Source organism: Aquisalinus flavus (assembly GCF_014640095.1).
Classification (GTDB): domain Bacteria; phylum Pseudomonadota; class Alphaproteobacteria; order Caulobacterales; family Parvularculaceae; genus Aquisalinus; species Aquisalinus flavus.
In genome coordinates this window covers 2,653,349-2,709,362 of record NZ_BMGH01000001.1, presented here as the reverse complement: position 1 = coordinate 2,709,362, position 56,014 = coordinate 2,653,349, and the positions used below count along the sequence as shown (strand labels likewise).

Below are 56,014 nucleotides of genomic sequence, written 5' to 3'. Positions count from 1 at the left end.
CTTGGGACCTGTTGTTATCGCTCGCAACACTATGGCGGGGACGGGACAGGCCGCAAGGGTTTTGTCCGCTCCCGGCCAGACAGCTAGAAGCGGCGAAACATGATGCGGGTCTCGCCGCGATCGATCGATCCCTTGATCTTCTTGAGGAAAGCCCGGGCGATGGCGTGGCGCACGAACGGGATCAGCAACAGGAAACCGATCGTGTCGGTCACGAATCCCGGGGTGATCAGGAACGGCACGGCGATCAGCAGGAACACGCCATCGACGACCGGCTGAACCGGGGACGTTTGCTGCTGCATGTCGCTCCGCAGCCGGTTCAGGGCCTGCAGGCCCTGCCAGCGCAGGATGGCCCCGCCGATCACCGCGGTGGCGATGGTCGCGAGGATGACCCAGCCGGCACCGAATACCGAGCCGGCCTTGATCAGGATATAGATCTCGATGAAAGGCAGCGCGATCAGCAGCAAGAAAAGATATAGGATCATGCGAAACCGTCGGTCCTTCCCGGTTGTCATTTGGCGCCGTTTCCGGCGGACACGAAAACGAGCGCTTGCGCCCGGTGCCCTAGGTTTTTACCTGTGGGACATATATAGGTTTGTGAGGCATGATTTGAAACCTCTTGCCTCACCGCGCCCAACAACCGCAGAAAGCATTATGGATTTGACGACTATTATTTTCGCCGCGCTTGCAGTCTTCGTTTGCTATCGCCTGTATATGGTGCTCGGCACACGGGGCGGGCATGAGCCCGACGAGCAGGAAGAGCCGCCCTTCTCCCAACCGGCCGAAGAGGTTCACCCGACCGTGCCCGAAGAACCGGTCAGCCGCACCGGCAACGAACCGGCCTGGGCCGAGCCGATCCGCGATGCCTGGCCCGATTTCCGCGCCGCTGAATTCCTGAACGGCGCCAAGTCCGCCTATGAGATGATTGTCGAGGCGTTCGCCGGCGACAGGCTTGCCGATGTCAAACCGTATCTCGACCCGGGCGTCTACCGTGCCTTCGAGGCAGCGGTGAAATCGCGCCGGGATGCGGGCCAGACATCGGAGCTGAGTTTCGTCGGTATCGAGAGTGCGAGCTTCGCCGGCTATAATGTCGAGAATGGCATGCTGCGCATCACCGTCGATTTCCGCTCCGACCAGGTGCGCGTGCTGCGGGACCAGAAGGGCGAGATCGTCGAGGGCGACCCCAACCGGATCGACCTGGTGCGCGACAGGTGGACCTTCGCCCGGGCGTTAAAGAGCCGCGATCCGAACTGGATACTGGTCGAAACGGGCGGTTCCGCACCGGAAGTATCCTGATACACTGCATTTTCCGGCCAATCGGTTTTCGGTAAGAGGAACAGGATGCATCTCCAGACCCGCATATGGCAGGCCGTCGCCGCGCTCGCCATCCTTGCCTTTGTTGTCCTGCTCCTGATCAAGATGCCGCTCGGCACCGATGACAAGGACAGCGTCGCGCGCGCAGTCAACCTGCCGCCCCTGGGCTATGAGGTCGTCTCCTTTGCCGCCTTGCCGGGCTGGGCCGTCGACGATCACCGCGAGGCACTCGAGCCGTTCCTGCGATCCTGCATCGCCCTGCAGGCCCGCCCGGCTGGAGCGTCAGCCAATCCAGTCGAATATGTTGCCGAAGATCAGCCGGTCAGCTTTGGCGGCACCAAGGCCGATTGGCAGCCGTCTTGCGAGGCGGCGCTGGCCCTGGTCCAGCGCGGTAATGTGACGCTGGATGAGGCACGCGCATTTTTCGAGCAATATTTCGCCCCCGTGCATTTCACGCAGCCGGTGGTCGAGGCCGATGCCGATCCCGTGATGACCGGGGACGGGCTGTTTACCGGCTATTTCGAGCCGATCTTTCCGGCTTCCGCGACGCCAACGGACGAATATTCCGCGCCGGTGCTGACACGGCCAGGCGACCTCGTCACGATCGATCTCGGGGCTTTCCGGTCAGACCTGGCGGGAACGCGTCTCGCCGGCCGTGTCCAGAGCGGCGAGCTCGTTCCCTATGATACCCATGCCCAGATCATGAGCGACAGGCCGGATACCGGAATTCTTGCATGGATGAATCCGAACGACCTCCTGTTTCTGCAGATCCAGGGCTCGGGCCGCCTGTCGATCGACGGGCGCGATGTCCATGTCGGCTATGACGCTCCGAATGGTCATCCGTACACGGCGATCGGGCGCGAGCTCGTGCGCATCGGCGCCTTGACGCTTGAGGAGGTCTCGATGCAGTCGATCTATGAATGGCTGGAAACAGCCCCGCCCGAAACAGCGGCGCAGGTGCGCCAGGTCAATGAATCCTACATCTTCTTCCGGATGGTGACGGAGGACAAGGACCCGGCACTCGGCCCGTTCGGCGCACAGGGCATCCAGCTGACGGCGATGCGCTCCCTCGCCGTGGACCGGCGCTATCACACGCTCGGCGCACCGGTCTGGGTCGATCTCGACACGGATGATAATCACCCGTTCCCGATGCGGCGCCTGTTCATCGCACAGGATACGGGCGGCGCGATCCGCGGCCCCGTGCGCGGCGATCTCTTCATCGGCAGCGGGCGGGAGGCTGGCGGCGAGGCCGGGCTGATGCGCCGGACCGGGCGCCTTTACGCGCTCCTGCCGCTGAGCATCATCGAAAGGCTGGAGGCCGATGGCACGCAAGCGCAAGCTGACGCCTGATGAAAGCAGGCTGTGGCAGCGGCTGACGCAATCCGTCCGCCCGATGCCGCCCGTGCGCATGCCGGAAATCGACGACAAGGCTGTTACCCCGACGGTGACGGATGTGTCCGCCGCCAAGCGGGAAGAAGCCGCCCCGCGCTCGGCTGTCCAGCGCCGCGTCGTCACCACCAAACCGTCGGGACAGACCCATCGCCAGCCGGTGAGCAAGGCCGGCGATCCGCGCCAGTCTCGTCACGTCTCGCGCGGCCGGCGGCCGATCGACGCGACGCTCGACCTGCATGGCCTCAGCCAGGAACAGGCCTTCGTCGCCCTCTCGCGCTTTCTTGAGCAGGCCCGCGCCATCGGCCATGCGACCGTGCTGGTGATTACAGGCAAGGGCGCGCCCGATGCTGATACAAAGCCCGGCTATCAGGTCTCCCGTGGCATCCTGCGGCGCCGCTTTCTCGACTGGGCCGATGGTCCGTTCAGGGAACATATCTCCTCGATCAGCCAGTCGCACCAGCGCCATGGCGGCTCCGGCGCGTTCTATGTCTTTCTGAAGAAACAGCGTTGAGCCGGTCGCGGCGCTGACCGCACCCGAAGGTCAGCTCATCAGCAGGTAAGTGGCAATCGCGCCCACCATCGCGAAACCGCCGGCGAGGAACACCCACACCGCCGCCGGCATCGTCCTGGCTGCCACGGGCGCATCCGGCATGACCCGGTCGGAGGCGTAGCAGCCGAGCACCCTGGCGTGCCAGCCCTTCGCCGGGTTCGACGCCTTCGTCAGCACCCTGTGCAGATTCTTGCGATCGGCATCGGAATGGACCGCGATCTCGAAAACGGTCGGCAGCGTGTCCGGCCGGTCGTTGAGCACGATCGGGGTATGGCGCAGGCCGCCGCGATTCATCACCTCGGTCAGCTCAGCCGTGTCGGCGACACCCTGGCCGCGCGTGTCGACTTTCAACAGGACACGGACATGTTTGGACGTATTGAAGCCGATCCTTGTCATCAGCCCGGCAACGATGCCGTCATCGCCTGCAATCTTGTCCGCCGGCGCTTCCGATTTGCCGTTCTTGCCCGGCTTCCCGGTCCTGGGCTGCTTGCGCTTGATCACCAGGAAATGCGTCTCGATCCCGCGGCCGCCGACCAGGCCCTGATCGACGACGACATAATCGGCGCTCAGATTGGCGTCCTTGGCATCGGCGTGATAATTGCGGTCGCCGAGGAGCACGACATCGAGGGGCAGGAGCACGCCGACAAGCGGCTTGCCGTAATTCTTGCCCTTGATCTCGCTGGTGCGCTTCAGGCTGTTGTGCTGTTCCGAGAAGCTGGTCTGGATCGTGCGTTCCGGATCGAGCAGGGAATAGGCCTCGTTGAGAACGTCCCGGTACGGATTGGAATGCTCCGGCAGACGCGAAATCTCGATGCCCTGGGCCCGGAAGCCATCGACGGCGGCGCCGCAGCGGTCAAGCGCGTCGGGCGTGGCGTAAATCGTCCCGATGCGGCGGCGGATCGCGGTCTGGGCGGCACGGCCATTGGCAAGCGTGCCGACGGACCCGGCGCGATAGGCGGACGGGAAGGCGCTCTCTGCCTGTTCCTCGACCATGGCGCTGGGCACGGCGAGCACATACTGGTCGCTCGCCATTTTCTCGCCGACGACTTCATAGTCCTGGAAATCGATCAGTGTCGCGAGTGTTTTCTTGTCATAGCCGGCGCGGTCGTTTTGCAACGGAACGATGGCAAGCTCGGCATCATTGGAGATGAGCGCCGCCAGCGTGTCGGCCGTGGTGCGGCGCGGGCTCGTCAGCCGATAGGAAAAAGCCGACTGCTTGCCATGGTCGCCAGCCGGGCCGCCGCCGCCGCGCGTCCCGTTTGCCAGCTCTGAAGCGATCTGGAAGCCGAGGCCATGCTCTTCATCCTGATAGGCAATAAACCCGCCAGTTCCGAGCGACTGAGTCTTGATCGAGCTGCCGTCAGCCATGCGCAAATCCCCACTTTCCAAGGGATTTTATCCGCTTATTAACGATTGCGCTACCCCCCAAGAAACAGGAGCGATGGCTTGTTCACGGGGCCTAGAGGATGAATTTCGACAGGTCGGCATTGGCGGCGAGATCGCCGAGATTATCCTCGACGAACGCCGCGTCGATGGTCACGCTCTGGCCGCCCCTGTCGGTGGCGGTAAAGGAAATCTCCTCCAGCACCTTTTCCATGATGGTCGCAAGCCGTCGCGCCCCGATATTCTCGACACTGGCATTGACCATCGCCGCCTTGTCGGCGAGCGCGTCGATGCCATCGTCGGTAAACTCCAGCGTCAGCCCCTCGGTCGCCATAAGCGCCTGATATTGCTTGATAAGGCTGGCCTCGGTGTCGGTCAGTATCTGGCGGAAATCCTCCTTGGTCAGGGCATCGAGCTCGACCCGGATCGGCAGGCGGCCCTGCAATTCCGGTAGCAGGTCGGACGGCTTGGCAATATGGAAGGCGCCGGATGCGATGAACAGGATGTGGTCGGTCTTCACCGGCCCGTATTTGGTGGTGACGGTCGAGCCCTCGATCAGCGGCAAGAGGTCGCGCTGGACGCCCTCGCGGGAGACGTCAGCGCCGGCCTTTTCCGAGGACCGGGTAACCTTGTCGATCTCGTCAAGAAAGACGATGCCATCATTCTCGACCAGGTCGACCGCCTCTGCGGACAGGCTTTCCTCGTCCAGCAGCTTGTCGGATTCCTCGGCGACGAGCGGTTCATAGGCCTCTTTCACCTTGAGGCGGCGGGTCTTTTTCGGCGCGCCGAAGGCCTTGCCCATCATGTCGGACAGGTTGATCATGCCCATCTGGGCGCCCGGCATGCCGGGAATGTCCATGGTCGGCATGCCGCCGCGGCCGGTATCTGTCAGGGCGACTTCGATTTCGCGGTCATCGAGCTCGCCTTCACGCAACTTCTTTCGGAAGGACTGGCGCGTGCCCTCGCTGGCGTTTTCGCCGACGAGGGCCTCCAATACGCGGTCCTCGGCCATCTGGTGGGCGCGTGCCTTGACCTCCTCGCGCTTCTTGTCGCGCACCAGGCCAACGGCGACCTCGACCAGGTCGCGGATGATGGAATCGACATCTCGCCCGACATAACCGACCTCGGTGAATTTCGTTGCCTCGACCTTCAGGAACGGCGCGCCGGCCAGCTTGGCCAGGCGGCGGGAAATTTCGGTCTTGCCGACGCCGGTCGGCCCGATCATCAGGATGTTTTTCGGGGTGACTTCCTCGCGCAACAGGCCCTCGAGCTGCCGGCGGCGCCAGCGATTGCGCAGGGCGACGGCAACGGCGCGCTTGGCTTTCTGCTGGCCGATGATGAAACGGTCGAGTTCGGAAACGATTTCGCGCGGCGAATAGGTGGTCATGAAGCGTCCTGATGTTGTCTGGATAGTGGCAGGGTCCCCGGTACTTAGGGCGAGGCCCGGCGCGCCGCAACAAGCGGCATGTTACAAGGCATGAAGGTGTGGAGAGATCAGGCCTTGCGGGCGATATAGACCGTCTGGGTGAAGGGCCGGTCCTGCAGCGGGTTATGAAAACTGACGGGCTCGGCGCTGGCGGCGGCGAACACGGCTTGCAGCGTGCCGGTAAAGCGCTCATCCGGCCTGTCGTCGGACCACAGCCCGAAAACACCGCCGGGCTTCAGGTGGCGGGCGAGGGCGGTCAGGCCATCGGAGGTGTAGAATCCGGCGCTGCCCTCATCGAGCAGCGCTTCCGGCGAATGGTCGATATCGACAAGGATCGCATCGAACTGCCGCCCGGGCTGTGCGTCATCGAACCCGTCCGCGCTGGCGGCGCGGGCAAAGAAATCCTGCTCGGCGAAGGTCACGCGCCTATCGCCCGCCAGCGGCGGGTCGAGCGGCACAAGGCCCTGTCGGTGCCAGTCGATCACCGGCGCGAGATATTCGGAAATGGTCAGCGACGCGACGCGCGCATCTTCCAGCACGGCGCTGGCAGTATAGCCGAGTCCGAGCCCGCCGACGAGCACGTCGAGCCTGTCGCCCTCACAGGCCTTGAGCCCCAGTGTCGCCAGGGCGACCTCCGATGCCGTGAACACATCCGACATCAAATGCTCGTTGCGCAGGATGATCTCGTATATGTCGCGGTTCAGCGCCGGGTAGAAGCGCCGGCGCAGGGCGATCATCCCGATCGGGGTGTGCCGGTAGTCGAGCTCTTCGAACAGGCGGCTCACGCGCCGGACTTTGCTGGAATCTGCTCCAGCGTCAGGCTGTCATTGGTATAGATACAGACCTTGGCGGCGATCGCCATCGCCTCGCGCACGATCTGTTCGGCGTTCATGTCGGTGTTCTTGTACAGCGCCAGCGCGGCCGAGTACGCGAAATTGCCGCCGGAGCCGATGGCGGTGACGCCGCCGCCTTCCAGTTGTTCCGGTTCCAGAACGTCCCCGATTCCGGTTATGGTTAAGGTGGTGTCCTTGTCGGCGACGATGATCATCGCTTCGAGCTTGCGCAGATAGCGGTCGGTGCGCCAGTCCTTGGCGAGGTCGACGCAGGCGCGCATCAACTGGGTCGGATATTGCTCCAGCTTAGCCTCCAGCCGCTCCATCAGGGTGAAGGCATCGGCGGTGGCGCCAGCGAACCCGGCGATGACATGGCCCTTGGCGATGCGGCGCACCTTGCGGGCATCGCCCTTCATCACCGTATTGCCGAGGGAGACCTGGCCGTCGCCGCCGATAGCGACCTCGCCATTGCGGCGGACGGAGAGGATGGTGGTGCCGTGCATTGTCAATTGATCAGTCATGGAGGGTCCTTAGCCGCTGCTGGTCGCTGTCTCAAGCGCCAGATAGGGGTAAAGTGATCGCGCCGCCACCTGCCGTGGGCGCTTAAACGCTTGAACCCTCACCGCTTATCAATATTTTGTCGCCATTCTGAGGCGCGTGCCCTATGTCAGGGCGCGACAGAAGGATTGCTTATCATGACCGCCCGCACCGCAGAGATCAGCCGCGACACGAAGGAGACGCAGATCAGCGTTTCCGTCAATCTCGACGGCACCGGCCAGTATGACGTCGATACCGGCATCGGCTTCCTCGATCACATGCTGGAGGGCTTCTCCCGGCATTCGCTGATCGACCTGAAAGTGCGCTGCACGGGCGATCTGCACATAGACGGTCACCACACGACGGAAGATGTGGGCATCGTGATGGGGATGGCGGTGGCGAAAGCGCTCGGCGACTGCAAGGGCATCACCCGCTTCGGCCACGCCTATATTCCGATGGACGAGACCCTGTCCCGCGCGTCGCTCGATGTCTCGAAACGCCCCTATCTGATCTGGAAAGTGTGCTTCACCCGCGACAAGCTGGGCGAGATGGACACCGAACTGTTCCGTGAATGGTTTCACGCCTTTGCCATGAATGCCGGCATCACCCTGCATGTCGAGAACCTCTATGGCGAGAACAATCACCATATCGTGGAGAGCTGCTACAAGGCGCTTGCCCGGTCGCTGCGCATGGCGGTGGCCGTCGATCCCCGCGAAGGCGGTGCCATGCCCTCGACCAAGGGCGTGCTCTGAGCGCCTTGTGACGCATGCGTTAAATCTGCAGCAGCGGGTGCGAAAAACCCGTTACACGGCTGCAGGGCCGGGTTAGGGTTAACGCGTTGCGAGAGAGGCAACGCCTTAACAGGGGAAGGAAAATCCGATGAAGAAAGTTTTGTTCGCAAGCGCGGCGGCTATGGCCTTTGGGCTGTTCGGCACCGTTTCCGCCGATGACCATGGCGAGATGAGCGAAGGCGCCAAGCAGTTCAAGGAAGGCTGCAAGCAGTATCAGGTCGAGCATGGGGGCAATAGCGACTGCAAATGCCTCGCCAAGAAAGTCGACAGCGACGAGGAATTCGCCGCCGAGATGATGACGGTGATGGGCCCGGAAGACATTGAAAATCTTTCCGAAGCCACGCTGGAAAAAATCTCCGCCTGCGAGATGAAGGACGAGGAAGCCGCGGAAGAGATGTAGTCTCCGGCCCTCTGAATCATCGATGAAAGCGCCCTTGCGGGCGCTTTTTTCTTGGCAAGATTCTTGTCTTTTCGCGGTTTTGGCCTGTCTTACGGTAAAACTCTGTGGCAAAGGGTGGCCCATGCAGAAGACGGTGATCATCGACTATGGCTCCGGCAATCTCCACTCGGCATTGAAGGCGTTCGAGCGGCTGATCGTCGAGCACGGGCTCGACGCTTGCGTGACGGTGACGAGCGATGCCGGCGCTGTGACGTCTGCCGACCGGATTGTACTGCCGGGCGTCGGGGCCTTTGCTTCCTGCTATAACGGACTGATGGCGGTCGACGGCATGGTACCCGCTCTTGAGAAATCCGTTCTGGAGGCGAAACGGCCCTTTCTGGGCATCTGTGTCGGCATGCAATTGCTGGCGAGCGGATCGGAGGAATTCGGTTCTACCCCCGGCCTCGGCTGGCTGCCGGGCATGGTGAGGAAGATCACCCCGCGCGATCAATCCTTCAAGGTGCCGCATATGGGCTGGAACGTCGTCAGCGGGGAACGGCACGACGTGCTGCCCAATGACGGGCCGGCCCACAATCACGCCTATTTCGTTCATTCCTATCACATGGTGCCGGACGACCCCGCCCAAATACTGGCGACGACCGACCATGGCGGCGGGATCGTTGCCGCGGTCGGGCGAGACAATATCCTCGGCGTGCAATTCCACCCGGAAAAGAGCCAGGCCTATGGCATGGCGCTGATCAGAAATTTCCTCACATGGGAGCCCGCATTTTGAGCCTCACCCTTTACCCTGCCATCGACCTGAAGGGCGGGCGCTGCGTGCGCCTGTTCAGGGGCGATATGAATGCCGAGACGGTCTACAATGACGATCCCGCCGATCAGGCTGGAAAGTTCAAGGCCGCCGGTTTCGACTGGCTGCATTGCGTCGATCTTGACGGTGCCTTTGCCGGTGAAGCGGCAAACGCCGACGCGGTGGAAGCGATCCTGAAGGCGACCGACGTGAAGGTGCAGCTCGGTGGTGGCATCCGCACGATGGAGTCAGTTGCGAAATGGCTGGAGCTCGGCCTTGCCCGCGTCATCCTCGGTACCGCGGCGGTCAAGGATCCGGCACTGGTGAAAGAGGCCGCGAAGGCTTTCCCCGGTCAGGTCGTCGTCGGCATCGACGCGCACGGTGACAAGGTCGCGACCGAGGGCTGGGGCGAGACATCCGAGCACACGATCGAGGATATCGCCCGCCGCTTCGAGGATGCCGGTGTTGCGGCAATCATCTACACTGATATTTCGCGAGACGGCACGCTCACCGGCGTTAACGTGGATTTGACGGCTGATCTGGCACAAAAGGTTTCCATTCCGGTGGTCGCCTCCGGCGGTGTCGCCTCTCTCGGTGATGTCACTGCCCTTATGGGTACTGGCGTCGAGGGCGTAATCATCGGCAAGGCGCTTTATGACGGGCGCATCGATCCAGCGGAAGCCATCGAAGCGGCCCGATAAGCCGGTAAAGTAAAGGATTTCGAATGAGTGGTATGGACGGCATCATGGAACAGGCGCAGCGCGACGGTGCAACGCGTCCGGGCGCACGTCCTTCGCTCCGTCTCGGCGGGCAGGAGCGCGCCGTCGATGCCTGCCGGTCGCTCGATCTTGTCACCTCACATCGTGCCGGCCCGGCTTTCGAGGCGGATATCATCTCGACCTGGCGCGACAGCCAGGGGCAGGACGCGACGCTCTCATCGGGCATTGTCATGGAGTTGAAGCGCGAGAACGGCACCATGGTGCAGACCATTTCCGGTCAGCTGCCGGACGGTGCACCGCTCGATATTTCCTATGATTTCGGCGGCGAGGGCAAATCCGGCCTGCCGCGCATGCAGACAAACCTGAAGCTCGACCAGACAAGCGAGGCCCCATCACGGATGCGTTTGAGGCTTCGTACGGAGTTGACCCGGCGCGTGGTGCCGCTGCGCTATGGCGACAGCGCTCTGACAGTGACACTGGAAACGGGCCGAGTGTTCGCATGGCCGGAGGATGGCCGCTTCCTCTCGCAGCGCGTCGGGCAGGCGGAGCTAATACTTGACAACGGTAAGATTGAAGACCTGAACGGTTTTGCGATCGCTCTGGCAGAGGCAACAGGCCTTGGTCCCGCAGTACGGACACCGGAGCAAATCGGCCGCGCCTTGTTGCAGGAAGATCTCGGCGGGCCGGTCAGAGCTCCGCGCTATGACCTGCCCGAGGAGGCAACAGCCGCCGACGTGCTTGAAAAAGCGTTGGAGGCTTCGGCATTTCAGATATTCGGTAATATCGCCCCGGCTCATCTCGGCGACGCTGACGGGATCAAGCAGCTTCGAATCGGCTTGCGCCGCCTGCGCTCGATCCTGAAGCTTTTCAAGAAACATATATCGGCCGACTATCTCGATCATCTCGTTGCGGAAGCGAAACGGGTTTCGGCCGTGCTGGGCCGGGCCCGCGATCTCGATGTCTTTGTCGAGGAAACACTGCCTGCCATCTTCGCGACGGACTTGCCGGGTACCAGCGAGCGCGACGGGCTCGAAGCACTGGGCAGGCAGGCCGATTTGCTGCGACAGGCGGACAAGCGGGCCGCGATGCGGCTGGTCGACGAGGATGCGGGCTTTGCCGGTTTTTGCGTGCGGCTGCAGGTTTATCTCGCCAGCGCCCCGTGGCGCGAGGATGATAGGCTGCAAAAGCCGGCCCCGGACTTCGCCCGGAAAGCGCTCGGCAAGGCGCTCGCCAGGGTCGAGGGGACGGGCCAGACGCTGGCTGATGCACCCCCCCATTCCCGCCATCCGCTTCGTGTTGAACTCAAGAAGCTGCGCTATGCGCTGCACGCCTTCCGCCCGCTATATGGCAAGGACGAGCGTAAGCCCTATCTCTCTGCCCTGTCGCAGCTGCAGGACGAATTCGGCGCGCTGAACGACGCGGTGGTCGCACGGGAGATGGTCTTGCGGGTCGCGCAAAGCGATCTCGGCGCCGAGGAGCGGCTGCAGATAGAGGCGGGCGCAGGATATGTCACCGGCTGGACCCAGCGCGGTCTGATCGGGCAGGGCGATCGTGTCCTGGAGGCGTGGCACGATTTCGAGGCACTCACCCCCTTCTGGCAGGAGCAGGCTCGATGCTGACCACCCGGATCATCCCCTGTCTCGATGTGAAGGACGGCCGCGTGGTCAAGGGCGTCCAGTTCGAGGATCTGCGCGATGCCGGCGATCCGGTCGAGGCTGCCGCCGCCTATGACGCCGCCGGCGCGGACGAACTGTGCTTTCTGGATATCTCTGCCAGCCATGAGGGCCGGGCGACGCTTCTTGACATTGTCAGCCGCACGGCTGAGCGCTGCTTCATGCCGCTGACGGTCGGCGGCGGTGTGCGCTCGGTCGAGAATGTGCGCGCGCTGCTGCTCGCCGGGGCCGACAAGGTCGGGATCAATACCGCGGCGGTGAACAACCCGGATCTGGTGCGCGAGGCGGCGCAGGTCTTTGGCGCACAATGCATCGTCGTTGCCATCGATGCCCGCAAAACCGGGCCGGGCAGATGGGAAATCTATACCCATGGCGGGCGTCAGCCGACCGGCATCGACGCCGTTGCCTTCGCCCGGCAGGTCGCCGAGCTGGGCGCAGGCGAGATCCTGTTGACGTCGATGGACCAGGATGGCGTCAAAAACGGTTATGACATTGCCCTGACCCGCACCATTGCTGATGCTGTCGACATCCCGGTCATCGCCTCGGGCGGCGCCGGGACCCTCGATCACCTGGTCGAGGGTGTGCGCGATGGCGGCGCTTCCGCCGTGCTTGCCGCGTCGATTTTCCACTTCGGCACCTATACCGTTCCGCAGGCAAAACAATATATGGCGGCTGCCGGGCTTCGCATGCGCCTCGATGCTGAGCATGCCCGTGGATAGGAATCTGGGACAACAGCTGGACGCCCTCTGGCAGACGATCGAGTCGCGCCGCGGCGCCGACCCGGACAGCTCCTATACGGCCTCGCTGCTGGCTCAGGGCGCTGAGCGTTGCGCCAAGAAGTTCGGGGAGGAGGCGGTGGAAGCGGCCATTGCCGGGGCTCTGGGCAACAAGGACGAACTCGCCGCAGAGGCGGCGGATACGCTCTATCACCTGTTCGTGCTGATGGCCGCCGCCGGGGTGGAGCCCGCCGACATTGCGGCGAAACTGGCAGGCCGAACCAGCCAGTCAGGCCATGAGGAAAAGGCCAGCCGCAAGGGCTGACCTTTTATCTTTCCAGCGTCAATATACGCCATAGTCTTGACGGTGTCAGGATAGACTAGATCAGCCCGTGATCCTTCGCCATCTGTTCCAGCGATTTCTGCGGGCGCGGACCCATATGGCTGATGACTTCCGACGCGGCGAGCGAGCCGAGCTTCGCGCAGGTCGCCAGCGGCATGCCACGGGTCAGGCCAAAAATGAACCCGCCGGCGTAAGCGTCACCGGCGCCGGTCGTGTCGACCAGCTGGTCCGGGGCGACGGCATCAACCGCCTCCGCCGGGCTGTCCGGCCCCATCACGATCGAGCCTTTCTCGGAGCGGGTGATGGCGAGATAGGGCGAAATGCCTGTCAGCTTCTCGACGGCGTCCTCCAGGCTGTCGGTCCCGGCAAGGGCCTTGGCCTCTTCCTCATTGGCGAAGACGATGTCGACATGGTCCTTGATGAACTGCACGAAATTGCCGTGCTGGCGCTCGACACAGCCCTTGTCTGACAGCGTGATCCCCGTCTTGCGGCCGGCCCGGCGCGCGATGGTCGCGGCCTTTTCCATCGCCTTGCGGGCGACCGGCTGCTCGAACAGATAGCCCTCGAAATAGGTCACTGCCGCGGCGCCGATAACATCCTCGTCGACATCCGCCTCGCTGACATGTTCCGCCGCGCCGATAAATGTCAGCATGGAGCGCTCGGCGTCGGGCGTGACATTGATCAGGCAACGGCCGGTCGCGGTCTCGTCGGCCATCGGCGCTGCGACGAATTTGACGCCGACATCTTCCATCGACGCCTTGAACGCATCGCCGAGCCGGTCGCGGCCGACCTTGCCGATGAAGGCGGCCGTGCCGCCCAGCGACGCGAGGCAGGCGGCCGAGTTCGCCGCCGAGCCACCGGCGACTTCCTGGGTCTCGCCCATTTCCTTGTACACGGTCAGCGCATGCTCCGCGCCGATCAGGATCATGCCGCCCTTGGTGATATCGTGGGTGACGAGAAACTCGTCATCGCAATGGGCGAGAACGTCGACAATCGCATTGCCGACAGCGGCGAGATCATAGGTATGGGCCATATCCAGTCTTCCTGAGGTTACCGAAAGTTCAGCGGCAATCCATAAAGAGGCAGACTAACAATGACAACCATCGTTAGAGGGCACATAACGGGCAGAGAGGTGGACCATGCCATATCGCGTAAACAGATTTCTTTCCGTTGCCTTTGTGCTGGCCGCCGCGGCCCTCGCCGCCTGCGAGACCAGCGAACAGGCTCTCGCCCCGGTCGAAATGAAGGATGGCGCTCCGGTAGTCTCAGAACAGGCCGCCCCGCCGGCCAAGGAAGCGACCGTGCCGGTCGAGCAGCCAAAGCCACAGGCGCCACGCAAGCCCGGCATTTCAGGGGCGAGCTATATCGGCCAGCCCGCCGCGTCGCTGGAAGCCCTGGTCGGTCAGCCCGCCTTCACGCGCAAGGAAATGGCCGGCGAGTTCCGCCGCTACGATCTCGGCCCCTGCCGGGTTTATGCAGTGATCTCGGAAAGCGACAGCGGCCGTCCGGTCATCGGCAGCCTGTCGATCAGCGGCACCATGCCGGGCGCAGCCTCGATGACGCTGCAGCAATGCCTGGACGCAGCCTAGAGCAGCCTGCGTCCGGATGGACGCAGAGGAGCCGGTCTACCACATTGGAAGCGATCACCTTTCCTGCCTTCAAATGATCCATCTGAAGGCCGGTTGATCTAGTCGCGGATTGAGGCCTTCAGCTTGTCTGCCACGCCGATGCGCGCCTGCCGCAGCCATTCCCCGACCGAGGCGGCAACGCCGACAAGGCCGAGTACGGCCGTCAGGATGAAGACGAAGGCATAGCCCCGGTTCTCGATCAGCTCGCCCAGATATCCGCGGCCCAGGACGCCGATCAGCATGGTCAGCGAGGCGAGCAGCGCATATTGCACGGCGGCGTAGTGCTTGTTCACGATTGACGACAGATAGGCGACATAGGCGACGCTGGCGAAGCCAACCACGAGATTCTCCCCGGCAATGACCAGCAAGAGCCGGCCGATGCGGTCATCGATGGTGATCGGCGCATCGAGGATCGGCGTCGTATACAGCCAGTTCGCCGCCGCCTGCAGCGGGCCATAGACGATGTCGAAATGCACAAAGTCGATGAACGCATCGACGCGGGCACCGCCGACGGCAAGCTCCGCATAGAGAAGGTTCGTCGCGGCGGCGAGAATGCCGCCGATGACCAGCGCGCGCATGCGTCCGATCCCGGCGATGATGAAGCCGGCCAGGGCGGTGCCGGTAATCGTCATGAGCACGCCGAATATTTTCGACGCAAAGGCGATCTCCGACAGGGTATAGGCGAGCCCGCCCGTCTCCGGCGCCCCGAGATAGAACGGATAGGCAAAGGCACCCCAGACCGTATCGGCGTAACGATAAGTCAGTACCAGGGCGAGGATCAGGATCGCGGCATAGCGCAGGCGATAGACGAGATCGATCATCGGCTCCAGCAGGGCTGTATAAAGAAGGTCTGTCGCGCCGCTCGCAGGGGCCTCGCCGCCGGTCGGGTGCGGATCGCGCTTCAGGATCATGATGGCGGCGATGACCGGCGCGCCGACACAGGCCGCGACAATGAAAGGGCCGGCAAAGAGCGTGAAATTGCGCGTGCTCGGCGGCGATTCGGCCGTGACCATATAGAACATGAAGCCGAACAGGATGATCAGGCAGGTGACCCAGACGGCGAGCACCGGCCAGACGAATTTTTCCCGTTCCTTGCCCAGCGACACGCCGAGCGTAACGCGGCGGCGTTCAGGCAGCGCCCGGGCGGCGCCCTTGACCGGATTGCCTTCCGCGTCGGGAATGAAGAAGACCGAGGCAAGACAGATCGCCATGGCAATGGAGACAAAGATCCACGCCTGGCCCCAGCCGGCGATATCGGCATAGATCAGCATGCCGCTGCCGCCGATGAAGACGGCCGAGCGATAGCCGAGCTGGACGACGGTCGACAGCGTGTCGAGCATCTGGCTCGTCTCTGCGGCGCGAATGCGCCAGGCATCGATGGCGATGTCCTGCGTCGCCGAGGCAAAGGTCGACAGCACGGCGAGCAGCGCGACGATGGCAACCCCGCGCGACGGATCGAGCCCGCTGATCAGAACGAGCGAGGCGACGATCACCGCCTGGCAGGCGATCATCCAGCGCCGCAGCCCGCCCATGCCGATAGCCCGTGGCAGGATCGGCAGGTTGATCGCGCTGATGAGCGGCGACCAGAGAAACTTGAACGCATAGGCGAGACCGGCCCAGGACAGGACGCCGATGGTGGAGGTGGTCACCCCGCCCTCGGTCAGCCAGGCGATGAGCGTGCCGGTGAAAATCACATAGGGCATGCCTGAGGCGATGCCGAGGATGAACATGAAGCTGCGCTTGCCCGGTGTCAGCATGCCGATGGTGACGGCATCCGACACCGCGCCCGGACCGGCTTCGGAACCTGCTCCAGGCCCGGCTTGCCCGGACGGCTTGGTGTCGGGATCGTCTTTCTCGGGGGCGGCAGGATCGGCCACGCGCTAACTCCTCTGGTACTCGGGCAGAGCTTATAGCACTTCGCGCCAGAAGAAAGGTGCTGAGGAGCGGCAAGCCGCTCAGGCGGCGTTGCGGCCGTGCTCGCGGCCCGGTCCCCAGCGCGTGACGATGCTGCGCAGATCGACCGGATCGAACGGCTTGGTCAGGAAATCGTCCATACCGACATCGAGACAGGCCTTGCGATCGGCGGTGAGGGAATTGGCGGTCAGGGCGACCACAGGCAGGTTGGCAATGCCGCCGGACAGACCGCGAATGTGCCGGGTCGCGGCGACGCCGTCCATAAACGGCATGTGCATGTCCATCAGGATGAGGTCATAATTGCTGCTCGACACCGCCTCGATTGCCTCTTGTCCGTTTTCGACGCGGTCGACCTGGTGGCCGCAATTGCGCAGGATGGTGCTGGCGAGCACGGCGTTGATCTGGTTGTCCTCCGCGAGCAGAACCCGGAAGGTGCGGTCATTGGCCGGTTCGGTCTTCCGGCCGTGGGCGGCGTGATGGCGCTGGCGTGTGCCGGGGGCCGCAGGGCGGGGCTGCTGCGATGGTTCGGTGACCGATCCCGCCGCGCAGACCGCCTGCAGGCGCTCGGCCAGGCTCTGCTGGCGGATCGGCTTGATGAGATAGCCGCCAAACCCGCGTTCGCGCAGGCCGGCCAGCTCGTGGCGGGCGGTGGTCGACAGCATCACCAGCGCCCGGTCGGCGGCCGCGATCAGGTCCGCCGACAGCGCATCGGCCATCGCCCGGTCGCAGAGCAGGATCGCATCCTGCGTCCGCTTCAGAAGCGCCGAGGCCTTTTCGGGGTCGCGGGTGATGCAGGTCTTGCGCACCTGTGCCACGGCAAGCTGGGCGCGCAGTGTCCGCGCCATGATCGGCGAGTCCGTCAGCACGATGACCGGCCGGTCTATCGGCGAGAGGCGCTGCGGCGCATGGACGCCCGGCGCTCTGCGCATCGGGATCGTCACCGAGAAGACGCTGCCCTTGCCGGGGGTGCTTTCGAGCGTCACGTCGCCATCCATGGCACGGACGACCTTGCGCACGATGGCGAGACCAAGCCCCGTTCCTTCCTGCTGGCGTTCCCCGGCCGGACCTGCCTGGGCGAACTCGTCGAAGACGGAATCGAGATCCGCGGCGTCGATACCGATGCCGGTGTCGACGACATCGATGCGCAGGGAAATCCGGTCGTCGGGTTCTTCATCGGCGTGCATCTCGATGGCGACGCCGCCCGCTTCGGTGAACTTCACGCCATTGCCGGCAAGGTTCAGAAGGACCTGACGCAGTCGTGCGGCATCGCCGATGATCTGTATCGGGACGGATGGCGCTACATAGGAACCGATGTCCAGATTGCTGTTGCCGGCGCGGGGCGACAGCAATTCGACCACGTTCTGCACCAGCGCGCGCGGGTCGAACGGCGCCTGCTCCAGTTCGAGGCGGCCGGCCTCGATCTTGGAGAAATCGAGAATGTCATTGATCAGTGTCAGGAGAGCCGACCCGGACTCGTACACCGCCTCGGCATAGGTCGCCTGGTTCGGGTCCAGATCTGTTTTCATCAACAGCCCGGCCATGCCGAGAATGCCGTTCAGCGGCGTCCGCATCTCGTGGGTCATCGTGGCGAGGCGGCGCATCGGCGCACCCTCGTCGATGATGCGGCCGGAATGGATCGAGAGCCCGTCGCCTGTCTCCGTCCGGCGCCAGTCGATGCAAGGCGCAGCGCTGTCCTGTGCAAGCTGGTCAAGGTCGATCCTGCGCCCCCGCCAGTCGGCGGCGGCCCCGCCAAAGGCTTCGCAGAAGGCGGGATTGACATGCACGCAGGCGCCGTCACCGCCGATCAGGGCGACGAGGTCGGGCATGGCATCCACTATGGTCGTTTCCGTCAGGTCCATATTCAGGGAACCCCTCCATCAGGGTTCATCCTAAAGCTAGACTTTTTGAAAAAGTGTAATGAAAGACGGTTAAGCGTGCTTAACCGTAATTTCCTTATACGGCCTATCTAGCGCCCGCCAGTCCGCCATTCAGTGGTCTTGAGGCTGTTGCCGCCCGACGAAAAGGCGGGCGGTGCCATGCCAGTTGCGGCATCGCGCTGGCGATAGCTGATCGCCTCGGCAATGTGGCGCCGGGCGATGCCGTCGACCCCGTCAAGGTCGGCGAGGGTGCGGGCAACCCTGAGAATGCGAGTATAGGCCCGCGCCGACAGGGACAGGCTTTCGGCGGCGCGGGCCAGCAGCGCCGCGCCCTGGTCATCGGGCTGAGCGACGCGTTCCAGCAGGTTGTCGGACAGCTTGGCGTTGGTGCGCGGGCGCACATCCCTCGGGTCAGCGAGCGCGCCTGCGCGCTCTTCCTGCGCGGTGCGCGCGGTGGCGACCCGTGCCGCGACCGTCGCCGTTGCCTCGCCATTGGCCGGCGCGGCGAGATCCATGGCCGTGACCGGCGGCGTTTCGATCATCAGATCCATGCGGTCGAGGAACGGGCCGGAAACGCGCGACTGGTAGACCTGCTCGCAATTCGGGCCGCGCCCGCAGGCCCGGCCCGACGCCTTGCCATGGCCGCAGCGGCACGGGTTCATTGCCGCGACCAGCTGGAACGAGGCCGGATAGCGCACATGGGCGTTGGCCCGGGCGATGACGACGTCGCTCGTCTCCAGCGGCTGGCGCAGGCTGTCGAGAACCTGCGGCGTAAACTCGGGCAATTCATCGAGGAACAGGATGCCGTTATGGGCCAGCGACGCCTCGCCCGGCTTGGCCTTCAGCCCGCCGCCGACCATCGCCGCCATCGAGGCGGAGTGGTGCGGTGCGCGATAGGGCCGCGCCCGGGAGATCGAGCCATTGCGGATCAGCCCGGCAAGGGACTGGATCATCGACACTTCCAGCATCTCGGCGGGCGAGAGCGGCGGCAGGAGGCCGGGCAGGCGCGAGGCGAGCATCGACTTGCCGGAGCCGGGCGGGCCGACCATCAGCAGGTTATGGCCGCCGGCGGCCGCAATCTCCAGTGCCCGCTTGGCCGTCTCCTGCCCCTTGACGTCTTTCAGGTCGGCCACGGCGGGGCCGGGGGCGAGATCGCCCGGTTGCGGGCTCGCCAGCACCTGGGTGCCCTTGAAATGATTGACCAGCTGGATCAGCGTCGAGGCGGCGATGATCTGCGCATCGCCCCCGGCCCAGGCTGCTTCCGGGCCATTGCCGGCGGGGCAGATCAGGCCGAGATCGAGCCCGTTGGCGGCGACCGCCGCGGGCAGCGCGCCATTGACCGGCAGGATCGAGCCGTCGAGGCCGAGCTCGCCCATCACGGCGAAGCCCTGCGCCAGGTCCTTTGGCGCGGCACCCATTTCCATCAACAGGGCGAGCGCGATCGGCAGGTCGAAATGACTACCCTCCTTGGGCAGGTCTGCAGGAGCGAGATTGACGGAGATGCGCTCGGGCGGCAGGCCCAGCCCGATCGCGGAAAAGGCCGCGCGCACACGCTCGCGCGCCTCGTTCACAGCCTTGTCCGGCAAGCCGACGATGGTGAAATGATTGTTGGCGCCGCCGGTCAGCTGGACCTGGACGCGCACCGGGCGGGCTTCGATCCCCTCGAAGGCAAAGGCTGTAACCTCGGCAACCATGGCGCTCTCCTCTCTTGCCCATCAGCCTAGACGCGAGTGAACAAGCCGTCAAGAACAAAAGAGGAACGCGCGCTAGTCCCGCTTGCTATGGAGTTCGAGGCAGCGCTGGATATCCTCCGTCGGGCAGGTCCAGCTTCTCTCCGGCTTGGGGGCGCTGAGGTCGATATAGTCACCGAAGATGACCGAGAGACGGTGATGCCTGAAATGCGAAATCAGCGCGTCGTCCTTGAGGTAGAAATTCTTGGGCGCCAGAATGACGTTTCTGCCGCCTTTCGGCTGGAACCCGGCGAGATACATCTGGCTGCCGACACACCCTGCAAGGGACCTGCATTGGCGGACCATGGCAATCTGGTCGGTCGGCGACATGGTCTCGGGAGAGACGATGTCGTAGCCGGCCGCCGCGAACAGCGCCTCGACCTCGTCATTGTTCTCAAGCGGCCGGTCGGTGGTCCGCGCCCGGGACAGGAAAATCTTTCGTTGCGGGTCCTCTTCTGCCGGGATGCCGGAGGCGATCCTGTCCCAGACCCGATCCTGCTCCTTGCGCACCCAGCGATGGGTGCGATAGGCGGGATCGGCCACGATGAGGCGCTCCACCGTGGTGGCGTGCGGCGCATGGACGATGCGATCGGCATCGACACCGGCCAGCGCGAGGATTTCCTCCTGATAGGGCTGGAGCTGGCCTTCATACATGATGAACCGGCAATCCTGTCCGGCAGCCTCGAGAAGTTCCAGCGCCCAGAGCCGTGTCAGGCCTTCCAGCAGGAAATGACCGAAATGATTGTGAATGCTGCCGAGATGAAAATAGGTCCCTTCCAGCCGGCCCTCCGGCTCGGGGCATTGAAGCTCGAACGGCTCTTCCAGCGTCGATCCGAGGACATAGCTCTCCGGCAGCGTATAACCGCCATCCATGATGGCGAAGGAGTTCGGCACCAATTGCTGCTTCCTGGTCAACAGGAGCTGGCCATCGCGGTGCCGGGTGCCGCTGCGCGAGCCGATCCGGCCGCCCATGATCCGGGCATCGTGCAGGCAGGACACGGTCAGCGGGGGAAGCTGCAATGTCTCGTCTTCCCAGTGATCCATCTGGGCCACGCGGGGCGCCCCCGCGGCATTGGCGATCTGATTGTCATAATTGAAATTGTAGATCCGCACCGGCTTGCGGCACTCGAATGTCGTCTCCGGTTTGCGCACCAGAACGGCGTCATCCGGCGATGACAGCAGGGCCTGGATGGTGTCGACGGTCGGGAGATTGGCCATGCCGGTCTTGAGGCTCGTCTCAGCCATATGGTCTTAACTCCCGACAGTGAAGATGGATTCAGACGTCGTATCTACCATGCTGCTGGCTCGGGTCAACTCTGCAGCTACGGATGGTTGTAGCCTTGGGCGAGCGCCGCGGCTGTGAAACCCCGACGGCGCGACACGTGCTTCTATCTGCGCGGGCGGGCATGGCGCTTGCTACCCTAGGGGCGTGTAGAAAAAGAGAGTCCCGGTATGACACGCCTTATCGCTTTCATCGTCCTGTTTACGACCCTTGGCCTGGCGCCGGGCCTGTCGCCGGCCGCCGCCGCGCCCTCGCCGCTGGTGATGGAGCGCCTGCTCGGCCATCCGGATGCGGGCAACCGGACCTATATGGGCGAGCGCTTTCAGGAACTCGACGATCTGCGCGTCTTCTATGCCAATCGCGCCTACGCGCCGGTATGGACGCGCGAGACGCTGCTGGAGCTGCGCTATGCCTTCATGGAAGCGCAACGGGCCGGGCTGAGCGTGACCGACTATCACTTCACTGCGCTGGGTACGGAATATTCCAATGACAACGAGATGGCGCTGGAGCTGCTGGCGACCGATGCGTGGCTGTCGCTTGCGGGCGATCTGTATGGCAGCGACGATGCCGACATGCTGGCTTATCTTCACCATGCGCTGGAACAGGACCGCCTCTACGAGGCACTGGCCGAGCTTGCCGCGTTTCGATCAGGGCGCTGACAGGGTCACAGCAGCCACAGGACGATGGTCAGGGCGGTCGATCCGAGCACGAACAGGAACGTGATGATGCCGAGATTGCGCCGGGGCAGGGGCTTGGCGCTGTGGGATTTCATCCGGCGCAGGATATCGCAGGCATTGTAGAAGGCGCTGATGAAGACCAGTACCCCGATCAGGATGAAGATGGTGGCGATGGTCTTGGCGAGCCAGGTCGGCTCGACACTCTTGAACAGGGCCTGAAAGCCGAGACCGAGACCGACGGATGTGATGCCCGCCTGCAGCCAGGCGGCAAAGGTCCGCTCATTGGCCAGCAGGGTCCGGTCCTCGGCCCATTCGGTCCGCCGCATGGCGAGGTCGTTGGTGCGGTCTCCCATGAGCATGCCTCCCGCTTGCGTTAACGTTGCTGCCGCCGGATCGTTCCCTGCCCGTTCCCTGCCATGCAGTGCGCGCGGCCGGATCGTCAGCGTGCGGCATTGCGCGCCATCTCGCGGCAGGCCTCGACATCTCTCACGGTCAGGCCGTCTTCAAGGTCGTATTGCGCCTGAAGCAGGCTTTGCTGGCGCGCCACCATGGCGGTGTCGCCGTCGATGCCCTGTGCCCCGGTCAGCGCGTTGCCATAGTCGCTGAGGGTGTAGACCAATGCCCTGTCGTCATCGCTGATCCGGCCCGTTTCATCGGCGGCGCCCAGCATGATGATGCCTTCGCAATAAAAGGCTTCCTCGGCCCCGGCGAGGCCCAGCGCCGCATAGTCAATTGCAGATGTAACGACGCGCCGGTCCGGCCCGGGCGCAGCGGCAGGTGCGGCTCCCGCCTGTTGGGTGGTTACCACCAGTGCCGTGTCGGCAGCAAGGCGCGGCGGCTCGTCGTCCCTGTCCCCGATCAGGCTCAGGACAAGCTGCGCGCCGATGATGATCACGGCGCCGATACCGGCCAGTTGCAGTGCTTTCAGTCTCATGGCTCTCCCCTTCCATGCGCTTGCGGTCATTCTAAGGTGGCGCTGGCGGGGAAGTAAAGGCGGGCATGACGCACACCAGGTGCGCCAGAAATCAGCTCACAAGGGGCGAGAAAATCCCGGCATTGCGGATGCCGGTGATGATCATCTCGGTCGCCATTGCGGCGAGGATGATGCCCATGATCCGGATCGACACCGTCCGCGCGGTGTACGACACGACCTGGTTGATAAAGGGCACGATCAGCAGGCCGACGCACATCAGCGCGGCCATGATCATGATGACGGCATAGAGTTCGATATAGGCCCCCTTCACCGCTGCCTGCTGGGAGAACAGGATCAGCGTGGTGATCGTGCCGGGGCCGACCGACATGGGTATTGCCAGCGGATAGACCGCCGGATTGGTAATTTCCTCCTGCATGCGCTTTTCACGATCGGTGCCGGCATGGCTTTCGTGGCGGACGCCGGAAATCATGGTCAGCGCGATCTGGAACAGCAGGATGCCGCCGGCGATGCGGAAGGCGTTGATGGAGATGCCGAAGAAATCGAGGATCGGCTGGCCCGCCAGCGCCACCACGATGGAAGCGGCAAGGATGGTCGTTGCCGCCTGGAAGGCAATGCGCCGGCGATAGGCGTTGTCGTAATCTTCCGTCATCGACAGGAAGATCGGCATGACCACGAGCGGGTTCATGATGGCGAACATGGCCGCCAGGAAACGGGTGAAGAACTCGGTGTCCATGGCACAGCCGTCTAGGGGATTTCCCCTGCCGGATAAAGCGATGTTTTCATGTCGCCGGCCGCTGCCCGTCAGCTCAGGGCAGGATCAGCAGGCGGATGCCATAGGCAAGCACCGTCACCGTGGCGACGCCGCCGGCCCACAGGCCGACGAACCAGACGATCTTCATCACCGCGGGCGGCAGGTTGAAACGGGAGAAATCAGGCAGCCTCAATGATAGCCCTCCTCCGGGTCTATCTTGCCGCGGAACACCCAATAGGCGTATGCGGTATAGGCGAGGATGATCGGTATCAGGATCACCGCGCCGACAAACATGAATATCTGCGAGTTGAACGGCGCTGCCGCCTCGAAGATCGTCACTTCGGTGGGGATTATATAGGGGTACATGGAGATGCCGAGCCCGGCAAAGCACAGTGCGAACAGGACGAGCGCCAGGATGAACGGGCGGTATTCGTGATTGTGGATGGTCAGGGAACGGAACATCAACAGGGTGATCACGGCAACGGCGATCGGCACCGGTGCGGCGAAGAAAATGCCGGGCATGGACAGCCAGCGCTGATAATAGGCCGCTTCCAGATAGGGCGTGAACAGGCTGACGAGGACGATAAAGGCAACCGTCGCCAGGCCAAAAGCCCAGGCGAGCTTGCGGGCCTTCTCCTGCAGCGGGCCTTCGGTCTTCATCACCAGCCATGTCGCGCCGAGCAGGGCATAGCCGGCGACGACGGCAATGCCGGTCAGGAAGGAGAAGAGTGAGAGCCAGTCCCACCACCCGCCGCCATAGGCACGGCCATCGACCGCAACCCCCTGCAGGATCGCACCGAGGATGACGCCCTGCGAAAACGCCGCCATGGTCGAGCCGATGATGAAAGCGCGGTCCCACCATTTCAGCCAGCGCTCGGTCCGCCAGCGGAATTCGAACGCTACCCCGCGAAAGACCAGGGCCAGCAGCATGGCGATCACCGGCGCGTACAGCGCCGGCATCAGGATCGCATAGGCGAGCGGGAAGGCGGCAAACAGGCCACCGCCGCCAAGGACCAGCCAGGTCTCGTTGCCGTCCCATACCGGCGCGACGGAATTCATCATCACGTCGCGGTTCTTTCGTTCCGGCACCAGACCGAACAGGATGCCGATTCCGAGGTCGAACCCGTCGAGCACGACATAGATGAAGATGGCGATGACGAGAAGGGCGGCCCAGGCGATGGACAGGGCGATGCTGACTTCCATGGCGTTACTCCCCTTTTCCGGTGTTGCCGTCTTTGTCCGTATCGGTGCCGGTCATGCCCTCGCTCTCACCCTCCGGGGCGGGCGTAGTGTCGAGCTTCGGCGTGCCGCCCGGTCCCCAATTGATACGGCTGCGGGCGATGCGCGGATCGTCTGGATCGGCCAGGATGATCTGCGAGGCGGGGGTGATGCCGGCGGCGCGGATCGGACCCGTCTGGTCCTTGACGCGCTCTTCGGTCAGCTGCGGCGGCCGGTTGGCGAGACGCATCAGGTAGAAGACCCCGGCACCGAAGACGAGGAAATAGACCACGATGAAGAACAGCAGCGAGCCCGCGACCGCCGGCGCGGCGATCGGCGAAACGCTGTCCTCCGTCCGCATCAGGCCATAGATCGTATAGGGCTGGCGGCCGACCTCCGTCGTGATCCACCCGGCCAGCACGGCAACGAGCCCCGATGGCGTCATGATGAGCGCCGCCCGGTGCAGCCATCTATTCGTGTAGAGCGTGTTTTTCCAGCGCGCCCACAGGCTGAACAGGCCGACGCCGAGCATCAGGAAACCCATCGCCACCATGATGCGGAACGACCAGAACACGATCGCGACCGGGGGTTGCTCATCGTCCGGGATCGTATCGAGCCCTGCCATCGGCGCGTTGAGATCATGCTCGAGGATGAGCGAGGAGAGCTTGGGAATGCCGATGGCATATTTCAGTTCCTGCGCTTCATCGTCGGGAATCCCGAACAGATAGAGCGGCGCGCCCTCGGGATGGCTCTCGTAATGGCCCTCCATGGCCATGATCTTCTGCGGCTGGTGCTCGAGCGTGTTCAGGCCGTGCAGGTCGCCGAGGAAGATCTGCACCGGCGCGACGATGGCCGCCATCCACATGGCCATGGAGAACATCACCTTCACGCCCTCATTGTCGCGCTCGCCGCGCAGCAGGTGCAGGGCACCGACGCCGCCGATGATGAAGGCGGTGGTGAGATAGGCCGCCGTCAGCGTGTGGGAGAGGCGATAGGGGAAGGACGGGTTGAAGATGATCTCCAGCCAGTTTTCCGGCAGGAACTGCCCGTTCTCGGCGATGACGAAACCGGCGGGCGTATGCATCCACGAATTGACCGAGAGGATCCATGTCGCCGACAGGGCGGTGCCGAAGGCAACGGCAAGGCAGGCGATCATATGCAGGGTCGGGCCGACGCGGTTGCGCCCGAACAGCATGATGCCGAGAAAGCCTGCCTCGAGGAAAAACGCCGTCAACACCTCATAGGCCATCAGCGGGCCGATGACGGGTCCGGCCCTGTCCGAGAACACCGACCAGTTCGTGCCGAACTGGTAGGACATGGTGATGCCGGAGACGACCCCCATGGCAAAGGTGATGGCGAAGATCTTGACCCAATAGCGGAAGAGCCGGAGATAGACATCCTTGTTGGTGCGCAGATAGAGCCCGTTCAGGACCGCCAGATAACTCGCCAGCCCGATCGTGAAGGCCGGGAATATGAAGTGGAAGGAGATCGTAAAGGCGAACTGGATCCGGGCGAGCAGCAAGGCGTCCATGGGGAGCTCTCCATCAAATTGCTTGATGTTCACATAGGGACATAGACCATTGCGCGCCGTATGCAAAACGCCGCAAGCGTCAGTCTGACGCGCCTTATATCCAGCCGGCGGTTTCCGTGCGCAGGATTTCCTCCAGCAGGCCGATCATGTCGTCATTGTCGTTGAGGCACGGGACCTGCGTCAGCGTCTCTCCGCCATGCTCCGTGAAGGTCTCCGCTAGGCCGATACCGACCTCTTCCAGAGTCTCGATGCAGTCGGAGACGAAGGCGGGGGTGATGACGGCGATGTGCTTCAGCCCGTCTTCGGCGGCCTTGATGACGAGGTCCTCCGTCGCCGGCTCGATCCATTTGGCGCGGCCGAATTTCGACTGGAAGGCGATAGGCGCGAAGTCTGTGTCCCAGCCCATGCGTTCGCGCAAAAGGCGCGATGTTTTCTGGCAATGGCAATGGTACGGGTCGCCGGCGAGGAAATAGCGTTCCGGCATGCCGTGATAGGAAAGGATCACCCGCTCCGGCCTGTCCTCCATGGCCGGTGACAGCGAGTTGGCCAGCGCGGAGATATAGCGCGGATGGTCGTGGAAGGCGGGCACGGTACGCACGGCTGGCTGCCAGTTCATGCCCTTCAGGATACGGAAGACCTCGTCATTCACCGTCGCCGTGGTGGTGGCGGAATATTGCGGATAGAGCGGGAAGATGACGAAGCGGTCGCAGCCTTGTTCCCTCAGCGCGGTCAGGCGGCTCTCGATCGAGGGATTGCCGTAGCGCATGGCCCAGTCGACGATGACCCGGTCTGATCCGAGCCGCTCGCCGACCTTTTCCGCCTGCTGGCGGGTGTAGTAGCGCAGCGGGCTTTCATCGCTCTCGGTGCGCCAGATCTTGGCATAGGCCTCGCCGGTCTTTTTCGGCCGCGTATTCAGGATGATGCCCTGCAGGATCGGCTGCCACAGCAGGGGTGGCAGGTCGATGACCCGCGGGTCGGACAGGAATTGCTTCAGGTAACGCCTTACCGAGGCCGCGTCGGTGCCGTCCGGCGTGCCGAGATTGACGAGCAATAGCCCGGTCCTGCCGGTCTTCACCGGCGGGTGGCCGTCTGGCAGCGCCGCCTCGTTCACTGTCGTAACCATCTGTATTCCCTGCATGTCTTGCCCAAGCTGCCTTGCATATAGAGGCTTGGTGCGCAAAGGCCAGCACCGATACGATCATGCCGCAATTGGCAGGCGGCACCAGGTCTGCTATTCATGGCGGCGTGAAACTGCTTCTCGCCATCCTGTTCGGTCTGTCGGTCACGCTCAATGCGCCCACCGTGTGCGCCCATGCGCTTGGCGGCGCGGGCACCGCCGCAGCACCGGTAGCGATGATGGCGGGTGATGACCATCACTCTATGGATCACGGCGGCGGGCATGACCTGCCAACGCAGTCTCATCACGATCATCACGGCGACACCAGCGGCAGGGACGATTGCAAGGGTGGCAGCGATTGCGATGGCTGCACCATGGTCGTGGCCTCCATGACCGAGCTTGCCGCGCTCTACCTCCCGGATGCCTGGCATCCGTCTGGTTTGCCTGTCGCCAGCGGCCTGACCGGCCCGGCTGACTCCATAGAGCCGCCACCGCCGCGCAGCTGAGCTCCTTTCACGCTCACACAATCCGACATCAACAATTGAAAGGACAAGCCATGGCGCGCTTTATCGCGGCCATTGCTTCCCTCATCTGCATGACGTCAGGTTTCATGGCTGAACCCGCCATGGCCCGACCCGTCTCCTATGAGGGTGGCTGGACGCTCATCGAGGAAACAGACCGTCAGAGTACGGCGCTCTGGGTCCATTACACTGTAAACCCGAGCCTCTCGCTCGGCTGGCGGACCGAATGGGACCGCCAGAATGACGTTCTCTTCAACGGCCCGCAGGCAACCTGGCTCGCCAAACGCTGGTTCGGGGAGAACTATCAGGCCAACCTCTACGGCTTTGCCGGGGCAGGGGCTATCGAAGGCATCAATGGTAATCCCGCCGACCGGGAGGCGGCGGCGTTTATCGGCGCCATGGCCGACTGGGAGACGCGGCGGCTGTTCGCCTCCTACAAGGCTCGTGGTCTCGAGGGGGGCACCGTCGATGGCTCCTTCATGCAGGCGGCCCGTGTCGGTTTTGCCCCTTACGAGGGCGATACCGGCGACCTGCATACCTGGCTGATGCTCGAGATCGACCACCGGCCCGATGCCGACGACCCTGTCGGCGTGACGCCGCTCGTCCGCTTCTTCAAGGGCGCTGCCCTGTTCGAGGCCGGCTGGAGCGTCACCGATGATGAACCCATGCTCAATTTCCAATACCGTTTCTGAAAGGAACAGCACAATGATCCGTACACTTTTTCTCTCCTCCGCTTTCGGCGCGCTCGCTCTCGCGGTCCCGGCCCTTACCTCTGCTTACGCCCTGCAGATGCAACATGATGACATGCAGCACGAAGACATGAAGCATCAGGACATGAAGCATCAGGACATGGACCATGGCGAGCATGACCATGAAGCCCATGATCACAAGGACCATGACATGGAGGCGGACGAAGCCGCATCCGGCGAGCTCGTCATGCTCAGCCGCACGGCTGAAATTGACGCCGCCCTCGCCGCCGGCGGCGAGCCTGCCGTCGCTCAGGTGCTCGGCGTCGTCTGCGACTTCTGCGCCAAGGCGATGAACAAGACCTTCGGCAAGCGCGAGGAGGTCGCGGCCACCTATGTCGATCTCGACACCAAGACACTGAACCTGGTGTTCCGGCCCGGCCAGAGCCTCGATGACGAGACGATCGGCGAGCTGGTGAAGAAGGCCGGCTACCGGATCGCTGCCATCCACCGCGGCGACGCGCTGATGGTCGAAAGCGCCCAGGGCACCGGGGCCGAGTAATGCGGCTCTGGTTGAGGGAAACCGCGGGCCCGGCGCTGGCGCTCTTTGCCAGTACCGGGACCCTTTTGTGCTGCGCCCTGCCGGCCCTGCTGATCACCCTTGGGGCCGGCGCGGTGATGGCCGGGCTCGCCGCCAATGTGCCGGGGCTGATCTGGCTGACGGCGCATAAGGGGCAGCTATTCGCTGTTTCGGGCCTGTTGCTCGCCCTGGCGGCCTTCATGAAATGGCGGGCACGCAATGCCCCTTGCCCGATCGACCCGGCACAGGCGCGGGCCTGCATGCGGATGCGGCGGGCCGGCACGGTCATTCTGGCCATTGCCGTCGTCACCTATCTGACCGGCGGCTTCTTTGCCTTCCTCGCGGCGGATCTGCTGCTCTGAAAAATCAATGACCGCGCCGCCGTGACTGGCGGCGCGGCGTTTCATGACACTTGCGTGAAACTCTTGTCATAAAAGGGTTACACGCGGCGGCTATGCCCCAAAGATAACAACAGCAATTGCATCCGGGTGCCCCCATGGAATTCGACATCTCGCTCTGGGCCATTATCGGCTTCACCTTCGCCGCCTATGCCGTTGTCGGCAACGACGCTCTGCAAACGCTCGGCACGTTCATCCTGTCCAATAGCCGCCTGCACTGGACGGTGCTGTTCGCCTTCGCTGCCGTGGTCCTCGTTGCGGTCTTTACCTATGGCTGGGTCGTCAATGGCGGTGACCCGTCCTATGGGCGCCTGGCGAATGCCGAGAAATACCCTGTCGTCGCTATCCAGTGGTACCACACGCTGCCGCCGCTGGTGCTGCTGGTCATCACCCGCCTCGGCATTCCGGTGTCGACCTCCTTCATGGTGCTCGCGATCTTCGCGACGCTGGAGGGGCTGACCTCGATGACGGTCAAGTCGATGCTCGGCTATGGCCTTGCCTTTGTCTCGGCGCTGGTCCTCTATCTGGTGCTGACGCCGACGGTTGAGAAATTCTTCCGCAAGACCGAGCACCAGCAGCACTTCATCGGCTGGGTGGTGCTTCAATGGATCACCACGGCCTATCTGTGGGGCGTCTGGCTGGCACAGGACTTCGCCAACATCTTCGTCTTCCTGCCGCGCGAGCTGACGGCGATCGAGAGCTTTGGCGCGATGGGGATCATCGTCATCCTGCTCGCCTATACCTTTTCCAACAAGGGTGGCCCGGTGCAGCAGGTCCTGAAGACGAAATCCAACGTCACCGACATCCGGTCGGCGACGATCATCGACTTCTCCTATGCCTCGCTGCTGTTTTTCTTCATCACGCTGAACGATATCCCGATGTCGACGACCTGGGTGTTCCTCGGCCTGATCGCCGGGCGCGAGGTCGGCATGAACGCCATGGGCAAGACGCGGGACTGGTCGGAAGTCGCCCGGATCATCTTCTCCGACGCCGGCAAGCTGTTCATCGGTTTCGTGATATCCGTCGCGCTTGCGGTGCTGCTGCCAATGCTGGCCGCGTCGATGACCGGCGGTGGCACCGATGCGACCCCGTTATCCGGTGTCGTCGACGAGTCGGTCGCACCGGCAGATGGCCAGGACGCACCGGCTGACGGCGTCGAGCCCCAGCTTTTCCGGTAGAGCTTTTCCGGTGAGGCGGAAACCGGTTCACCGCTAGGAAACGCGAAAAACTAACGAATCCGGACCCTTTCAGCGCTTCGAGAGAAGCTGAAGGGGTCAGGACGATCAGACCAGCGCTGCCAGCTTCCCCGGTAGCGGCGTCTCGCCCTGCAGGACCTGAAGGTGCGTGATCAGCGCCTCTTCGGCGTCGTTGACGAGGCCGTCGCGCTTGATCCGGGAGACAAGCCAGTCGGTCTCGGCGGCGGTCAGTACAGCGGCATAGCCTGCCTCGATCTCGCGGCGGTCATTGGCCGCCGCCTGCGGATGCTGCCACTGATAGGCGTCGATTACCGCCTTGAACCCGCCCTGGGTCATGCGCCCGAAAAAGCCGGTAATGTCGGCCTTTGGCGATTTCAGCCACGCCTCGCGGCGCAGCGCCTCGCGTCGTGTCGGCGGCTGATAGCCGATATGCGCCATCAGATAATTGCCGACAGCCTTCATGAACAGGTCCGCCCAGGACGGGTGATTGTTGGCCGAATAGGCGGCATCGTTAAGATCGAACAGGAAAGCGGCCTCCTGCCTGGTGATTGCGACATTGCCGGCGCCGCCGGCTGCGAACAGGAATGCGCGGACCCGCTCGACCTCGTCGGCATTAATGACGGCATCGGCGAGCACATGGGCGCGGATCGCCTCGAGCCCGAAATCGATCACTGGCTGCGGCACCTTGTGGGCATGTCTGACCATGTGGACGAGCGCGTCGAGCACGGCAGGGTTGATCGCGTCGGGCCGGTCGAGACAGCGCACCAGGAAGGCGCCGTTTTCCTCGCTCATATAGCCGCGCGGTTCGCCCTGGCGGATGAAGAAATCGGCCATCGCCTCGCCCAGGAATTGCTGCCAGCTCGGGTCGCCGTCCGGCGCCATCGCGGCAAGCTTCAGCAGGTCCGCCATTTCCTCATGGTCGACGACCTGGTCGCCGAACACGCGCCGGCGCATGCGCAAAACGTCCTCTGCGCTGACATAGCCTTGCGTCGTCAGGGCTTTGATATAGGCATTCATGCGGGGACCCTCTCTCTTATGGACCTGTCCTGACAGCAGTCTGCGAGAAGATGGTTAATATCGTGAAAACGCCAGCGGGCGGGCGGAAACACGCTCAGAATCCGCTTGATTCCCGTCCTCAAGCCGCTATAACCCGCGCTTTAACCGGCGGGCTGGCCACAGGGTATTGCCTCCCCCGCCTATCGATCATTCCAGACAAGGAAGTGAAAAATGCCCAAACTGAAGACGAAATCCGGAACCAAGAAACGGTTCAAGGTCACCGGTAGTGGCAAGATCATGGCCGGCCCCGCTGGCAAGCGCCACGGCATGATCAAGCGCACACCGAAGCAAATCCGCCAGAAACGCGGCCTGTCCGTCATGTCCGAGCCCGATCAGAAGATCGTGCGCAAATACATGCCATACGCGCGCTGAGCAGAGATAAGGAGACCTGAACCATGTCACGCGTCAAAGGGGGCCCAGCGTCCCACGCCCGTCACCGTAAAATTCTGAAAAAAGCCAAGGGCTATTACGGCGCCCGCTCACGCCTGTTCCGCACCGCGAACCAGGCTGTCGAGAAAGCCGGCCAATATGCCTATCGCGACCGCAAGGCCAAGAAGCGCAATTTCCGCTCCCTGTGGATCCAGCGCATCAACGCCGCTGCCCGCATGAACGGCCTGACCTATGCGACCTTCATGCATGGCCTGTCCGTGGCCGGTATCGAGGTCGACCGCAAGGTGCTCGCCGACATCGCCGTGCACGATCCGGAAGGCTTTACCGCGCTCGCCAAACAGGCTGATGCGGCACGGGCTTAAGAGATCATTTCCCGGCTCGTAAGAGCGGGAAATCATTGAACAAGACACTGCCAAGGCGCTATCAGTCCTTTGATAGCGCCTTTTTTATTATCCCGATCCCGAGAAGACCTGACCCATGTCCGACCTAGACCAACTCGAAAAAGACTTGAGCGACAGGATCGCCGCTGCTGAAACGGAAGCCGCGCTGGACGACGTGCGCGTCCATGCCCTTGGCAAGAAGGGGGTCGTCAGTGAGCGGATGAAGACGCTGGGCAGGATGAGCCCGGAAGAGCGCCAGGAAATGGGCCCGGCCCTGAACGGGCTGAAGGGGCGCATCGGCGAGGCGATCGCGGCGCGCAAGGCGATGCTGGAAGAGGCGGCGCTGGAAGCGCGCCTCGCGTCGGAGAAAGTCGACATCACCCTGCCGGTCCGCCCCGAGGCGAAGGGCAAGATCCATCCTGTCACGCAGGTGTTCGAGGAGATGGCCGCGATCTTCGCCGATATGGGCTTCGAGATCCGCGAAGGCCCGGAGATCGAGGATGATTTCCATAACTTCACCGCGCTGAACTTCCCGCCAGACCACCCGGCGCGGGAGACCCACGACACTTTCTTCTTCAATGAAAAGGAAGACGGCAGCCGCAAGCTGTTGCGCACGCATACGTCGCCAGTACAGATCCGTACCATGATGACAGAGAAGCCGCCGCTGCGCATAATCGTGCCTGGCCGCGTCTATCGCTGCGATTCAGACCAGACCCACACCCCGATGTTCCACCAGGTCGAGGGGCTGGTGATCGACAGGGAGACCCATATGGGTCATCTGAAAGGCACGCTGGAAGCCTTCATCAAGGCGTTCTTCGAGATCGACGAGGTGACGACCCGCCTGCGTCCGCACCATTTTCCGTTCACGGAGCCTTCCGCCGAGATGGATGTGGGGTACGAGCGTGTAGGCGGCGAGCTGCGCATCGGCCAGGGCGAGAAGTGGATGGAGATTCTGGGCTGCGGCATGGTCCACCCGAATGTGCTGCGCGCCTGCGGTCTCGACCCGGACGAATATCAGGGCTTCGCCTTCGGCATGGGCGTCGACCGCCTCGCCATGCTGAAATACGGCATCCCCGATTTGCGCGACATGTTCGCGTCGGACGCGCGCTGGCTGGAACATTACGGCTTCGACCCGCTCGACCAGCCCAATACCGCAACGGGACTTAGCAGGTAACCTCAAATGACTGACGACCAGAAGGAACCCCAGGGCAAGCTCTCTATCCGCACGCTGACCATGCCGGCGGATACCAATCCGGCGGGGGATATCTTTGGCGGCTGGGTGATGAGCCAGATGGATATTGCCGGCTCGCTGCACGCGGTCGAGCATGTGCGCTCGCGCGTCGTCACCGTGGCGGTGGATTCCATGACCTTCGTCAAGCCGGTCAAGGTTGGCGATGTCGTGTGCTGTTATACCGAGATCGTCCGTGTCGGCCGCACCTCCATCACCGTCAATGTCGAGGCGTGGGCGCTGCGCAATGCGCTCGGCACCCGCGAGAAGGTGACCGAGGCCCGCTTCATCTATGTCAAGCTCGGCGAGGATGGCCGTCCCGCCGAGATCCAGAACACCGACATCAAACCCGATACCGACCATAAAGAAGACTAGTCATGAAATTCACCCTCAGCTGGCTGAAAAAACATCTGGATACGGACGCAACCCTCGAAGAGATCGTCGAGGCGATGGTGCGCGTTGGGTTGGAAGTCGAAGAGGTCGATGATCCCGCCGCGCGGCTGAAGGATTTCACAATCGGCCATGTCATCGACGCCCGGCCGCACCCGGACGCCGACAAGCTGCGCGTCTGCCGGGTGGCGACGAAAGACGGCGAGCAGCAGATCGTCTGCGGTGCCCCGAACGCCCGCACCGGCATCAAGGTCGCCTATGCGCCGGTCGGCGCTTATGTGCCCGGCATCGACGCCACCCTGGGCAAGGCCAAGATCCGCGGCGTTGAGTCCAACGGCATGATGTGCTCGGCCCGCGAACTGGAAATGGGCGACGACCATGACGGCATCATCGAGGCACCGGAAAGCGCCGAGATCGGCCAGCCGGTCGCCGAGGTCATGGGCGTCAACGACCCGGTCATCGATTTCGAAGTCACGCCGAACCGTCCGGACACGAATGGCGTTGCCGGTGTTGCCCGCGACCTCGCCGCCGCTGGTCTCGGCACGCTGATCACCAAACCCTATGGTGAACCGCAAGGCGATGGCTATGACAGCCCGGTCTCGGTCGAACTGGACTTCGCGCCGGGTACGGAGAATGCCTGCCCTGTCTTCGCCGGTGTCTATGTCCGCGGTGTCAAGAACGGCCAGAGCCCGAAATGGCTCCGCGACCAGCTGCGCGCCATCGGCCTGCGCCCCATCAACGCGCTGGCCGACATCACCAATTATGTCTCCTATGACCGTGCCCGCCCTTTGCACGTCTACGATGCGGCGAAGATCCGCCCGGTGATCCGTGCCCGCCTCGGCAAGGAGGGCGAGACCCTCGAAGCGCTTGACGGCAAGACCTATAAAATCGACGCGACCATGACTGTCATCGCCGATGACACCCGCGTCCTCGGTCTCGGCGGCATCATGGGCGGGGAGTATTCCGGCGTCGAGGCGGACACGACGGACGTGTTCATCGAGAGCGCGTATTTCGATCCTGTACGGACGGCCAGGACCGGCCGCAAGACAGGGATCGTGTCGGATGCCCGTTACCGCAATGAGCGCGGGATCGACCCTGCCTCCTGCGTCGCAGGGCTGGCGCAGGCTGTGGAAATGGTCCGCGAGCTCTGCGGCGGCGCGGTCAGCAATGTTGTGCTGGCCGGTGCCGTGCCGGATGTGAGCAAGACCGTCGCCTTCCCGCCGGCAGAGGTCAAGCGTCTGACCGGCATTGATCTTGATGCGGCGGAGATGGAGCGCATCCTGACTGCCCTCGGCTTCGGCGTCGCGCCGGGAGATGCATGGTCCGTCAGTGTCCCGAGCTTCCGTCCGGATATCGAGGGCAAGGCCGATCTCGTCGAGGAAATCGCGCGCATCGTCGGTCTCGATCAGGTGCCGTCGACGCCGCTGCCGCGCCTGGCGGTGGTCGAGGCGCCGAAATATTCAAGGGCCCAGGACCGTGTCCGCCTCGCCAAGCGCGCTCTGGCTTCGCGCGGCTATCTGGAGAGCATTACCTGGTCGTTCTGCGACGCGCCCGAGGCGGCGCTGTTTTCGGGCAGACAGAGTAATCCGGATCTGGTGCTCGCCAACCCGATTTCGTCCGACCTCGGTCATATGCGCCCGTCGATCCTGCCGAACCTGATCTCTGCCCTGCGCCGCAATGCCGATCGCGGGCGTGATGACCTCGCCCTGTTTGAGGTCGGCCCGGTCTATGCGGGCGACGGCCCGACGGATCAGGCGACCCTCGCCACCGGCGTGCGCCTGTCCAGTCCCGTCCGTCACTGGCAGGGTGCTCAGCGTGCTGACGTCTTCACCGCGAAGGCCGATGCCATCGCCGCGCTCGAAGCCGCCGGCGCGCCGGTCGCCAATCTCATGGTCATGGCAAATGCGCCGGACTGGTATCATCCGGGCCGCTCGGGCGTGTTGTCCCTCGGCCCGAAAAACGTGCTCGCCGAGTTCGGGGAGATTCACCCCCGCGTCCTCAAGGCGATGGATATCGACGGCCCGGTCTACGGCTTCGAGGTTCGGCTCGACAATATCCCGCTGCCCAAGGGCAAGGGCGGCAAGACGAAACCGGCGCTCGATGCGTCCTCCTTGCAGGCGGTCTCGCGCGACTTCGCCTTCATCGTTCCGACGGCCATGCCGGCAGAGGATTTGATGAAGGCCGTGCGCGGCGCGGACAAGAAGCTGATCGCCGCAGCCTCCCTGTTCGACGTGTATGAAGGGCCGGGTGTCGGCGAGGGGGAAAAGTCGCTCGCCATCGAGGTCACCCTGCAGCCGAGGGATCGTACCCTGACGGACGAGGAAATAGACGCCGTCGCCGCCCGCATCATCGCCCAGGCCGAAAAGGCCGGCGCGACCCTGCGCGGTTAGGCCCCCATGGCGCGCGACCTGTCGCAGTGGACGCCGTGCCCGGTGCCGGGCGAAGCGGTGCTGACAGGATATGGCGTGCGGCTCGAACCATTCGCGGCAGACCGCCATATCGAGCCGCTGTTCGCGACCCTGTGCGGGCCGGGCAATGAAAGCCTGTGGGACTGGATCCTGCACGGGCCGTTCACGACACAGGGCGCCTTGCGCGATTTCTTCCTGACCCGGAATGCGTCGGGCGAATGGCGCACCATGGTCATCGTCGATGAGGCGTCCGGCGCCTGTCTAGGCACGGCCAGCTATATGCGCCTGCGGCCGGACCAGGGCTCGGCGGAAATCGGCGCCGTCCTCTACGGGCAGGCGCTGCAAAGGACGCGGGCAGGCACCGCGGCCTTCCATCTCATGGCCACCCACCTGTTCGACGATCTCGGCTATCGCCGGTTCGAATGGAAGTGCAACGCCCAGAACGCGGCGTCTGGCCGCGCCGCGCTGCGCTATGGCTTTTCCCGGGAGGGCCGGTTCCGCAACGACTATGTCTGGCGAGGGCGCAACCGCGACACGGACTGGTATTCCATCATAGACTGCGAGTGGCCGGGGGTGAAGGCGGCACTGGACGCGTGGCTCGACGCGGCCAATTTCGGCGAGACCGGTGAGCAACACGAAAGCCTGTCGGCGATCAGGGATCGGCTCGGCTGACCACGGTCATTTCCGGCTCGCGCCATCTATCTTTCCGGGTTGCGGCTTGTTCGTTTTCCGGCTTGCGCCGCGGCTTGTGAAATTGTATGCAACCGGCTCCGGACGGGCCATGTTCTGGCCGCTCGTGAAGGGCCGCTTTAGCTCAGTTGGTAGAGCACATCATTCGTAATGATGGGGTCAGGTGTTCGAGTCACCTAAGCGGCACCATTCGTAGCTGGTCTGCCGAAGGCAGATTGAAAGCTACAGTGTAGCTTTCAAAAGCGGAGAATTCTGCGGCAGCAGCCAGACCGGTCGGCCGCAGGCCGATCAAACGATCCGGTGAATCGTTTGAAGAATTGAAATACGCCGGCACGCGCCAACCACACCCTGCTATCCCGCGCAATGCTGTTCCAGCAGCGCGGTCAGCTCTTCCATGCGGTCGCCTTCATCATAGTCGGTCAGCGTGCCCTGGTCCTGCAATGCCCGCATGATCGCCATGGCCTCGCGCAAATAGCTGCATTGCAGGTCAGCCTTGCCGATCTGGCCATAGACGATGCCTGCATCCTTATAGGTCAGCGCCAGGTCGCGGCGATGGTTCAGCACATCCGGATAACGCCCGGCGACGGCGCTACGGGTGGCGATGGCGCGCTCGATCGTGTCTTCGGCCTCGTCATCCCCGCCCGTCGCGGCAAGCGACTTGGCCAGCTGTTCGAGCTGGGACGCGAGATAATGGTCGCCATTGGCATCTTCGGGGTCGAGCGCCTTGATCTGTTCGGCGACCGCGACCGCCCGGCGGGCCGCCTCGATGCTCCGGTCGTTGTTTCCCGACAGGCGCGCCGACGGGGCGATGAGGCCGTTCAGGCGCATGACCTGCACGAGATAATAATAATTGTCCGGCGCCTCAGCCAGCGTCCTGTCCTGAATCGCGAGCGCATCTTCCAGCGGCGGCACCGCTTCTTCATAGCGCTGCAGCTCATACAGGGTCTCACCCTCGAGGCTGGCGAAATAGGCGACTTTCCGGTCATAGCCATTCAGGGATTCGGCATTGCCGGGGGCTGCCAGCTCGGCCCGGTAGCGCCGCACCTCTTCGAGGGCCGTCGCCTGATCGTTGGCGTAGCCGAGGATCTTCAGCCGGTCGCTGCGCACGTTCCAGAAGCGGTTCGCCAGCGGCGTGTCGGTTGCTCCAGGCAGGGTCAGGCCGCGTGTCACCAGCACCCGCGCCTTGTCATTGGCACGGCGGGCGGCATCGACATCGAGATTGTAGATCAGTTCCTGATTGGTCATCAGCCGCAATGTCCAGACCAGTTCGTCGATGGTCTTGACATTGTCAGGATCGCGCTCGAGCAGCCGGTCGAGGACGGCCTCCGCATCGCGCAGCAGCGAATAGGAGGTCTCCGCGTCGCCGAGATTGGCGATGCCGATGCCGCCATACAGATCGGACAGGCGGTTATAGTGCACGGCGACGTCCATCAGGATGTCGTCGGGGGCATACCGGTCCGCGGCCAGTTCATCGACATAGGCCTTGAGCACATCCGCCATCCTGGCGCGCACCTCCAGCGACCCGCCGAGCAGGGCGACGTCGTCATAGATCTCGAACACCATGGTGCGGGCGAGATCGCGCGACTGCTCGAAGCGCGCATTCGCGCTGTCGAGGGCGCTTTCGGCGCGCAGATACTGGGCCAGAGTCAGCCCGAACGCACCGATCAGCGCGGCCAGGGCCGTCGTGCCGAGGAGCACGCCGGCCTTATGGCGCGTGACATATTTCGACAGGCGATAGCCGCTCGTCGCCGGCCGGGCGCTGACCGTATGGCCGCTCTTCATGCGGTTTATGTCGTCGATCAGCGCATCGACGGTGGCATAGCGCCTCGCCGGGTCCTGGGCAGCGGCCTTGCCGATGATCGCCTGCAGGTCCGGCCCGCGCATCGTTGCCGGCACGATCGCCTCCAGCAGGCGCCCGAGAGAGAAGATGTCGCTCAGCGTATTGGCGATGGCGCCCCGGCGTCGTTCCGGCGCGGCGAACCCGGGGGTGAAGCTGAGGCTCGGGATCGAGGCTTCGAGATGCTCTTCTTCTTCGCCGGTAAACGGCTTGGCGATCCCGAAATCGATCAGACGGACCGCGCCCTCCCGCGTCACCAGCATGTTCGACGGGGTGATGTCGCGGTGAATGATAAGGTTGCGGTGGGCATGGGCGACGGCGCTGCAGCCATCGAGAAACAGGGCCAGCCGCTGGTCGCGCGGCAGCTCCTCCTCCTCGCACCACAGGGTGATCGGCACGCCGTCAATATATTCCATGATGATATAGGGGGCCCCGTCCGGCGTGGTGCCGCCGTCATAGAGCCGAGCAATATTCGGGTGAGACAACCGTGCCAGGGTCTGTCGCTCGCGGGCAAATCGCTCGACAAGCTCGTCCGACAGCACTTTGGGCTTGATCACCTTGATCGCGACATCATGCTCGAAATCGCCGCTCATGCGCTGGCCGCGGAAGACCGTGCCCATGCCGCCCTGGCCGATAATCCCGGTGATGCGATAGGCGCCGATCGTCTCCGGCATCGGCGTGTCATCATCGCCATCGGCCGCCGCCCCGCCCGTGCCCAGCACCGGCCGGTCGCTTTCATAGGACAGCAGGGACAGGGCCCGGTCGCGCATGGCGATGTCATCGCCCGCCTGCAGGACGATCCATTCGGCCCTTTCCTCGGCGGGAATGTCGAGGGAGTCCTCGAACAGTTTCAGCGCGCGTGCCTCACGGTCATTATCGGTCGATGCCATCCAGTCCCCCTCAGACGCCCGTCACCCGGTTTTTCAGTATCCGCCTATAATGGCGCAAAAAGCCAGCTAAACAGGTCATCCTGTTATAGTATCCAGCCCTTTTTCCATTGGACAGAAGCCGCTCTCTCTTCCACACTGTATACTCTGCTGGGGGTGCGCATCGAGACCGATTTTGAAACACGCGATTTGTTCGACTCCTGGCGGGCCGGAAGCGACACCGCCCGGGACGCCCTTTTTGCGCGTTTTTACAACGACTTGCGGCGCGTATCCGCGGCCCTGCTGCGGCGCGAGGGGCGGGTTTCGCTGTCGACCGGCGACCTCGTGAACGAGGTTGTCATGCGCCTGATCCAGCTCAACCAGATCGACATGCGCGACAAGGCGCATTTCATGGCGCTCTCGGCAAAGATGATGCGCCGGGTGCTGATCGACCATGTCCGCAAGAAACAGGCAGGCAAGCGCCACCACCACCAGGTCACCCTGATTACCAACCACGGCGCCCATGGCGATGCCGTCGACCTGTTGCGGCTGGAAGAAGCCTTGCGCCGACTTCAGGCGATCGACCCCAAGCGGGCGGAGATCGTTGAGCTGCGCTATTTCGGCGGGCTGTCGGTGGAAGAGGTTGCCGAGGTCACCGGCCTGTCCGCTTCTTCGGTCAAGCGCAGCTGGCAGGCGAGCCGTGTGTGGCTGATGCAGGCCATCGGCGATGGCATGGCAAGCTGAACGGTCCAAAACCGCCTGAATCCGCGACCTGAGTCCTCCTGTGTGAAAAAAATTAAAAAAGTTTGAACCGTTTGGTCCGGCTTTCGCGCTTTCCCTAGCAGACGCCAATCTTTGCAAGGGGGAGAGAGCTGTGCGACGCCATCGGATATTCGGACGAAGACGCATTTTCGGACCGCAGAGGAGCCAGCGACGGGGCAGGTCAACCTATTGTGCCATCGGCGCGCTCGCTGCGGCAGTGATCGGGTTGGTCCCGGCGACGGCAGACTCCCAGCCAGCTTTCGAGCCAGCTTCCCCGCCAGTCTCGGTGATCAGCGCGACAAGCCTGAAAAGCGGTCAGGCCGTCCAGCCTGACATGCTTGAGACCGGCGACCAGGCCGTGATCGAAAATGCCAGCGGCGCGGTTCCCTTTGCCGGTTATGAAGTCACCCTCGACAATGTCAGTGGCGCGATGGGCTTCTCCAGCGCTGCCGGCTATGTCGTCGTCGCCAGCGGGTCGGCGGCAGCGGCTGGCGAGACAGCCCGCGCCGGCGAGATCCTCATCCTGATGCCGCGCGGGGAGGGCACCTCGGCCCAGCTCTATGATGCCGGCCGCTATGCCGGGTCATGGGATGCCGCCGCTGCCGAGGCGCACCCATCTGTGTATCGCCAGCTCAACGCCGTCGCCGGCCGCCAGAAATGGAAGCTGTTCCTCGGCCGCCTCGCGCCGACCTCCTTCAACATCGCCGCGCCGGGGTCTGCTGACGCGGAGATGGCAAGACGGTCGATCGTGGGCGAAGATGCGGTCCGGCAGATAAGGTTCTCTGCACAGCAGGATAGTTCAGGGTCCGCCAGGGCTGTGGTCGAAGCTTTCGCAGGAGCGCTGTCGTCGGGCGATATCGGCACTGTTGCGGCGCTGATGGATCCGGCTCCCTTCGGTGCGCAGGATCTGCGCCATGGCGGCAATGGGGCCCGCTATCTTCTGGCTGAACGGATCATCGGGCAGCGCGATTGGTCAGACCTGCTCCCGGCGCAGGCAGAGCTTGTCGACGATACGCTTTGGACGGTCCCGACCGGAAATGGCTCCGCGTACATCAATCTGCGCCGAACGACAGACATTTCGTTCGTGCAGTCCATCGACTTTCAGGCAGGGGAATAATCATGATCGACAAGCACACACTCTTCCGTAACCTTTTAAAGTCTGGTGTCGCTATGGCGGGCCTGACCGCTGTGGGCGTTCCGGCGCTTGCCGCCGAGGCGGATATTGATGCGTCAGCAGCGATAGCCGCATCTGTCCAGACCCCAGCGGCCAATGCCGGGATCGAGGAGCGCCAGCAATATGTGCTGCGCCTCATGGCGCAGGTCTATAACGGCAAGCACGACTATTCCCATACGCAATTGCTGGGGGTCGGCCGCATCCGCAAGGACCAGCAGAGCTATACCATGTTCGATTATGGTGATGGTGCTGTCGTGATCGACAAGGCGGACCGTCTGGCGGCGGGCAAGTTCCTGAACGTGTCTGCTACGGAGAAAGCCATCCTCTACGATTACGACACAAAGACGGTGAGCGGCGATGATGAGATCGCCAGCTTCCATAACACCTACGTGCGTCCGTGGATGGATCGGGCACCAGCCTTGGGCGTAGATACTGACTGGTCGCAGCAGCTCCCTGTCTCGGCACTGGGTGTCGAGGGGCTTGGCGAGGGCCAGGTGACCATTGAGATGAGCCGCGAATACTTCACCCATGACGGCATGCCGATGGTGCTGATCCACTATGCAGTCCCGGCTTTCTCTTATGACATTGGCAGCGGGCGGACTGTTATCCATTGGGCCCAGGGCATATCGATGACCGATCCGGGCTTCGGCATGATCTATCTTAACTCCATGCTGCACAGGGCGGTCGCCACGCAAGACGGCATCGGAGGCCAGCCCTATCGTTATGGCCGCGTCATGGTTGCCGCGAATGAAGACGGCTCGGCCATGGTCGACTATCGCGATGTGCCGCAATTGGCACCCTATCTTGATTCATTTTTCAGCCCGGAAGCGATGCGGGTTGTGCCGGCGGGTACGCCGGACGAAACCCCGGACGAGCGCCCGCTCCTGTTAGCGCAGCGGCTGGACACGATGGCGCTCAGCCTTGCCGAGAACAGCGCCAACGAGGCGCCGCTCACCACGGCGGCGCAGACATCGGGCAGTCGCGGACAGGAGGTGACCAATACCCAGCAAATCGACAATACGATGGGCACGGCCGCTCAGGTCAATGCGACATTCGGCAATATATGGAACTGGGCCCGCAGCGCCGAGGGCGCGCCAGCATTTGACTGGAAGAGCATGCCGGTCGGCGGTCAGGTCGAGGAGAAGGTCGTTATCGGTATCGCCAGGGATTGGGACGGATTCGCCGATACGGCAGACATGCTCGCCAGCAACTTCAAGAATGCCCAGAACGAATATGATCTTGCCAAGGAGGCAATTGCCAAAATCCCGACGAAAACCGTGCCCGGCGAAGAACTGGTGGAGTTGAAGGCAATCGCCGCAAATCTGGAAAAGGAGCGCAAGGCTGCCTTTCAGACCTTCATGAGCATTTCGAAAGAGCCACCGAGCCCGACGAAAGTCGCGCGGCTGAAGGAGGCGCAGATGGCGATGACGCGCAAGGCCGGCGAAGCAAGGGCAATGTCGAAAAAGGTCACCGAAGCTATCGGGGACCCGTTCTGGTATGATGTCGTTCCCGGCGATACGCCGCCCGTTCTGGAAACGCGCCTGCAGTCCGCCGCCACTGAAATGGCAGACCTTACACAGCAGATGGCGAAGCACGAACAGGCTGGAGCACGATGGTTGTCGTTCGTCGAAGAGATGCCGCCTAGCACGCTCGAGAAGGTCAAGCGGAACATGGGCAAGGGATTCCAGCAGCTCGGCAATGCCTTCAATATTTACACGATAGGCAAGTCTGCCGCCAATGCCGGAAAGAACCAGACGAATAATCCGGCCCATGGCGATATCGCCCTCACGCGCACCTATGGGTCGACGCTCGATAACCTTTCCGGCGGGACGACCGTGGGCGGCGTGTTCGATCTCAATCTCGGCTTCGACCTGATCGGCCTCGCCACGAAGGACCCGCTGACAGCCGCCGCCGTTACGGCCAGTTCGGTAACGGACATCTATTACTCGGCCCGCGGCTACAAGGCGGTCCTTGCCGAGCAGGCAAAGGCCGCTGGCGTTGCGAGGGACCTCGCCCGCAAGGAAAAGGAGCGCTACATTTTCGAGTCCAACAAGGCATGGCTCGAGTTCGAACTCGAGATGGCCGCGCTGGGCATCGATATCTATATGCTGGATGCCTATGCCGACGAAGCGGACGCCAATCTGGAAGAGATGATGAAGGAGCGTGGCCTCGATCCTCATGAGGCGAATAATCCCGACTGGACCGATCCCCGCATCGACCCCGCGACCGGCCTGCCAACCCCGGGATACTGGGCCTATCTCAAAGAGAACTACCCGGGCACTCTCGCCTCATACGGAATCGACCCTGAAGCGCCGGTCGGCGGCTGGCCAGGCGGGATCGGGCCGGAGCATCGTCCGAAGGATGGCAAGGTCACCAAGGAAGAGGCCGAGAAGATCAAGCAGCGGTTCGAAGACGAGTTCGATCCGAAATATCCGACGCGCGATCCCAACCTTGACCGCAAACCGAAAAACCAGGACCCGAAGCAGCCAACTGAACCCGAGCTGACAGATGAGGAGCGCCGGGAGCTGGAGCTTGAGGAAAGGCGCCGCAAGGCACAGGAAGAGCTCGATGCCTATCAGAAGGAAAAGATCGAACGCGAAAAGCGCGAGCGGGAGGAGGACCGAAAGGACCGCACCTATGACATGCGAGTCAGCGATCTTGAAATCTCCGAGCTGATTGTGACGACTTTCGACCTCGAGCCCGTAGAATTTGAGGGTCCGGAGTTCGAGATGCCCGAATTCGATCCGCCCGAGTTCGTGCCGCCTGGATTCGATGCGCCCGATGCCTCCAAATTCCCGCCGACCGACCCGGACGATACGGATGGTTATCCGGGCACCGGCGAGTATCCGGCCTTTGGCTATGAGAATATGTCGGGCATCGTGCCGACGAGCCTGGAGCCGTGGGCGGAATGGCTGGCGACCCAGGATGTGAAGATGCTGGAGCGTCTCGCGCTGCAGGCCGGCTATCCCAATCTCGCCTCGGCCCTCGCCGATGCGCAGAACCTGATCCGCTATGCCAGTGACCAGGGTTTCCGTCAGTGGGCCAACCAGGCGCCGAGCTGCGGCGGGATTGTCGGCTGCGGGCCGCAATATCTTGAACGCTGGGCGATGAAGAAGTCGCAGGTGGCGCTGGGCGATATTCTGGCCGATAGCCGCGATATCTTCTCCACCGCCGGTCTTTCCGATATCAAGATGAGCGGCTTCCTGCTCAGCTATATCATGCGCGATTATGCCTTGGAGGATGGCGACATCGTCGACGTTGTCATTACCCAGTTCGGGCGCAAGATCTTCGAGACGCGGATCAGCCTGCTCAACGCCGGCACCGACTTCAACATCAATCTCAACCCCGGCGTCGCCGCGATCGAGATCACCGCCGTCAACGAGGGCTCTGCCCCGCCGAACACAGCGGCAATCATCATCGACAATGTTACCGAAGGCGAGAGCGAGCAGACCTACAGCCTGCGCACCGGCGAAACGGCGACCCTGCGCGTGGAGCCGGGCCAATGATCTCCCTGCGCAAGCTGACGGCTGCCTGTCTCGCGGCCACGGGCACCCTTGCCGGCGTTATGCTCGGCACGGCAAGCGCCCAGACCATTGGCGACCTTGAGTCCGCTGTGACCCAGGGCGCCCAGTTCGAAGAGGCCCAGCGCCAGGCGGAGCAGTTCCGCCGCCCGAGCGACGAGGAAGCCATGCTCGAGGGCGAGCCGGGTGTCTTCATCCTGCGGGTCAACGAGATCTTCCATGTCGGGGCCGCTGCAGGTCTTGGCTATTCGACCAATCCCGGACGCACCCTCGACGTCAATGCCGAGGAAAGCGGTTTCTCCAACTTCGCCCTGTCTGCCGGGATCAATACGCTCATCGGCGGCCATGTCGATGCCGGGGTCAATCTCGTCGTCTCAGGCACGGATTATTTCGAGACCAACGAGATCGACAACAAGAACGCCATCGTCTCGACCTATGTCGGCACCTCGGTGCTGAATGACCGGGTCTATGTCACTGCAGGCGCCAATTACGGCACCTCCGGCGACGGCAATTTCAGCGATACCACCGATTTCTCTGGCGTGTCCGCCAGTGCGTCGACCGTGTTTCAGGTCCGCCAGAAAGTGCTGGTGCAGCCAACCCTCACTGTCTCGCGCCAACTGTCGCAGAACGAGGCCCAGGAGAACACAGCCGTCACCGCCGCCGTGCGCGCCATCTGGGCGCCGACGGAAAACTGGCGCGTCGCGGCTGACGTGGCCTATACCGACCGGTCTTACGACAATTTCTACGAGGATGTGACCTTCGTCGAGCGTGAAGACGAGGTCTGGTCTGCGGGCGTGGCGGTGACGCGGTCCATCGCGCCCGACCTGCAGGTCACGGCCTCGATCGGCTATACCGAGCAGGCAAGCGCCTTCTTCCTGTCGGAATATGATGCCGTCGATGGCGGGCTGAACCTGCGCCTGTCGAAGCGGTTCTGATCGGGCGCGGACGGCGCCTGGATGACATTTCCGGAGCTTGGGTAAAATTTTACCCGCTCTATCAAGCCTATCGTAAAGCCCGCATCCCATCCTGCCTCTGGAAAGAGGGAGAATTTTCTCATGGGTGCTTACTTCAATTTCTTCGCCATCGTCCTGTTCGTGGCCACGGCGGCTGTATATGTCTGGCGGTCGCGCACCGAGCGCCCGCGGATCATGCCCTATTTGGTAACGGTCGGCGGGACGCTGATCGCGATGATCGCCGGCAATAATGGCGCATTTTATTCTGCGATCGTCATTTTCGCCGCGGCCGGCTTTCTGCTGGTTCATCAGGCAAGCCAGCCTTTCGATGAACAGGCTGACGACCACAACGCATGATCTGGCGCAGTGCTGCGTTCCGTTGCGTGCGTATAAATTGCCTGCCCGCGTGACCTCCTCTATGTCTTGACTTCCTTCATGACAGGGGCACCCGGCGTGTCCGGCAGGAAAGACAGGACGCATGCAGGCAGAAACAAGCGATCAGCTGGCCGGGCAGGATGAAGCCGACCGGGCTCCCGCCCAATCAGAGGCCAACTCAGGGGACGAGGCGGAGGACGACGGCGCGACCGTGAACGCGGATGGCGAGACGCCCGAGCAGGAGGCGGCCGACATCCAGGCCGACCTGCAGCAAGCAGCGCCAGAGGGGTCGGCGCTGGAAGAACTGCTCGGCACTGACGAGCTTCAGACCGTCCTGACCGAAATCGTCACCTGGGCGCGTGAAGAACTGCTCACCTGGAACGTGCTGCTGCAGTTCGGCCTGCTCATGGGCGCCCTCGTGCCGGCCGTCATTTTCGGGCCCCGGCTGAAGACCTTCATCAGCGACCAGCTGACCAAGCGGGCCCCCTACGGCGTGCTCAAGCGTCTCGCCAATGCGCTGGCGACCATCGCCACCCCCATTGCCCTGTGGGTCTGGGTCTCGATCTTTATCATTGTTCTCGGCGCGCTCGGCCAGTCGACCGGCTTGCTCGAGGCCGGCCGTTCGCTGCTGTCGGCGTGGATCGTGGTGCGCCTCGTCACGCTCGTCATCCAGTCGCCGTTCTGGTCGAAAGTCGCCTTTTACACGATCTGGCCGATCATGGTGCTCGATGCCGTCGGCGTGCTCGATGACGTCGTCGACCAGCTGCAGCAGACCGATATCCCGGCCCTGAACCTGACCCTGTTCGCGGTGGTCCGGGCGATCATCGTCTTCGGCCTGTTCTTCTGGCTCGCCAACCTCGTCGGCGGTTTCATCACCAGCCGGATCAACAAGGTCGAGGAGTTGAACCCCTCGCTGAAGGCGCTGTTTGCCAAGATCCTGAATCTCATCCTGCCGGTCGTCGCCCTGCTTCTGGCTCTTGCCACTGTCAATTTCGACTTTGCGACGCTGGCGTTCTTCGGGGGTGCGGTCGGTATCGGCGTCGGTCTCGGCCTGCAGCGGGTCATTTCCAACTTCGCCGCCGGGGTCACGCTTCTCGCCGACAAGTCGATCAAGCCGGGCGATACGATCGAGGTCGGCGATACATTTGGCTGGATCACCAAGATGAACACGCGATATGTCGCAGTGCGCACGCGTGACGGCACCGAGCACCTGATCCCGAACGATGTCTTCATCAATGAAGGGGTGATCAACTGGAGCCATGACGACCGTGTCGTGCGCCTCCATACGCCGTTCGGCACCAGCTATGATTTCAAGGATGTCCGATTCATCCAGAAAATGGCCGAGGAGGCGGCGCTGACCGTGCCGCGTGTCCTTTCGACACCGAAACCACGCTGCAACCTGATCGAGTTCGGGGATTCATCGGTGAATTTCGATCTGCGTTTCTGGATCAACGATCCGCCCAATGGCGTGACCAATGTGACCTCCGACGTCATGATGGTTATCTGGGAGCGGCTGCACGAGAACAATATCGAGATACCCTTCCCGCAACGTGATTTGCATATCAAGTCCGGCAGGCTAGACTTGCCGGCAATAAAGGACGCGACTGACGAAACCGGGTGATGCAGCCTCCTGTTCGGGGGATGCTCCTCACGTAAAGTTAACGCAGCAGCGGCGGCCGCAAGGTTACAATGCAACATGATGACCGCAGACCATCGCGGTCGAAAGGACCAGAAATGAAAAAGACACTCTCCACCCTCCTCGCTCTCGGCAGCCTTGCCGTCCTCGGCGCCTGCGCCTCCTCGACACCCTATGGGCCGACGGCAGAGGGCAATGGCTATGGCTTCTCCGAGCAGCAGATCGAAAGCAACCGCTATCGCGTGACCTTCCGCGGCAATTCGCTGACCTCGCGCGAGCAGGTCGAGAATTACCTGCTCTATCGTGCGGCGGAGCTGACCCTGATGAATGGCTATGACTATTTCACCATGGTCAAGGACGACACCGAGAAATCGACCAGCTACCGCTCCATCGGCGGGCCCGACTACGCCTATTATGGCCGTGGCCGCCCGTTCCCCTATTACGGCTACGGCTTTGGCTGGGGTCCGAGCGATTTCGACGTACGCGAGACCACCCGCTACAGCGCCATTGCCTACATCCTGCTGGGCAAGGGAACGAAGCCGAACGATCCGGCCTCTTATAATGCAGCGGAAGTTCAGCAGAATCTGCGCCCGACAGTGGTTCTGCAGCCGCGCTAACGGCGCAAGGCCGCTCACTCCTTCGTGACGGGTAAAGTCATTTGCCCGTCAAGAAGGAGCGATCAGGTGACCGCTGACCTCTCAGAAGGGAATCTTATGAAAAACTCTCAAGTCCTGCTCGCCTCGGCAGCAGTCCTCTTCGCCGCGACGATCACGCCCGGCCTCCTCTCATCCGCCTCAGCCCAGGAAGAAAGTGAAACCGCCATGAGCGACGACCCCTATCTGTGGCTGGAGGAAATCGAGGGCGAGAAGGCCCTGGACTGGGTCGAGGCGCAAAACGCCCGCTCCCTCGCCATTCTCGAAGGCGATGAGCGCTTCGAGCCGATGAAGGCAGAGGCGCTGGCGATCCTCAATTCCGATGAGCGCATCCAGACCGCAGCCCTGCGCGGCGACCATGCCTATAATTTCTGGCAGGACGACGCCAACAAGCGCGGCCTGTGGCGGCGCATGCCGGCGGCGGACTATCTCGCCGGCAGCCGCGACTGGGACGTGATCCTCGACATCGACGCGCTGGCCGAGGAAGAAGGCGAGAACTGGGTCTATAGCGGCACGGACTGTCTGGCGCCCGATTACGAGCGCTGCATCATCACCCTGTCGCGCGGCGGCTCGGATGCAGCGGTGCGCCGCGAATTCGATATCGCGGCGAAGTCCTTCGTCGAGGACGGCTTCATGCTGGAAGAGGCCAAGGCCTCGACCGCCTGGATCGACCGGGACACGATGCTGTCGGGCATGGATCTCGGTGAAGGCACGATGACGGAATCCGGCTATGCTCGCACCGTGCGCCTGTGGAAACGCGGCGAGGCGATCGCCGACGCCCCGGTAATCTTCGAGGGCGAGACGAGCGATGTCGGCGTCTTCCCGTGGACCGATCATGCCGGCGACAAGATTTGGGCCGGCATCGTCCGCGCGGTGACCTTCTACGAGAGCGAATATTACCTGATGGATGATGATGGTGCGCTGGTTCAGCTGCCATTGCCGCCGAAAGCCTCGATGGTTGGCGTGACCGGCGGCCAGTTCATCATTTCGCTGAAGCAGGACTGGGACCATCAGGGCGCGACATATCCCACAGGCGCGCTCGTCGCCATGGACCCGGAAACCTATGAAGTCACCAGCCTGTTCGAGCCGACGGAGCGCCAGGCCCTCGACGGCATCTCCGCCGCCGATGGCGTCGTCTATGCCGAGCTGCTCGACAACATCAAGGGCAAGGTGCTGAAATTCACGCCGGGCACGGATGGCTGGGTGCAGGAGACGATCGCCCTGCCACAGACGGGCGTCGTGTCCGTTGCCTCGGTCAATGAGAGCAAGGGCGACCTGCTGGTCTATTTCGAAAGCCCGCTGACGCCGGAAACGCTTTATCACGTCGCTGCCGACAGCCTCGACCCGGAGACGCTGGCATCGAGCCCGGCCTTCTTCAATGCCGAAGGCATGGTGACGCGCCAGTATGAAGCGACGAGTACGGACGGAGCGAAAATCCCCTATTTCGTCACGGCGAAGGAAAGCGTCCTTGAAAACGGCCCGGCGCCGACGGTGCAATATGGCTATGGCGGTTTTCAGGTCTCGATCCTGCCGACCTATTCCGGAGTGACCGGCAAGCTGTGGCTGGAGCGCGACGGCGTCTATGTCATCGCCAATATCCGCGGCGGTGGCGAGTTCGGGCCGAAATGGCACCAGGCCGGCCTGAAGGGCAACCGCCAGATCATCTATGATGATTTCTTTGCCGTGTCCGAAGATCTCGCCGCGCGCGGCATCAGCGCGCCGGACCATCTCGGTATTCTCGGCGGCTCCAATGGCGGCCTGTTGACGGGCGTATCCATGGTGCAACGGCCGGACCTATACAACGCCATCGGCATCGGCGTGCCGCTGCTGGATATGCTGCGCTACGACAAGCTGCTAGCCGGCGCGAGCTGGGTCGGCGAGTATGGCGACCCCGATATCGCCGAGGAGCGGCCGTTCCTCGAACAGATCTCGCCCTATCAGAACCTTGCAACGGACGCGGACTATCCCGTCCCGTTCATCTTCACCTCGACCAAGGACGACCGCGTCCATCCGGGTCATGCCCGCAAGTTCGGTGCCCGGCTTGAGGAATATGGACATCCGTTCCTGTATTTCGAGAATACGGAGGGGGGGCATTCGGCCAGCGCCAATCGCGAGCAGTCGGCGCGGCGCTATGCCTTGCAATATGTCTACTTCCTCCGCCAGCTGAAAGACGCGGAATAATTTGCCCTCACAGGTCCCGGCAGGCATAGTGCTCGCCGGGACTTTTTCTTTCTGCATGGCGTGTCGGGCGTGCATGCATCAGCGCGACAAGGGGAACACGCATGGCATTGGGCGCCGCAACTTTCTGGATCATCACCCTTGCGGTCTTCGCCGTTCTCTTCCTGCTTGGCCGCGTGGCCAAATGGCCATTGTGGTTGCGGGTAATCCTCGCGCTCATTGCCGGCGGGGCCTGCGGCTATTTCTTCCCGGAATCTGCGCCGGCGATCCAGCCCATCGGCCAGGCCTTCGTCAATCTGATCCGCATGCTCGTCGTGCCGTTGATCTTCACGACACTGGTCGCGGGGGTGATCTCCATGGGCGACCCGAAACGGCTCGGCTCGCTTGGGCTGAAGACGCTCTCTTTTTATATCTGCACGACCGTCTTCGCCGTCACGATCGGCATCCTCTTCGGCATCCTGCTGCAGCCCGGTGTCGGCGTCGATTACGGCCAGGCCAGCACCTCTGCCGTCGATACCCTGACCAGCCGGATCGAGGGTGGGGCGCCATCGCTCGTTGACCGCCTGCTGGCAATCATCCCGACCAATCCCGTCGCCGCCATGGTGAGCGCCGATGTGCTCGGCATCATCTTCTTCGCCATCCTGTTCGGCGTCGGCATTCTCATGGCCGGCGAACAGGGCAAGCGGGTCGGCGAGGTCATGGAATCCGCCGCCGACGCGATCCTGAAAATGACCGTCTTCATCATGGAGCTGGCGCCCTATGGCGTCTTCGCCCTCATGGCCTGGGTGCTCGGCGAACAGGGCCTCGGCGTCCTCGTCAATCTCGGCAAGCTGGCGATCGCTCTTTACGCGGCCTGTCTCGTCCAGATCGTCTTCGTCTATGGCGGCATCATCCGCATCCTGCTCGGCCTGCCTTTCGTGCGCTTCATCAGTGGCATTCTCGACGCGATGGCGACGGCCTATTCCACCGCGTCCTCGTCGGCGACGCTGCCCGTCACCATCTCCAATGTCAGCAACAATCTCGGTGTGAAGAAATCCGTCGCCGGCTCGGTTCTGCCGCTCGGCGCGACCATCAACATGGATGGTACCTCGATCTATCTCGGCCTCGTCGCGCTGTTCGCGGCGCAGGCGCTGGGTATCGAGCTTGAGCTCATCGACTATGTGATGATCGCCCTGACCGCAACCATGGCATCGATCGGCGCAGCCGGCATTCCGTCGGCCTCTCTCTTCCTCGCGATTACCGTGCTGACGGTCTTCAACGTGCCCGAGGAACAGGCAATTCTGGTCATCGCCTTCATCTTTCCCTTCGACCGCCTGCTCGACATGATGCGGACCTTGACCAATGTAACCGGCGATGCCGCTGTCGCGACCGTCGTTGCAAAATGGGAAGACGCGCTCGATGAGGACGTGTTCCGCGGAAAGACGAAACAATGAAGCCTGTGCGCATTCTCGTGACCGGTGGCACCATTGACAAGGTGCACGATCCTTATACGGAGGCGCTTGCCTTTGCCGCAGACGGGTCGACCCAGATCCCTGAAATTCTTCATTACGGCCGCTGCCACTTTCCGGTCACCCAGGTCGCGATGATGCTCGACAGCCTCAACATGACCGATGACCACCGGGAAATGCTGGCGCAGACGATACGCGCAGCCACGGAGGACGCCCTTGTTGTCACCCATGGCACAAGCACGATGGGTGACACCGCCCGCTATCTCGACACGGCGCTGAAGGGCCAGCCAAAGACGGTCGTTCTCACCGGCGCGATGCGCCCGTTTTCGCTGTTCCATTCCGACGGGCCGTTCAATCTCGGCGGGGCGATCATTGCCGCACAATGCCTGCCGGCCGGTGTTCACGGCGTAATGAACGGACGCGTCTTTGTCGCCGGAAACCTCAAAAAGAACACCGATCTGGGCCGGTTCGACGTATAGAAAACCGTGCCAGCTCAAATCCTTCGCATCGGGATAATAAATTTTTCAATTTTATCAATGATGCTGACGGAAGCTGAAACAAGGCGTTCGCGCCGGTATTTACCACTCGTAAACCATCTGTACACAAATATTCCTCGATAATGCCGCGTTAACCGGATTTATCAACGCGCCATTAACGCACATTCCCTAAAATTCAACTCAAATGAAGTTCTATGGGGTGTGCCCGATGGGTGTTCTGACAAACCTGAAAGCATTCGGCGGCAACCAGCGCGGCAATGTCGCGATGATGACGGCGCTTGTCGCGGTTCCGCTTCTGGGGCTGCTCGGCGGTGCCGTTGATATCGTGCGCATGAACCAGATGCGCTCTGAAATCCAGGGCGTGGTCGATGCCGGCGTTCTTGCGATCTCCGAGATCAACAACAATAACGACCCGAAAAAAACCGTGGAACAGTTCATCAAGGCCGGCCTGCGCCAGAGCAAGCTCGACCCGTCCGCCATCAAGCTCGATGTCAAGGTCGCCGAGGTGTTGAACGGCAAGACGGTCGACGTTACGGCAAACTACGAGATGCAGACTTTCTTCCTTGGCATGTTCGGCATGAACAAGATGGATATCAGGATCGCCTCATCCGGTACGCAGACCTATTCCGATATCGAGATCGCCCTTGTTCTTGATATATCCGGTTCGATGAATGGTACCAAGTTCACCAACATGCAGGACGCGGCCGAAGACTTCATCGACGCGGTTCTGACCGACAAAATGAAAAACCAGACGACGATCAGCATCATCCCGTTTTCCTCGAATGTGAACGTTGGCGACGATTTCAAGAGTTTCGCCAGGACTGCCGATATCGATACAAATCACGACACGAATTTTTCGGACGGCCACATCTGGGATGGCTGTGTCGAGTGGGACGTCGGCATGTTTGACGACAACAAGCCAGCGGCCAATTCACTCGACGTGATGCCTCGATTCAAGGATGATCCGGATGCGTCCTTGCGCCATTGTCCGGAAAGCAACAATGAAGCGCTTTACCTGTCGAATAACAGCAGCGATCTCAAGGACAAGATTGACGACCTGACGATTTCAAGGAATACCAGTCTTGATGTCGGGGCCCTGGTGGGTCTGAAAGCCCTCGCGCCCGACATGAAGGGTCATATCAGCGGTGATCAGCAGGCGAAGCATCCGGCCGCCTATAATAGCGGCGTGATGAAAGCCCTGATTATCATGACCGATGGCGAGGCCACCGACCACATGCGACCGAACGATGGTTGCGATGTGCTTGGGTACTGGGCGTGGAGCAACTATCAGAAAAAGTGGGTCTGGCAGAACTGCGGCTATCAGAAGTACAGCAACGCGCAGAACCGCACAAACTTCACCCAGGTCTGTAACGAGGCCAAGGCCAATGGCGTCATGGTCTACACGATCGGGTTCCAGATCGCCAAGGGTGGCAACTCTGACATCATCCTGCGCGACTGCGCATCGAATACCTCGCAGTACTACTATATCGAGGATACCGACATCAGTAGCGCCTTCAAATCCATCGCCGCCAGTATCAATGGCGTCCGGCTGACCTTGTGAGGAATTCAAGGATGTCTTTCAGGCACAAGAGATTTTCTGCACTGTTTGGAAACTACAGGCTTTTCGCCAGCAACCGGCGCGGGTCTGCCGTCATCGAGTTTGCCATCCTGTCGCCGCTGTTCTTTGCGATCCTCTTCTCGGGGTTCGAGGCGGGCATGATGTATCTCAAGATCGGCATGGTCGATCACGGGGTGTCGGAAATCTCGCGCCAGATCTATACCGGCAAGGCCAAGGGCAAGAGTGCCGAGGACGTCATTGATATTTTCTGCGATTCTGTTCATACGGTCATCGGCTGTGATGGCAATGTGACCCTCGAGATCCGTAAATTGTCCGGCTACGCCAGTTTCGATCCCGGCGCTGCGACATGCGTGAATACCGGCGAGACACTGGCAGACGACGACAAGCCGACTTTCGCATCCACAGCCGGCGGTGACATTGTTTACATCCGCGTCTGCGTGAATACGAGCCTGCTCGTGCCGGGCCTAAAGAACCTGACTTTCTATCTCGTCAATGCCGGGTTGCAACTGCCAGAGTCAGCACCCGGAAAATACGAGCTGACGGCTTCTACCGTTATTCGCAATGAGCCATTCTAAAGGGGGGTGGACCATGAGAGAGACGTTCAACAGACTTAACCGGTTTTCGGGCGACGCCCGGGGAATCGCGGCGATGGAGTTCGCCATCATCCTGCCATTTATGGTGCTGCTCATCTTCGGGTCCGCCAGTGTCTTTGATTATGTGAAGGCCAAGAGCGATGCCCAGCGGGCGACCGACATCATGGCTGACCTCGTCACCCGTTCCATGGAGATGGATGATGACGAGTTCAACACGATCATCGACGCTGCCGAACTCGTGCTTGCCCGCTATGGCAGCGACATGACGATCAGGGGCCGTGTCACGGCGTATCGCCTTGTCGACGAAGGCAATAAATGGGAAGTGGACTGGAGCAAGTCCCATGATCTGCCGAACATCAAAAAAGGTGACAAGATCAGCAAGGGGAACTATCCGACCAATCATGCCAAGGATATGGTCATCAGTGTAGAAACTTCGATTCTATACGACAACAACCGCTATTTCGTCGACATGGCGCCGTTGACCTTCAAAAAGGAAATC

Annotated in this window: 55 protein-coding genes and 1 tRNA gene (1 of these 56 only partly in view); 37 read left to right on the top strand and 19 right to left on the bottom strand. The window is 62.6% G+C overall.

Features of this window, described 5'->3' with window-relative positions:
- Positions 1–83: 83 nt before the first annotated feature.
- Entirely contained in the window at positions 84–482 is a 399-nt protein-coding gene (locus IEV88_RS12350; RefSeq protein WP_188158153.1) for an FxsA family protein, read from the bottom strand.
- A gap of 169 nt (positions 483–651) precedes the next feature.
- Here IEV88_RS12350 and IEV88_RS12345 point away from each other — a divergent pair, with 169 nt between their 5' ends.
- The 3 genes from IEV88_RS12345 to IEV88_RS12335 are packed head-to-tail and all read left to right on the top strand — an operon-like array spanning position 652 to position 3,214.
- Entirely contained in the window at positions 652–1,293 is a 642-nt protein-coding gene (locus IEV88_RS12345) for a Tim44/TimA family putative adaptor protein (RefSeq protein ID WP_188158154.1), read from the top strand.
- Positions 1,294–1,338: 45 nt separating this feature from the next.
- Positions 1,339–2,661: a murein transglycosylase A gene (gene mltA, locus IEV88_RS12340; protein WP_188158155.1), complete on the top strand. Its 1,323-nt coding sequence runs from the start codon at positions 1,339–1,341 to the stop codon at positions 2,659–2,661.
- On the top strand, positions 2,633–3,214 hold the full coding sequence (locus tag IEV88_RS12335) for a Smr/MutS family protein (protein ID WP_188158156.1): 582 nt from the start codon (positions 2,633–2,635) through the stop codon (positions 3,212–3,214). The genes mltA and IEV88_RS12335 overlap by 29 nt, the downstream gene beginning before the upstream one ends.
- A gap of 30 nt (positions 3,215–3,244) precedes the next feature.
- Here IEV88_RS12335 and IEV88_RS12330 read toward each other — a convergent pair whose 3' ends face one another.
- The 4 genes from IEV88_RS12330 to hslV all read right to left on the bottom strand — a co-directional run bounded on the left by IEV88_RS12330 (position 3,245) and on the right by hslV (position 7,416).
- The gene (locus IEV88_RS12330) at positions 3,245–4,621 is read right to left on the bottom strand and encodes a hypothetical protein (protein ID WP_188158157.1); all 1,377 of its coding nucleotides are present in this window, start codon (positions 4,619–4,621) and stop codon (positions 3,245–3,247) included.
- Between the two features lie 91 nt (positions 4,622–4,712).
- A complete protein-coding gene (hslU, locus tag IEV88_RS12325) occupies positions 4,713–6,023 on the bottom strand; it encodes an ATP-dependent protease ATPase subunit HslU (RefSeq protein WP_188158158.1) in 1,311 nt (436 codons plus the stop codon).
- A 107-nt stretch (positions 6,024–6,130) separates the two neighbouring features.
- Positions 6,131–6,847 carry a polyamine aminopropyltransferase gene (locus tag IEV88_RS12320; RefSeq protein ID WP_188158159.1) on the bottom strand — a complete coding sequence of 239 codons (717 nt, stop codon included), beginning with the start codon at positions 6,845–6,847 and terminating at the stop codon, positions 6,131–6,133.
- Positions 6,844–7,416: an ATP-dependent protease subunit HslV gene (gene hslV / locus IEV88_RS12315; protein ID WP_188158160.1), complete on the bottom strand. Its 573-nt coding sequence runs from the start codon at positions 7,414–7,416 to the stop codon at positions 6,844–6,846. Before hslV ends, IEV88_RS12320 begins: the two co-directional genes overlap by 4 nt.
- Before the next feature lie 174 nt (positions 7,417–7,590).
- On the opposite strand from hslV, the gene hisB reads away from it, so the two are divergent.
- From hisB to IEV88_RS12280, 7 genes are all read left to right on the top strand, one after another.
- Entirely contained in the window at positions 7,591–8,184 is a 594-nt protein-coding gene (gene hisB, locus IEV88_RS12310) for an imidazoleglycerol-phosphate dehydratase HisB (RefSeq protein ID WP_188158161.1), read from the top strand.
- A 127-nt stretch (positions 8,185–8,311) separates the two neighbouring features.
- The gene (locus IEV88_RS12305) at positions 8,312–8,623 is read left to right on the top strand and encodes a hypothetical protein (protein ID WP_188158162.1); all 312 of its coding nucleotides are present in this window, start codon (positions 8,312–8,314) and stop codon (positions 8,621–8,623) included.
- A gap of 121 nt (positions 8,624–8,744) precedes the next feature.
- Positions 8,745–9,395 (top strand): imidazole glycerol phosphate synthase subunit HisH, encoded by a 651-nt coding sequence (hisH, locus tag IEV88_RS12300; protein WP_188158163.1) that lies wholly within the window; start codon positions 8,745–8,747, stop codon positions 9,393–9,395.
- Entirely contained in the window at positions 9,377–10,111 is a 735-nt protein-coding gene (hisA, locus tag IEV88_RS12295; RefSeq protein ID WP_188158164.1) for a 1-(5-phosphoribosyl)-5-[(5-phosphoribosylamino)methylideneamino]imidazole-4-carboxamide isomerase, read from the top strand. The genes hisH and hisA overlap by 19 nt, the downstream gene beginning before the upstream one ends.
- A gap of 23 nt (positions 10,112–10,134) precedes the next feature.
- Positions 10,135–11,748, top strand: coding sequence for a CHAD domain-containing protein (locus tag IEV88_RS12290; RefSeq protein ID WP_188158165.1), 1,614 nt, complete (start codon positions 10,135–10,137; stop codon positions 11,746–11,748).
- Entirely contained in the window at positions 11,742–12,521 is a 780-nt protein-coding gene (hisF, locus tag IEV88_RS12285) for an imidazole glycerol phosphate synthase subunit HisF (protein ID WP_188158166.1), read from the top strand. Before IEV88_RS12290 ends, hisF begins: the two co-directional genes overlap by 7 nt.
- Entirely contained in the window at positions 12,514–12,843 is a 330-nt protein-coding gene (locus IEV88_RS12280) for a phosphoribosyl-ATP diphosphatase (RefSeq protein ID WP_229731469.1), read from the top strand. The genes hisF and IEV88_RS12280 overlap by 8 nt, the downstream gene beginning before the upstream one ends.
- A 55-nt stretch (positions 12,844–12,898) precedes the next feature.
- On the opposite strand, the gene IEV88_RS12275 is transcribed toward IEV88_RS12280, so the two are convergent.
- Positions 12,899–13,894 (bottom strand): adenosine kinase, encoded by a 996-nt coding sequence (locus tag IEV88_RS12275; protein WP_188158168.1) that lies wholly within the window; start codon positions 13,892–13,894, stop codon positions 12,899–12,901.
- A gap of 106 nt (positions 13,895–14,000) precedes the next feature.
- Here IEV88_RS12275 and IEV88_RS12270 point away from each other — a divergent pair, with 106 nt between their 5' ends.
- Positions 14,001–14,450, top strand: a complete 450-nt coding sequence (locus tag IEV88_RS12270; protein WP_188158169.1) for a hypothetical protein — start codon at positions 14,001–14,003, stop codon at positions 14,448–14,450.
- A gap of 98 nt (positions 14,451–14,548) precedes the next feature.
- Here the strand turns inward: IEV88_RS12270 and IEV88_RS12265 are convergent, their stop codons facing one another.
- From IEV88_RS12265 to IEV88_RS12250, 4 genes are all read right to left on the bottom strand, one after another.
- Positions 14,549–16,366, bottom strand: coding sequence for an AmpG family muropeptide MFS transporter (locus tag IEV88_RS12265; protein ID WP_188158170.1), 1,818 nt, complete (start codon positions 16,364–16,366; stop codon positions 14,549–14,551).
- Positions 16,367–16,444: 78 nt separating this feature from the next.
- Entirely contained in the window at positions 16,445–18,262 is a 1,818-nt protein-coding gene (locus IEV88_RS12260) for a response regulator (RefSeq protein ID WP_188158171.1), read from the bottom strand.
- Between the two features lie 107 nt (positions 18,263–18,369).
- Positions 18,370–19,974, bottom strand: coding sequence for a YifB family Mg chelatase-like AAA ATPase (locus IEV88_RS12255; RefSeq protein WP_188158172.1), 1,605 nt, complete (start codon positions 19,972–19,974; stop codon positions 18,370–18,372).
- Positions 19,975–20,046: 72 nt separating this feature from the next.
- Positions 20,047–21,255, bottom strand: coding sequence for a glycosyltransferase family 61 protein (locus IEV88_RS12250; RefSeq protein ID WP_188158173.1), 1,209 nt, complete (start codon positions 21,253–21,255; stop codon positions 20,047–20,049).
- Positions 21,256–21,462: 207 nt separating this feature from the next.
- Between IEV88_RS12250 and IEV88_RS12245 the strand changes: the two genes are divergently transcribed.
- Complete coding sequence (locus IEV88_RS12245; RefSeq protein ID WP_188158174.1) at positions 21,463–21,951, top strand: L,D-transpeptidase scaffold domain-containing protein; 489 nt, start codon at positions 21,463–21,465, stop codon at positions 21,949–21,951.
- A gap of 5 nt (positions 21,952–21,956) precedes the next feature.
- Here IEV88_RS12245 and IEV88_RS12240 read toward each other — a convergent pair whose 3' ends face one another.
- From IEV88_RS12240 to hemH, 7 genes are all read right to left on the bottom strand, one after another.
- The gene (locus IEV88_RS12240; RefSeq protein WP_206711176.1) at positions 21,957–22,322 is read right to left on the bottom strand and encodes a YidH family protein; all 366 of its coding nucleotides are present in this window, start codon (positions 22,320–22,322) and stop codon (positions 21,957–21,959) included.
- An 86-nt stretch (positions 22,323–22,408) separates the two neighbouring features.
- Complete coding sequence (locus tag IEV88_RS12235; protein WP_188158176.1) at positions 22,409–22,903, bottom strand: hypothetical protein; 495 nt, start codon at positions 22,901–22,903, stop codon at positions 22,409–22,411.
- 91 nt (positions 22,904–22,994) lie between these two features.
- Complete coding sequence (locus IEV88_RS12230; protein ID WP_188158177.1) at positions 22,995–23,636, bottom strand: MarC family protein; 642 nt, start codon at positions 23,634–23,636, stop codon at positions 22,995–22,997.
- Positions 23,637–23,709: 73 nt separating this feature from the next.
- A complete protein-coding gene (locus tag IEV88_RS12225; protein ID WP_229731468.1) occupies positions 23,710–23,847 on the bottom strand; it encodes a DUF2474 domain-containing protein in 138 nt (45 codons plus the stop codon).
- Positions 23,844–24,857, bottom strand: a complete 1,014-nt coding sequence (gene cydB, locus IEV88_RS12220) for a cytochrome d ubiquinol oxidase subunit II (RefSeq protein WP_188158178.1) — start codon at positions 24,855–24,857, stop codon at positions 23,844–23,846. The genes IEV88_RS12225 and cydB overlap by 4 nt, the downstream gene beginning before the upstream one ends.
- A gap of 4 nt (positions 24,858–24,861) precedes the next feature.
- A complete protein-coding gene (locus IEV88_RS12215; protein ID WP_188158179.1) occupies positions 24,862–26,403 on the bottom strand; it encodes a cytochrome ubiquinol oxidase subunit I in 1,542 nt (513 codons plus the stop codon).
- Positions 26,404–26,497: 94 nt separating this feature from the next.
- Positions 26,498–27,526 (bottom strand): ferrochelatase, encoded by a 1,029-nt coding sequence (hemH, locus tag IEV88_RS12210; RefSeq protein ID WP_188158180.1) that lies wholly within the window; start codon positions 27,524–27,526, stop codon positions 26,498–26,500.
- 77 nt (positions 27,527–27,603) lie between these two features.
- Between hemH and IEV88_RS12205 the strand changes: the two genes are divergently transcribed.
- The 5 genes from IEV88_RS12205 to IEV88_RS12185 all read left to right on the top strand — a co-directional run bounded on the left by IEV88_RS12205 (position 27,604) and on the right by IEV88_RS12185 (position 30,883).
- A complete protein-coding gene (locus tag IEV88_RS12205) occupies positions 27,604–28,026 on the top strand; it encodes a hypothetical protein (RefSeq protein ID WP_188158181.1) in 423 nt (140 codons plus the stop codon).
- A 50-nt stretch (positions 28,027–28,076) separates the two neighbouring features.
- Positions 28,077–28,733: a hypothetical protein gene (locus tag IEV88_RS12200; protein WP_188158182.1), complete on the top strand. Its 657-nt coding sequence runs from the start codon at positions 28,077–28,079 to the stop codon at positions 28,731–28,733.
- 13 nt (positions 28,734–28,746) lie between these two features.
- The gene (locus tag IEV88_RS12195) at positions 28,747–29,289 is read left to right on the top strand and encodes a heavy-metal-associated domain-containing protein (RefSeq protein WP_188158183.1); all 543 of its coding nucleotides are present in this window, start codon (positions 28,747–28,749) and stop codon (positions 29,287–29,289) included.
- Complete coding sequence (locus IEV88_RS12190) at positions 29,289–29,669, top strand: hypothetical protein (RefSeq protein ID WP_188158184.1); 381 nt, start codon at positions 29,289–29,291, stop codon at positions 29,667–29,669. Before IEV88_RS12195 ends, IEV88_RS12190 begins: the two co-directional genes overlap by 1 nt.
- Positions 29,670–29,803: 134 nt before the next feature.
- Positions 29,804–30,883, top strand: a complete 1,080-nt coding sequence (locus tag IEV88_RS12185) for a hypothetical protein (RefSeq protein ID WP_188158185.1) — start codon at positions 29,804–29,806, stop codon at positions 30,881–30,883.
- A gap of 105 nt (positions 30,884–30,988) precedes the next feature.
- Here the strand turns inward: IEV88_RS12185 and IEV88_RS12180 are convergent, their stop codons facing one another.
- A complete protein-coding gene (locus IEV88_RS12180; RefSeq protein ID WP_188158186.1) occupies positions 30,989–31,918 on the bottom strand; it encodes a hypothetical protein in 930 nt (309 codons plus the stop codon).
- 210 nt (positions 31,919–32,128) lie between these two features.
- Here IEV88_RS12180 and rpmI point away from each other — a divergent pair, with 210 nt between their 5' ends.
- The 7 genes from rpmI (at position 32,129) to IEV88_RS12145 (ending at position 37,632) form a co-directional block, all read left to right on the top strand.
- Positions 32,129–32,329, top strand: a complete 201-nt coding sequence (gene rpmI / locus IEV88_RS12175) for a 50S ribosomal protein L35 (RefSeq protein WP_155139772.1) — start codon at positions 32,129–32,131, stop codon at positions 32,327–32,329.
- Between the two features lie 23 nt (positions 32,330–32,352).
- The gene (rplT, locus tag IEV88_RS12170; protein ID WP_188158187.1) at positions 32,353–32,709 is read left to right on the top strand and encodes a 50S ribosomal protein L20; all 357 of its coding nucleotides are present in this window, start codon (positions 32,353–32,355) and stop codon (positions 32,707–32,709) included.
- A gap of 115 nt (positions 32,710–32,824) precedes the next feature.
- The gene (gene pheS / locus IEV88_RS12165) at positions 32,825–33,901 is read left to right on the top strand and encodes a phenylalanine--tRNA ligase subunit alpha (protein WP_188158188.1); all 1,077 of its coding nucleotides are present in this window, start codon (positions 32,825–32,827) and stop codon (positions 33,899–33,901) included.
- A 6-nt stretch (positions 33,902–33,907) separates the two neighbouring features.
- Complete coding sequence (locus IEV88_RS12160) at positions 33,908–34,330, top strand: acyl-CoA thioesterase (protein ID WP_188158189.1); 423 nt, start codon at positions 33,908–33,910, stop codon at positions 34,328–34,330.
- Between the two features lie 2 nt (positions 34,331–34,332).
- The gene (gene pheT / locus IEV88_RS12155; RefSeq protein WP_188158190.1) at positions 34,333–36,735 is read left to right on the top strand and encodes a phenylalanine--tRNA ligase subunit beta; all 2,403 of its coding nucleotides are present in this window, start codon (positions 34,333–34,335) and stop codon (positions 36,733–36,735) included.
- Positions 36,736–36,741: 6 nt separating this feature from the next.
- Complete coding sequence (locus IEV88_RS12150) at positions 36,742–37,425, top strand: GNAT family N-acetyltransferase (RefSeq protein WP_188158191.1); 684 nt, start codon at positions 36,742–36,744, stop codon at positions 37,423–37,425.
- A 131-nt stretch (positions 37,426–37,556) separates the two neighbouring features.
- Positions 37,557–37,632: transfer RNA gene (locus IEV88_RS12145), tRNA-Thr, on the top strand.
- A 162-nt stretch (positions 37,633–37,794) separates the two neighbouring features.
- Here the strand turns inward: IEV88_RS12145 and IEV88_RS12140 are convergent.
- Positions 37,795–40,170, bottom strand: coding sequence for a serine/threonine-protein kinase (locus IEV88_RS12140; RefSeq protein WP_206711177.1), 2,376 nt, complete (start codon positions 40,168–40,170; stop codon positions 37,795–37,797).
- A 153-nt stretch (positions 40,171–40,323) separates the two neighbouring features.
- Between IEV88_RS12140 and IEV88_RS15285 the strand changes: the two genes are divergently transcribed.
- The 13 genes from IEV88_RS15285 to IEV88_RS12075 all read left to right on the top strand — a co-directional run.
- On the top strand, positions 40,324–40,890 hold the full coding sequence (locus IEV88_RS15285; RefSeq protein ID WP_229731467.1) for an ECF-type sigma factor: 567 nt from the start codon (positions 40,324–40,326) through the stop codon (positions 40,888–40,890).
- Between the two features lie 304 nt (positions 40,891–41,194).
- Positions 41,195–42,025 carry a hypothetical protein gene (locus IEV88_RS12130; RefSeq protein ID WP_188481225.1) on the top strand — a complete coding sequence of 277 codons (831 nt, stop codon included), beginning with the start codon at positions 41,195–41,197 and terminating at the stop codon, positions 42,023–42,025.
- 2 nt (positions 42,026–42,027) lie between these two features.
- Positions 42,028–45,588 carry a hypothetical protein gene (locus IEV88_RS12125; RefSeq protein WP_188158195.1) on the top strand — a complete coding sequence of 1,187 codons (3,561 nt, stop codon included), beginning with the start codon at positions 42,028–42,030 and terminating at the stop codon, positions 45,586–45,588.
- On the top strand, positions 45,585–46,538 hold the full coding sequence (locus IEV88_RS12120; protein WP_188158196.1) for a TonB-dependent receptor: 954 nt from the start codon (positions 45,585–45,587) through the stop codon (positions 46,536–46,538). The genes IEV88_RS12125 and IEV88_RS12120 overlap by 4 nt, the downstream gene beginning before the upstream one ends.
- A 120-nt stretch (positions 46,539–46,658) precedes the next feature.
- Positions 46,659–46,913, top strand: a complete 255-nt coding sequence (locus tag IEV88_RS12115) for an XrtV sorting system accessory protein (protein WP_188158197.1) — start codon at positions 46,659–46,661, stop codon at positions 46,911–46,913.
- A gap of 121 nt (positions 46,914–47,034) precedes the next feature.
- Complete coding sequence (locus IEV88_RS12110) at positions 47,035–48,552, top strand: mechanosensitive ion channel family protein (protein WP_206711179.1); 1,518 nt, start codon at positions 47,035–47,037, stop codon at positions 48,550–48,552.
- Between the two features lie 113 nt (positions 48,553–48,665).
- Positions 48,666–49,184, top strand: coding sequence for a CC0125/CC1285 family lipoprotein (locus tag IEV88_RS12105; RefSeq protein ID WP_188158198.1), 519 nt, complete (start codon positions 48,666–48,668; stop codon positions 49,182–49,184).
- A gap of 96 nt (positions 49,185–49,280) precedes the next feature.
- A complete protein-coding gene (locus IEV88_RS12100; protein ID WP_188158199.1) occupies positions 49,281–51,401 on the top strand; it encodes a prolyl oligopeptidase family serine peptidase in 2,121 nt (706 codons plus the stop codon).
- A gap of 101 nt (positions 51,402–51,502) precedes the next feature.
- Positions 51,503–52,831 carry a dicarboxylate/amino acid:cation symporter gene (locus IEV88_RS12095; protein WP_188158200.1) on the top strand — a complete coding sequence of 443 codons (1,329 nt, stop codon included), beginning with the start codon at positions 51,503–51,505 and terminating at the stop codon, positions 52,829–52,831.
- On the top strand, positions 52,828–53,325 hold the full coding sequence (locus IEV88_RS12090) for an asparaginase (RefSeq protein ID WP_188158201.1): 498 nt from the start codon (positions 52,828–52,830) through the stop codon (positions 53,323–53,325). Before IEV88_RS12095 ends, IEV88_RS12090 begins: the two co-directional genes overlap by 4 nt.
- Before the next feature lie 226 nt (positions 53,326–53,551).
- Positions 53,552–54,904 (top strand): TadE/TadG family type IV pilus assembly protein, encoded by a 1,353-nt coding sequence (locus IEV88_RS12085; RefSeq protein WP_188158202.1) that lies wholly within the window; start codon positions 53,552–53,554, stop codon positions 54,902–54,904.
- Between the two features lie 11 nt (positions 54,905–54,915).
- Positions 54,916–55,497, top strand: coding sequence for a TadE/TadG family type IV pilus assembly protein (locus tag IEV88_RS12080; RefSeq protein ID WP_188158203.1), 582 nt, complete (start codon positions 54,916–54,918; stop codon positions 55,495–55,497).
- Positions 55,498–55,510: 13 nt separating this feature from the next.
- On the top strand, positions 55,511–56,014 hold the 5' portion of the coding sequence (locus IEV88_RS12075) for a TadE/TadG family type IV pilus assembly protein (RefSeq protein ID WP_188158204.1). Its footprint extends 399 nt past the window's final position; 504 of the gene's 903 nt are visible here — the first part of the coding sequence; the start codon lies at positions 55,511–55,513; its stop codon lies off the right edge, out of view.

What these genes read in the sequence shown, in the direction of transcription:
- IEV88_RS12350 (WP_188158153.1), bottom strand. Translation starts at nt 482, where the DNA reads ATGATCCTATATCTTTTCTTGCTGCTGATCGCGCTGCCTTTCATCGAG.
- IEV88_RS12345 (WP_188158154.1), top strand. Translation starts at nt 652, where the DNA reads ATGGATTTGACGACTATTATTTTCGCCGCGCTTGCAGTCTTCGTTTGC.
- mltA (WP_188158155.1), top strand. Translation starts at nt 1,339, where the DNA reads ATGCATCTCCAGACCCGCATATGGCAGGCCGTCGCCGCGCTCGCCATC.
- IEV88_RS12335 (WP_188158156.1), top strand. Translation starts at nt 2,633, where the DNA reads ATGGCACGCAAGCGCAAGCTGACGCCTGATGAAAGCAGGCTGTGGCAG.
- IEV88_RS12330 (WP_188158157.1), bottom strand. Translation starts at nt 4,621, where the DNA reads ATGGCTGACGGCAGCTCGATCAAGACTCAGTCGCTCGGAACTGGCGGG.
- hslU (WP_188158158.1), bottom strand. Translation starts at nt 6,023, where the DNA reads ATGACCACCTATTCGCCGCGCGAAATCGTTTCCGAACTCGACCGTTTC.
- hslV (WP_188158160.1), bottom strand. Translation starts at nt 7,416, where the DNA reads ATGACTGATCAATTGACAATGCACGGCACCACCATCCTCTCCGTCCGC.
- hisB (WP_188158161.1), top strand. Translation starts at nt 7,591, where the DNA reads ATGACCGCCCGCACCGCAGAGATCAGCCGCGACACGAAGGAGACGCAG.
- IEV88_RS12305 (WP_188158162.1), top strand. Translation starts at nt 8,312, where the DNA reads ATGAAGAAAGTTTTGTTCGCAAGCGCGGCGGCTATGGCCTTTGGGCTG.
- hisH (WP_188158163.1), top strand. Translation starts at nt 8,745, where the DNA reads ATGCAGAAGACGGTGATCATCGACTATGGCTCCGGCAATCTCCACTCG.
- hisA (WP_188158164.1), top strand. Translation starts at nt 9,377, where the DNA reads ATGGGAGCCCGCATTTTGAGCCTCACCCTTTACCCTGCCATCGACCTG.
- IEV88_RS12290 (WP_188158165.1), top strand. Translation starts at nt 10,135, where the DNA reads ATGAGTGGTATGGACGGCATCATGGAACAGGCGCAGCGCGACGGTGCA.
- hisF (WP_188158166.1), top strand. Translation starts at nt 11,742, where the DNA reads ATGCTGACCACCCGGATCATCCCCTGTCTCGATGTGAAGGACGGCCGC.
- IEV88_RS12275 (WP_188158168.1), bottom strand. Translation starts at nt 13,894, where the DNA reads ATGGCCCATACCTATGATCTCGCCGCTGTCGGCAATGCGATTGTCGAC.
- IEV88_RS12270 (WP_188158169.1), top strand. Translation starts at nt 14,001, where the DNA reads ATGCCATATCGCGTAAACAGATTTCTTTCCGTTGCCTTTGTGCTGGCC.
- IEV88_RS12260 (WP_188158171.1), bottom strand. Translation starts at nt 18,262, where the DNA reads ATGGACCTGACGGAAACGACCATAGTGGATGCCATGCCCGACCTCGTC.
- IEV88_RS12255 (WP_188158172.1), bottom strand. Translation starts at nt 19,974, where the DNA reads ATGGTTGCCGAGGTTACAGCCTTTGCCTTCGAGGGGATCGAAGCCCGC.
- IEV88_RS12250 (WP_188158173.1), bottom strand. Translation starts at nt 21,255, where the DNA reads ATGGCTGAGACGAGCCTCAAGACCGGCATGGCCAATCTCCCGACCGTC.
- IEV88_RS12245 (WP_188158174.1), top strand. Translation starts at nt 21,463, where the DNA reads ATGACACGCCTTATCGCTTTCATCGTCCTGTTTACGACCCTTGGCCTG.
- IEV88_RS12240 (WP_206711176.1), bottom strand. Translation starts at nt 22,322, where the DNA reads ATGGGAGACCGCACCAACGACCTCGCCATGCGGCGGACCGAATGGGCC.
- IEV88_RS12235 (WP_188158176.1), bottom strand. Translation starts at nt 22,903, where the DNA reads ATGAGACTGAAAGCACTGCAACTGGCCGGTATCGGCGCCGTGATCATC.
- IEV88_RS12230 (WP_188158177.1), bottom strand. Translation starts at nt 23,636, where the DNA reads ATGGACACCGAGTTCTTCACCCGTTTCCTGGCGGCCATGTTCGCCATC.
- cydB (WP_188158178.1), bottom strand. Translation starts at nt 24,857, where the DNA reads ATGGAAGTCAGCATCGCCCTGTCCATCGCCTGGGCCGCCCTTCTCGTC.
- IEV88_RS12215 (WP_188158179.1), bottom strand. Translation starts at nt 26,403, where the DNA reads ATGGACGCCTTGCTGCTCGCCCGGATCCAGTTCGCCTTTACGATCTCC.
- hemH (WP_188158180.1), bottom strand. Translation starts at nt 27,526, where the DNA reads ATGGTTACGACAGTGAACGAGGCGGCGCTGCCAGACGGCCACCCGCCG.
- IEV88_RS12205 (WP_188158181.1), top strand. Translation starts at nt 27,604, where the DNA reads ATGCCGCAATTGGCAGGCGGCACCAGGTCTGCTATTCATGGCGGCGTG.
- IEV88_RS12200 (WP_188158182.1), top strand. Translation starts at nt 28,077, where the DNA reads ATGGCGCGCTTTATCGCGGCCATTGCTTCCCTCATCTGCATGACGTCA.
- IEV88_RS12195 (WP_188158183.1), top strand. Translation starts at nt 28,747, where the DNA reads ATGATCCGTACACTTTTTCTCTCCTCCGCTTTCGGCGCGCTCGCTCTC.
- IEV88_RS12190 (WP_188158184.1), top strand. Translation starts at nt 29,289, where the DNA reads ATGCGGCTCTGGTTGAGGGAAACCGCGGGCCCGGCGCTGGCGCTCTTT.
- IEV88_RS12185 (WP_188158185.1), top strand. Translation starts at nt 29,804, where the DNA reads ATGGAATTCGACATCTCGCTCTGGGCCATTATCGGCTTCACCTTCGCC.
- IEV88_RS12180 (WP_188158186.1), bottom strand. Translation starts at nt 31,918, where the DNA reads ATGAATGCCTATATCAAAGCCCTGACGACGCAAGGCTATGTCAGCGCA.
- rpmI (WP_155139772.1), top strand. Translation starts at nt 32,129, where the DNA reads ATGCCCAAACTGAAGACGAAATCCGGAACCAAGAAACGGTTCAAGGTC.
- rplT (WP_188158187.1), top strand. Translation starts at nt 32,353, where the DNA reads ATGTCACGCGTCAAAGGGGGCCCAGCGTCCCACGCCCGTCACCGTAAA.
- pheS (WP_188158188.1), top strand. Translation starts at nt 32,825, where the DNA reads ATGTCCGACCTAGACCAACTCGAAAAAGACTTGAGCGACAGGATCGCC.
- IEV88_RS12160 (WP_188158189.1), top strand. Translation starts at nt 33,908, where the DNA reads ATGACTGACGACCAGAAGGAACCCCAGGGCAAGCTCTCTATCCGCACG.
- pheT (WP_188158190.1), top strand. Translation starts at nt 34,333, where the DNA reads ATGAAATTCACCCTCAGCTGGCTGAAAAAACATCTGGATACGGACGCA.
- IEV88_RS12150 (WP_188158191.1), top strand. Translation starts at nt 36,742, where the DNA reads ATGGCGCGCGACCTGTCGCAGTGGACGCCGTGCCCGGTGCCGGGCGAA.
- IEV88_RS12140 (WP_206711177.1), bottom strand. Translation starts at nt 40,170, where the DNA reads ATGGCATCGACCGATAATGACCGTGAGGCACGCGCGCTGAAACTGTTC.
- IEV88_RS12125 (WP_188158195.1), top strand. Translation starts at nt 42,028, where the DNA reads ATGATCGACAAGCACACACTCTTCCGTAACCTTTTAAAGTCTGGTGTC.
- IEV88_RS12120 (WP_188158196.1), top strand. Translation starts at nt 45,585, where the DNA reads ATGATCTCCCTGCGCAAGCTGACGGCTGCCTGTCTCGCGGCCACGGGC.
- IEV88_RS12115 (WP_188158197.1), top strand. Translation starts at nt 46,659, where the DNA reads ATGGGTGCTTACTTCAATTTCTTCGCCATCGTCCTGTTCGTGGCCACG.
- IEV88_RS12110 (WP_206711179.1), top strand. Translation starts at nt 47,035, where the DNA reads ATGCAGGCAGAAACAAGCGATCAGCTGGCCGGGCAGGATGAAGCCGAC.
- IEV88_RS12105 (WP_188158198.1), top strand. Translation starts at nt 48,666, where the DNA reads ATGAAAAAGACACTCTCCACCCTCCTCGCTCTCGGCAGCCTTGCCGTC.
- IEV88_RS12100 (WP_188158199.1), top strand. Translation starts at nt 49,281, where the DNA reads ATGAAAAACTCTCAAGTCCTGCTCGCCTCGGCAGCAGTCCTCTTCGCC.
- IEV88_RS12095 (WP_188158200.1), top strand. Translation starts at nt 51,503, where the DNA reads ATGGCATTGGGCGCCGCAACTTTCTGGATCATCACCCTTGCGGTCTTC.
- IEV88_RS12090 (WP_188158201.1), top strand. Translation starts at nt 52,828, where the DNA reads ATGAAGCCTGTGCGCATTCTCGTGACCGGTGGCACCATTGACAAGGTG.
- IEV88_RS12085 (WP_188158202.1), top strand. Translation starts at nt 53,552, where the DNA reads ATGGGTGTTCTGACAAACCTGAAAGCATTCGGCGGCAACCAGCGCGGC.
- IEV88_RS12080 (WP_188158203.1), top strand. Translation starts at nt 54,916, where the DNA reads ATGTCTTTCAGGCACAAGAGATTTTCTGCACTGTTTGGAAACTACAGG.